The 53,043-nt window shown below is 71.7% G+C and carries 63 protein-coding genes and 1 pseudogene (2 of these 64 only partly in view); 12 read left to right on the top strand and 52 right to left on the bottom strand.

The window, feature by feature from the left end; genetic code table 11:
• From ACLGIH_RS13035 to ACLGIH_RS13050, 4 genes are all read right to left on the bottom strand, one after another.
• Window positions 1-115 carry the start of a GuaB3 family IMP dehydrogenase-related protein gene (locus ACLGIH_RS13035; RefSeq protein WP_416525424.1) on the bottom strand. The gene continues 1,010 nt to the left of window position 1, outside the view, so only the first 115 of its 1,125 coding nucleotides appear in the window; it begins with the start codon at window positions 113-115; the stop codon falls past the left edge of the window.
• Window positions 116-225: 110 nt separating this feature from the next.
• Entirely contained in the window at window positions 226-1,734 is a 1,509-nt protein-coding gene (gene guaB, locus ACLGIH_RS13040) for an IMP dehydrogenase (protein ID WP_416525425.1), read from the bottom strand.
• Window positions 1,735-1,973: 239 nt separating this feature from the next.
• On the bottom strand, window positions 1,974-2,561 hold the full coding sequence (locus ACLGIH_RS13045; protein WP_416525426.1) for a sigma-70 family RNA polymerase sigma factor: 588 nt from the start codon (window positions 2,559-2,561) through the stop codon (window positions 1,974-1,976).
• Between the two features lie 280 nt (window positions 2,562-2,841).
• Entirely contained in the window at window positions 2,842-3,453 is a 612-nt protein-coding gene (locus tag ACLGIH_RS13050) for a response regulator transcription factor (RefSeq protein WP_003948568.1), read from the bottom strand.
• A gap of 380 nt (window positions 3,454-3,833) precedes the next feature.
• Here ACLGIH_RS13050 and ACLGIH_RS13055 point away from each other — a divergent pair, with 380 nt between their 5' ends.
• Complete coding sequence (locus tag ACLGIH_RS13055; protein WP_416525427.1) at window positions 3,834-4,160, top strand: WhiB family transcriptional regulator; 327 nt, start codon at window positions 3,834-3,836, stop codon at window positions 4,158-4,160.
• Between the two features lie 115 nt (window positions 4,161-4,275).
• On the opposite strand, the gene ACLGIH_RS13060 is transcribed toward ACLGIH_RS13055, so the two are convergent.
• Window positions 4,276-5,172 (bottom strand): LysR family transcriptional regulator, encoded by an 897-nt coding sequence (locus tag ACLGIH_RS13060; RefSeq protein WP_416525428.1) that lies wholly within the window; start codon window positions 5,170-5,172, stop codon window positions 4,276-4,278.
• An 81-nt stretch (window positions 5,173-5,253) separates the two neighbouring features.
• Here ACLGIH_RS13060 and ACLGIH_RS13065 point away from each other — a divergent pair, with 81 nt between their 5' ends.
• The 4 genes from ACLGIH_RS13065 to ACLGIH_RS13080 all read left to right on the top strand — a co-directional run bounded on the left by ACLGIH_RS13065 (window position 5,254) and on the right by ACLGIH_RS13080 (window position 8,435).
• The gene (locus ACLGIH_RS13065) at window positions 5,254-5,934 is read left to right on the top strand and encodes an MOSC domain-containing protein (protein WP_416525429.1); all 681 of its coding nucleotides are present in this window, start codon (window positions 5,254-5,256) and stop codon (window positions 5,932-5,934) included.
• A gap of 94 nt (window positions 5,935-6,028) precedes the next feature.
• The gene (locus ACLGIH_RS13070) at window positions 6,029-6,832 is read left to right on the top strand and encodes a multicopper oxidase domain-containing protein (RefSeq protein WP_416525430.1); all 804 of its coding nucleotides are present in this window, start codon (window positions 6,029-6,031) and stop codon (window positions 6,830-6,832) included.
• A gap of 116 nt (window positions 6,833-6,948) precedes the next feature.
• Window positions 6,949-7,665, top strand: coding sequence for a multicopper oxidase domain-containing protein (locus ACLGIH_RS13075; RefSeq protein WP_416525431.1), 717 nt, complete (start codon window positions 6,949-6,951; stop codon window positions 7,663-7,665).
• Window positions 7,662-8,435, top strand: a complete 774-nt coding sequence (locus ACLGIH_RS13080) for an SDR family NAD(P)-dependent oxidoreductase (RefSeq protein ID WP_416525432.1) — start codon at window positions 7,662-7,664, stop codon at window positions 8,433-8,435. The genes ACLGIH_RS13075 and ACLGIH_RS13080 overlap by 4 nt, the downstream gene beginning before the upstream one ends.
• Before the next feature lie 64 nt (window positions 8,436-8,499).
• On the opposite strand, the gene ACLGIH_RS13085 is transcribed toward ACLGIH_RS13080, so the two are convergent.
• The 5 genes from ACLGIH_RS13085 to ACLGIH_RS13105 all read right to left on the bottom strand — a co-directional run bounded on the left by ACLGIH_RS13085 (window position 8,500) and on the right by ACLGIH_RS13105 (window position 12,868).
• Complete coding sequence (locus ACLGIH_RS13085; RefSeq protein ID WP_416525433.1) at window positions 8,500-8,850, bottom strand: cold-shock protein; 351 nt, start codon at window positions 8,848-8,850, stop codon at window positions 8,500-8,502.
• An 80-nt stretch (window positions 8,851-8,930) separates the two neighbouring features.
• Window positions 8,931-10,556 (bottom strand): chaperonin GroEL, encoded by a 1,626-nt coding sequence (gene groL / locus ACLGIH_RS13090; RefSeq protein WP_416525434.1) that lies wholly within the window; start codon window positions 10,554-10,556, stop codon window positions 8,931-8,933.
• Between the two features lie 116 nt (window positions 10,557-10,672).
• Window positions 10,673-10,981 carry a co-chaperone GroES gene (gene groES, locus ACLGIH_RS13095; protein WP_416525435.1) on the bottom strand — a complete coding sequence of 103 codons (309 nt, stop codon included), beginning with the start codon at window positions 10,979-10,981 and terminating at the stop codon, window positions 10,673-10,675.
• A 259-nt stretch (window positions 10,982-11,240) separates the two neighbouring features.
• Complete coding sequence (locus ACLGIH_RS13100) at window positions 11,241-11,939, bottom strand: polysaccharide deacetylase family protein (RefSeq protein WP_416525436.1); 699 nt, start codon at window positions 11,937-11,939, stop codon at window positions 11,241-11,243.
• Window positions 11,936-12,868, bottom strand: a complete 933-nt coding sequence (locus ACLGIH_RS13105) for a polysaccharide deacetylase family protein (RefSeq protein ID WP_416525437.1) — start codon at window positions 12,866-12,868, stop codon at window positions 11,936-11,938. The genes ACLGIH_RS13100 and ACLGIH_RS13105 overlap by 4 nt, the downstream gene beginning before the upstream one ends.
• 90 nt (window positions 12,869-12,958) lie before the next feature.
• On the opposite strand from ACLGIH_RS13105, the gene ACLGIH_RS13110 reads away from it, so the two are divergent.
• The gene (locus ACLGIH_RS13110) at window positions 12,959-14,125 is read left to right on the top strand and encodes a class I SAM-dependent methyltransferase (RefSeq protein ID WP_416525438.1); all 1,167 of its coding nucleotides are present in this window, start codon (window positions 12,959-12,961) and stop codon (window positions 14,123-14,125) included.
• Between the two features lie 7 nt (window positions 14,126-14,132).
• On the opposite strand, the gene ACLGIH_RS13115 is transcribed toward ACLGIH_RS13110, so the two are convergent.
• Window positions 14,133-15,134: an LCP family protein gene (locus ACLGIH_RS13115; protein WP_416525439.1), complete on the bottom strand. Its 1,002-nt coding sequence runs from the start codon at window positions 15,132-15,134 to the stop codon at window positions 14,133-14,135.
• Between the two features lie 228 nt (window positions 15,135-15,362).
• Window positions 15,363-16,415: a LacI family DNA-binding transcriptional regulator gene (locus tag ACLGIH_RS13120; RefSeq protein ID WP_416525440.1), complete on the bottom strand. Its 1,053-nt coding sequence runs from the start codon at window positions 16,413-16,415 to the stop codon at window positions 15,363-15,365.
• Between the two features lie 147 nt (window positions 16,416-16,562).
• On the opposite strand from ACLGIH_RS13120, the gene ACLGIH_RS13125 reads away from it, so the two are divergent.
• Window positions 16,563-18,872: a beta-xylosidase/alpha-l-arabinosidase gene (locus ACLGIH_RS13125; RefSeq protein WP_416525441.1), complete on the top strand. Its 2,310-nt coding sequence runs from the start codon at window positions 16,563-16,565 to the stop codon at window positions 18,870-18,872.
• A gap of 21 nt (window positions 18,873-18,893) precedes the next feature.
• On the opposite strand, the gene ACLGIH_RS13130 is transcribed toward ACLGIH_RS13125, so the two are convergent.
• The 4 genes from ACLGIH_RS13130 to tsaB are packed head-to-tail and all read right to left on the bottom strand — an operon-like array spanning window position 18,894 to window position 21,475.
• A complete protein-coding gene (locus tag ACLGIH_RS13130; RefSeq protein ID WP_416525442.1) occupies window positions 18,894-19,199 on the bottom strand; it encodes a hypothetical protein in 306 nt (101 codons plus the stop codon).
• Complete coding sequence (gene tsaD / locus ACLGIH_RS13135; RefSeq protein WP_416525443.1) at window positions 19,196-20,290, bottom strand: tRNA (adenosine(37)-N6)-threonylcarbamoyltransferase complex transferase subunit TsaD; 1,095 nt, start codon at window positions 20,288-20,290, stop codon at window positions 19,196-19,198. Before tsaD ends, ACLGIH_RS13130 begins: the two co-directional genes overlap by 4 nt.
• Window positions 20,283-20,792 (bottom strand): ribosomal protein S18-alanine N-acetyltransferase, encoded by a 510-nt coding sequence (gene rimI, locus ACLGIH_RS13140; protein ID WP_416529368.1) that lies wholly within the window; start codon window positions 20,790-20,792, stop codon window positions 20,283-20,285. The genes tsaD and rimI overlap by 8 nt, the downstream gene beginning before the upstream one ends.
• Window positions 20,793-20,821: 29 nt before the next feature.
• Window positions 20,822-21,475, bottom strand: coding sequence for a tRNA (adenosine(37)-N6)-threonylcarbamoyltransferase complex dimerization subunit type 1 TsaB (tsaB, locus tag ACLGIH_RS13145; protein ID WP_416525444.1), 654 nt, complete (start codon window positions 21,473-21,475; stop codon window positions 20,822-20,824).
• 148 nt (window positions 21,476-21,623) lie between these two features.
• Between tsaB and ACLGIH_RS13150 the strand changes: the two genes are divergently transcribed.
• Window positions 21,624-22,178: a hypothetical protein gene (locus ACLGIH_RS13150; protein ID WP_416525445.1), complete on the top strand. Its 555-nt coding sequence runs from the start codon at window positions 21,624-21,626 to the stop codon at window positions 22,176-22,178.
• Between the two features lie 97 nt (window positions 22,179-22,275).
• Here the strand turns inward: ACLGIH_RS13150 and ACLGIH_RS13155 are convergent, their stop codons facing one another.
• The 5 genes and pseudogenes from ACLGIH_RS13155 to ACLGIH_RS13175 all read right to left on the bottom strand — a co-directional run bounded on the left by ACLGIH_RS13155 (window position 22,276) and on the right by ACLGIH_RS13175 (window position 27,899).
• Window positions 22,276-22,446 carry a hypothetical protein gene (locus ACLGIH_RS13155; protein ID WP_416525446.1) on the bottom strand — a complete coding sequence of 57 codons (171 nt, stop codon included), beginning with the start codon at window positions 22,444-22,446 and terminating at the stop codon, window positions 22,276-22,278.
• Between the two features lie 288 nt (window positions 22,447-22,734).
• On the bottom strand, window positions 22,735-23,256 hold the full coding sequence (tsaE, locus tag ACLGIH_RS13160; RefSeq protein WP_416525447.1) for a tRNA (adenosine(37)-N6)-threonylcarbamoyltransferase complex ATPase subunit type 1 TsaE: 522 nt from the start codon (window positions 23,254-23,256) through the stop codon (window positions 22,735-22,737).
• Window positions 23,225-24,548: pseudogene (locus tag ACLGIH_RS13165) on the bottom strand (alpha/beta fold hydrolase); the annotation flags it as partial. The pseudogene ACLGIH_RS13165 and the gene tsaE, both read right to left, overlap by 32 nt.
• Before the next feature lie 102 nt (window positions 24,549-24,650).
• Window positions 24,651-25,817: an alanine racemase gene (gene alr, locus ACLGIH_RS13170; protein WP_416525448.1), complete on the bottom strand. Its 1,167-nt coding sequence runs from the start codon at window positions 25,815-25,817 to the stop codon at window positions 24,651-24,653.
• Window positions 25,818-26,438: 621 nt separating this feature from the next.
• Window positions 26,439-27,899, bottom strand: a complete 1,461-nt coding sequence (locus tag ACLGIH_RS13175; RefSeq protein ID WP_416525449.1) for an NAD(P)H-hydrate dehydratase — start codon at window positions 27,897-27,899, stop codon at window positions 26,439-26,441.
• A 142-nt stretch (window positions 27,900-28,041) separates the two neighbouring features.
• Between ACLGIH_RS13175 and ACLGIH_RS13180 the strand changes: the two genes are divergently transcribed.
• Window positions 28,042-29,223 carry a hypothetical protein gene (locus tag ACLGIH_RS13180; protein WP_416525450.1) on the top strand — a complete coding sequence of 394 codons (1,182 nt, stop codon included), beginning with the start codon at window positions 28,042-28,044 and terminating at the stop codon, window positions 29,221-29,223.
• On the opposite strand, the gene ACLGIH_RS13185 is transcribed toward ACLGIH_RS13180, so the two are convergent.
• From ACLGIH_RS13185 to ACLGIH_RS13200, 4 genes are all read right to left on the bottom strand, one after another.
• Entirely contained in the window at window positions 29,208-29,894 is a 687-nt protein-coding gene (locus ACLGIH_RS13185) for a formylglycine-generating enzyme family protein (protein WP_416525451.1), read from the bottom strand. The genes ACLGIH_RS13180 and ACLGIH_RS13185 overlap by 16 nt on opposite strands.
• Window positions 29,891-30,262, bottom strand: a complete 372-nt coding sequence (locus ACLGIH_RS13190; protein ID WP_416525452.1) for a holo-ACP synthase — start codon at window positions 30,260-30,262, stop codon at window positions 29,891-29,893. Before ACLGIH_RS13190 ends, ACLGIH_RS13185 begins: the two co-directional genes overlap by 4 nt.
• Window positions 30,263-30,294: 32 nt before the next feature.
• On the bottom strand, window positions 30,295-32,142 hold the full coding sequence (gene glmS, locus ACLGIH_RS13195; RefSeq protein WP_416525453.1) for a glutamine--fructose-6-phosphate transaminase (isomerizing): 1,848 nt from the start codon (window positions 32,140-32,142) through the stop codon (window positions 30,295-30,297).
• A gap of 100 nt (window positions 32,143-32,242) precedes the next feature.
• The gene (locus ACLGIH_RS13200) at window positions 32,243-33,022 is read right to left on the bottom strand and encodes a hypothetical protein (protein WP_416525454.1); all 780 of its coding nucleotides are present in this window, start codon (window positions 33,020-33,022) and stop codon (window positions 32,243-32,245) included.
• Between the two features lie 219 nt (window positions 33,023-33,241).
• Between ACLGIH_RS13200 and coaA the strand changes: the two genes are divergently transcribed.
• Together coaA and ACLGIH_RS13210 are read left to right on the top strand one after the other, a co-directional pair.
• Window positions 33,242-34,210 carry a type I pantothenate kinase gene (gene coaA, locus ACLGIH_RS13205; RefSeq protein WP_416525455.1) on the top strand — a complete coding sequence of 323 codons (969 nt, stop codon included), beginning with the start codon at window positions 33,242-33,244 and terminating at the stop codon, window positions 34,208-34,210.
• Between the two features lie 20 nt (window positions 34,211-34,230).
• Entirely contained in the window at window positions 34,231-35,172 is a 942-nt protein-coding gene (locus ACLGIH_RS13210) for a DUF389 domain-containing protein (protein ID WP_416525456.1), read from the top strand.
• A gap of 101 nt (window positions 35,173-35,273) precedes the next feature.
• Here ACLGIH_RS13210 and glmM read toward each other — a convergent pair whose 3' ends face one another.
• The 4 genes from glmM to ACLGIH_RS13230 form a co-directional block, all read right to left on the bottom strand.
• Window positions 35,274-36,632 (bottom strand): phosphoglucosamine mutase, encoded by a 1,359-nt coding sequence (gene glmM / locus ACLGIH_RS13215; RefSeq protein ID WP_416525457.1) that lies wholly within the window; start codon window positions 36,630-36,632, stop codon window positions 35,274-35,276.
• Window positions 36,633-36,847: 215 nt separating this feature from the next.
• Window positions 36,848-37,360: a 30S ribosomal protein S9 gene (gene rpsI / locus ACLGIH_RS13220; RefSeq protein ID WP_019526966.1), complete on the bottom strand. Its 513-nt coding sequence runs from the start codon at window positions 37,358-37,360 to the stop codon at window positions 36,848-36,850.
• A gap of 42 nt (window positions 37,361-37,402) precedes the next feature.
• The gene (rplM, locus tag ACLGIH_RS13225; protein ID WP_416525458.1) at window positions 37,403-37,846 is read right to left on the bottom strand and encodes a 50S ribosomal protein L13; all 444 of its coding nucleotides are present in this window, start codon (window positions 37,844-37,846) and stop codon (window positions 37,403-37,405) included.
• 224 nt (window positions 37,847-38,070) lie between these two features.
• Entirely contained in the window at window positions 38,071-39,276 is a 1,206-nt protein-coding gene (locus ACLGIH_RS13230; RefSeq protein ID WP_416525459.1) for a glycosyltransferase 87 family protein, read from the bottom strand.
• Window positions 39,277-39,350: 74 nt separating this feature from the next.
• Here ACLGIH_RS13230 and ACLGIH_RS13235 point away from each other — a divergent pair, with 74 nt between their 5' ends.
• Window positions 39,351-40,232, top strand: a complete 882-nt coding sequence (locus tag ACLGIH_RS13235; protein WP_416525460.1) for a hypothetical protein — start codon at window positions 39,351-39,353, stop codon at window positions 40,230-40,232.
• 77 nt (window positions 40,233-40,309) lie between these two features.
• Here ACLGIH_RS13235 and truA read toward each other — a convergent pair whose 3' ends face one another.
• The 23 genes from truA to rplP all read right to left on the bottom strand — a co-directional run.
• Window positions 40,310-41,164, bottom strand: a complete 855-nt coding sequence (truA, locus tag ACLGIH_RS13240) for a tRNA pseudouridine(38-40) synthase TruA (RefSeq protein ID WP_416525461.1) — start codon at window positions 41,162-41,164, stop codon at window positions 40,310-40,312.
• Between the two features lie 145 nt (window positions 41,165-41,309).
• Window positions 41,310-41,819: a 50S ribosomal protein L17 gene (rplQ, locus tag ACLGIH_RS13245; protein WP_416525462.1), complete on the bottom strand. Its 510-nt coding sequence runs from the start codon at window positions 41,817-41,819 to the stop codon at window positions 41,310-41,312.
• Window positions 41,820-42,027: 208 nt separating this feature from the next.
• Window positions 42,028-43,050: a DNA-directed RNA polymerase subunit alpha gene (locus ACLGIH_RS13250; RefSeq protein ID WP_003966937.1), complete on the bottom strand. Its 1,023-nt coding sequence runs from the start codon at window positions 43,048-43,050 to the stop codon at window positions 42,028-42,030.
• 148 nt (window positions 43,051-43,198) lie between these two features.
• On the bottom strand, window positions 43,199-43,603 hold the full coding sequence (rpsK, locus tag ACLGIH_RS13255; RefSeq protein WP_003948617.1) for a 30S ribosomal protein S11: 405 nt from the start codon (window positions 43,601-43,603) through the stop codon (window positions 43,199-43,201).
• Window positions 43,604-43,667: 64 nt separating this feature from the next.
• Window positions 43,668-44,048: a 30S ribosomal protein S13 gene (rpsM, locus tag ACLGIH_RS13260; RefSeq protein WP_416525463.1), complete on the bottom strand. Its 381-nt coding sequence runs from the start codon at window positions 44,046-44,048 to the stop codon at window positions 43,668-43,670.
• Window positions 44,049-44,246: 198 nt separating this feature from the next.
• Window positions 44,247-44,360, bottom strand: a complete 114-nt coding sequence (rpmJ, locus tag ACLGIH_RS13265) for a 50S ribosomal protein L36 (protein ID WP_003974245.1) — start codon at window positions 44,358-44,360, stop codon at window positions 44,247-44,249.
• Between the two features lie 70 nt (window positions 44,361-44,430).
• Entirely contained in the window at window positions 44,431-44,652 is a 222-nt protein-coding gene (infA, locus tag ACLGIH_RS13270; protein WP_003948620.1) for a translation initiation factor IF-1, read from the bottom strand.
• Between the two features lie 161 nt (window positions 44,653-44,813).
• Window positions 44,814-45,650, bottom strand: coding sequence for a type I methionyl aminopeptidase (gene map / locus ACLGIH_RS13275; protein WP_416525464.1), 837 nt, complete (start codon window positions 45,648-45,650; stop codon window positions 44,814-44,816).
• Between the two features lie 155 nt (window positions 45,651-45,805).
• A complete protein-coding gene (locus ACLGIH_RS13280) occupies window positions 45,806-46,459 on the bottom strand; it encodes an adenylate kinase (protein WP_416525465.1) in 654 nt (217 codons plus the stop codon).
• The gene (secY, locus tag ACLGIH_RS13285) at window positions 46,459-47,775 is read right to left on the bottom strand and encodes a preprotein translocase subunit SecY (RefSeq protein ID WP_416525466.1); all 1,317 of its coding nucleotides are present in this window, start codon (window positions 47,773-47,775) and stop codon (window positions 46,459-46,461) included. The genes ACLGIH_RS13280 and secY overlap by 1 nt, the downstream gene beginning before the upstream one ends.
• Window positions 47,776-48,015: 240 nt before the next feature.
• Window positions 48,016-48,471: a 50S ribosomal protein L15 gene (gene rplO, locus ACLGIH_RS13290; protein ID WP_365651081.1), complete on the bottom strand. Its 456-nt coding sequence runs from the start codon at window positions 48,469-48,471 to the stop codon at window positions 48,016-48,018.
• 2 nt (window positions 48,472-48,473) lie between these two features.
• Window positions 48,474-48,656, bottom strand: coding sequence for a 50S ribosomal protein L30 (gene rpmD / locus ACLGIH_RS13295; RefSeq protein ID WP_003974250.1), 183 nt, complete (start codon window positions 48,654-48,656; stop codon window positions 48,474-48,476).
• Window positions 48,657-48,658: 2 nt separating this feature from the next.
• Entirely contained in the window at window positions 48,659-49,264 is a 606-nt protein-coding gene (gene rpsE, locus ACLGIH_RS13300) for a 30S ribosomal protein S5 (protein WP_200258884.1), read from the bottom strand.
• A 43-nt stretch (window positions 49,265-49,307) separates the two neighbouring features.
• Complete coding sequence (gene rplR, locus ACLGIH_RS13305; RefSeq protein ID WP_416525467.1) at window positions 49,308-49,691, bottom strand: 50S ribosomal protein L18; 384 nt, start codon at window positions 49,689-49,691, stop codon at window positions 49,308-49,310.
• 3 nt (window positions 49,692-49,694) lie between these two features.
• Window positions 49,695-50,234 carry a 50S ribosomal protein L6 gene (gene rplF, locus ACLGIH_RS13310; protein ID WP_416525468.1) on the bottom strand — a complete coding sequence of 180 codons (540 nt, stop codon included), beginning with the start codon at window positions 50,232-50,234 and terminating at the stop codon, window positions 49,695-49,697.
• A gap of 24 nt (window positions 50,235-50,258) precedes the next feature.
• Complete coding sequence (gene rpsH, locus ACLGIH_RS13315) at window positions 50,259-50,657, bottom strand: 30S ribosomal protein S8 (protein WP_004984520.1); 399 nt, start codon at window positions 50,655-50,657, stop codon at window positions 50,259-50,261.
• Window positions 50,658-50,867: 210 nt separating this feature from the next.
• Window positions 50,868-51,053, bottom strand: coding sequence for a type Z 30S ribosomal protein S14 (locus tag ACLGIH_RS13320; RefSeq protein ID WP_003956452.1), 186 nt, complete (start codon window positions 51,051-51,053; stop codon window positions 50,868-50,870).
• Window positions 51,054-51,058: 5 nt separating this feature from the next.
• On the bottom strand, window positions 51,059-51,616 hold the full coding sequence (rplE, locus tag ACLGIH_RS13325; RefSeq protein WP_184818456.1) for a 50S ribosomal protein L5: 558 nt from the start codon (window positions 51,614-51,616) through the stop codon (window positions 51,059-51,061).
• A complete protein-coding gene (gene rplX, locus ACLGIH_RS13330) occupies window positions 51,616-51,939 on the bottom strand; it encodes a 50S ribosomal protein L24 (RefSeq protein ID WP_416525469.1) in 324 nt (107 codons plus the stop codon). Before rplX ends, rplE begins: the two co-directional genes overlap by 1 nt.
• 2 nt (window positions 51,940-51,941) lie before the next feature.
• Complete coding sequence (gene rplN, locus ACLGIH_RS13335; RefSeq protein WP_003998823.1) at window positions 51,942-52,310, bottom strand: 50S ribosomal protein L14; 369 nt, start codon at window positions 52,308-52,310, stop codon at window positions 51,942-51,944.
• A 103-nt stretch (window positions 52,311-52,413) separates the two neighbouring features.
• Complete coding sequence (rpsQ, locus tag ACLGIH_RS13340; RefSeq protein WP_289933197.1) at window positions 52,414-52,701, bottom strand: 30S ribosomal protein S17; 288 nt, start codon at window positions 52,699-52,701, stop codon at window positions 52,414-52,416.
• Window positions 52,701-52,925, bottom strand: coding sequence for a 50S ribosomal protein L29 (gene rpmC / locus ACLGIH_RS13345; RefSeq protein WP_007494763.1), 225 nt, complete (start codon window positions 52,923-52,925; stop codon window positions 52,701-52,703). Before rpmC ends, rpsQ begins: the two co-directional genes overlap by 1 nt.
• Window positions 52,925-53,043, bottom strand: partial view of a 50S ribosomal protein L16 gene (gene rplP, locus ACLGIH_RS13350; protein ID WP_332885451.1) — the 3' portion only. The gene runs 301 nt beyond the window's last position; 119 of the gene's 420 nt are visible here — the last part of the coding sequence; the start codon falls outside the window, past its right edge — the gene reads right to left on this strand; its stop codon occupies window positions 52,925-52,927. Before rplP ends, rpmC begins: the two co-directional genes overlap by 1 nt.

The raw sequence follows: 53,043 nt of genomic DNA on the forward strand, positions 1-53,043 counted from the left end.
AGGCGATGGAGACCTCCTTCGGGTCCCGCGTCCGGCGGCTGGGGACGACGGCGATGTCGTCGAAGGCGTACGCCCGGCGGCCGCGCTTGCCGCGCCCGATTTCGATCTCAGTCACGTCTGTGGCCTTTCCCTGATGCGTTGCAGCGCCTCCCAGTATCCCCGACGGGTACGGCAGGGGCGGCCCCGGACCACCCCGGGGCCGCCCTCAGTGCCTGGCCGGCGCCGTCACCTCTTGCTGCTGTAGTTCGGCGCCTCGACCGTCATCTGGATGTCGTGCGGGTGGCTCTCCTTGAGCCCGGCGGAGGTGATCCGCACGAACCGGCCGTTCGCCTGGAGCTCGGGCACGGTCTTGCCGCCGACGTAGAACATCGACTGGCGCAGGCCGCCGACCAGCTGGTGGACGACCGAGGAGAGCGGGCCGCGGTAGGGCACCTGGCCCTCGATGCCCTCGGGGACCAGCTGCTCGTCGGAGGCGACGCCCTCCTGGAAGTAGCGGTCCTTGGAGAACGACTTGCGCTCGCCGCGGGTCTGCATGGCGCCCAGCGAGCCCATGCCTCGGTAGGACTTGAACTGCTTGCCGTTGATGAACATCAGCTCGCCCGGCGACTCCTCGCAGCCCGCGAGCAGCGAGCCCAGCATCACCGTGTCGGCGCCCGCGACCAGGGCCTTGGCGATGTCGCCGGAGTACTGCAGACCGCCGTCGCCGATCACCGGCACGCCCGCCTCACGGGCGGCGAGCGACGCCTCGTAGATGGCGGTGACCTGCGGCACGCCGACGCCGGCGACCACGCGGGTGGTGCAGATGGAGCCGGGGCCCACGCCCACCTTGATGCCGTCGCAGCCGGCGTCGACCAGGGTCTTCGCGCCGTCCCGGGTGGCCACGTTGCCGCCGATGACGTCGACGCCCGTGGAGTTGGACTTGATCTTGGCGACCATGTCGCCGACCAGGCGGGAGTGGCCGTGCGCGGTGTCGACGACGATGAAGTCGACGCCCGCCTCGATCAGCGCCTGGGCTCGCTCGTAGGCGTCACCGGCGACGCCGACCGCGGCACCGACCAGCAGCCGGCCCTCGGCGTCCTTGGAGGCGTGCGGGTACTTCTCGGCCTTGACGAAGTCCTTGACCGTGATCAGGCCCTTGAGCACGCCGTGGTCGTCGACCAGCGGCAGCTTCTCGATCTTGTGCCGGCGCAGCAGCTCCATGGCCTCCAGGCCGGAGATGCCGACCTTGCCGGTGACCAGCGGCATCGGCGTCATGACCTCGCGCACCTGCCGGGAACGGTCGCTCTCGAAGGCCATGTCGCGGTTGGTGACGATGCCGAGCAGCTTGTTGGCGCCGTCCGTGACCGGCACGCCGCTGATGCGGAACTTGGCGCACAGCGCGTCGGCCTCGGCGAGCGTGGCGTCCGGGTGGATGGTGATCGGATGGGCCACCATGCCGGACTCGGAGCGCTTGACCAGGTCGACCTGGTTGGCCTGGTCCTCGATGGACAGGTTGCGGTGCAGGACGCCGACGCCGCCCTGGCGGGCCATCGCGATCGCCATGCGCGACTCGGTGACCTTGTCCATGGCGGCGGACAGCAGCGGGATGTTGACCCGCACGTTCTTGGAGACGTACGAGGCGGTGTCGATCTCGTCGGGTGCCATGTCCGACGGGCCCGGCAGCAGCAGCACGTCGTCGTAGGTCAGCCCGAGTGTCGCGAATTTCTCGGGCACTCCGTCGACGTTGGCAGTCATGACACCTTCCCCAAATGGCCTTGATCGGTGCGGATGTCCATGCTAACGGGAAGCGGAGGTGTCTGATTCCACGATCAAGGACCGCGCCGAGCTTCGTCACTTCCTACGGAAGGCGTTCGGAGAGCTGTTCGGAGAGCGGGCGGGGAGCTGCCGGAGAGCGGGCGGGCAGCTGCCGGAGAGCGGGCGGGGCTCCATACGCGGCCGGCGCACCGCCCGTTCAGGCGGCGCGCCCCGGCCTGTCACTGTTCCGCGAGCGCGCGCAGCCGGCTCAGCGCCCGGTGCTGCGCCACGCGCACCGCCCCGGGTGACATTCCCAACATCTGGCCGGTCTCCTCGGCCGTGAGCCCCACCGCGATGCGCAGCAGGAGCAGCTCGCGCTGGTTCTCCGGCAGGTTGGCCAGGAGTTTCTTGGCCCATTCGGCGTCGCTGCTGAGCAGCGCCCGCTCCTCCGGGCCGAGGGAGTCGTCCGGCCGCTCGGGCATCTCGTCGGACGGCACGGCCGTCGAGCCGGGATGCCGCATCGCGGCCCGCTGGAGATCGGCGACCTTGTGGGCGGCGATGGCGAAGACGAACGCCTCGAAGGGCCGCCCGGTGTCCTTGTAGCGGGGCAGCGCGAGCAGCACCGCCACGCAGACCTCCTGGGCCAGGTCCTCGACGAAGTGGCGCGCGTCGCCGGGCAGCCGGGACAGCCGGGTGCGGCAGTAGCGCAGCGCCAAGGGGTGGACGCGCGCAAGCAGGTCATGCGTGGCCTGCTCGTCACCGTCCACGGCGCGGTGCACGAGCGCACCGACCGTCCCCTGGTCGGCAGCAGCCTCGTCGTCGCGCATCGGTCCATGGTGCCCTCTGGCCGCAGGGTCCATGGCACCGTGTCCGTTGTTGTGCACCGAAGCGTTATGAGCAGGTGCGCCGGAACTCATCCCCTGCGCCCTCCCCTTCCGCTCGACCGACTCGTCCCCGAGGAACTCCACACCTCAAGGATGCGGCATCGGCGGCGAAACGAGCAGCGCGCACCCGGCGGGTCGCCTTGTCACCCCCGCTCACCTCGCGGTAAGCGGGGACGGCCGTACCCCCGTCGGGCCCCGTGAGCCTCGCTCTCACGGGGATGCCCTAGCGGACCAGGCCCCACCGGAAGCCGAGCGCCACCGCGTGTGCCCGGTCCGAGGCGCCGAGCTTCTTGAAGAGCCGCCGGGCGTGTGTCTTGACGGTGTCCTCGGAGAGGAACAGCTCGCGGCCGATCTCCGCGTTGGAGCGGCCGTGGCTCATGCCCTCGAGAACCTGGATCTCACGCGCGGTGAGCGTCGGCGCGGCGCCCATCTCGGCGGAGCGCAGCCGGCGCGGGGCGAGCCGCCAGGTCGGGTCGGCGAGGGCCTGGGTGACCGTGGCGCGCAGCTCGGCGCGCGAGGCGTCCTTGTGCAGATAGCCACGGGCGCCGGCGGCGACCGCGAGGGCCACGCCGTCGAGGTCCTCGGCGACGGTGAGCATGATGATGCGCGCACCGGGGTCGGCGGACAGCAGCCGCCGGACGGTTTCGACGCCGCCCAGTCCGGGCATGCGCACGTCCATCAGAATGAGGTCCGAGCGGTCGGCACCCCAGCGGCGGAGGACTTCCTCGCCGTTGGCAGCCGTCGTCACGCGCTCGACGCCGGGCACGGTCGCGACCGCGCGGCGGAGCGCCTCTCGGGCAAGCGGGGAGTCGTCGCAGACGAGGACGGATGTCATGACCGTCCTCCGCAGCTGATGCGCGTCACCTTGAGCCTCCAGGCTGGTACGAATCGTCACCTGTGCGGTCGACCGTCTCGGACGCCCGCCCGAGCGCTTGTTCTTTCAACCGCCTCCGCACTCTCAACGACGGTCACTCGAAAGAGTTACGGGGCCGTGTGCCGTCTTCGGCACTCTACGTGAGGGGGCGGACACGGTGCAGACACGCGCGGCGGACCCACAAGCTTTCATCACAACCCATGCCCCATTCGGCCCTTTTTCTTCCGCTTTGCTGGTGTCTGAGGCTAGATTCGCAATGAGTCATATTTTCATCTCCTTAGATGGTAGTTGTACGGTCGTGGACATCCTGTCCACCCAGATCGGCTACAAGGGGTCACGCAATGGCAGATTTCTCCCGCCTTCCCGGACCGAACGCGGACCTGTGGGACTGGCAGCTCCTGGCCGCGTGCCGCGGGGTGGACAGCTCGCTCTTCTTCCATCCGGAAGGCGAACGCGGTGCGGCTCGGAGTGCTCGTGAGAACTCGGCCAAAGAGGTCTGCATGAGGTGCCCGGTTCGCGCCGAGTGCGCAGCCCATGCGCTGGCGGTGCGTGAACCGTACGGCGTGTGGGGCGGATTGACCGAGGACGAGCGCGAAGAGCTCATGGGGCGGGCACGTAACCGCCTGGTGTCGGCATCGGCGGCCGGGGAGGCCGCCTCGCATCACTGAAGGAACGTTTCTCCAGACTGGGCACGCGCACGCGTGCCCCGCCTTTGCCCGCGCCCCCGTCCAGACCCCTGCCCGCGCCGCCCGGCAGACCCGCGTCCGCGTGCCGCGTGCGCCGCTAGCGCGCCGCCGTCCGCGCCAGTTCGTCCAGCGTCGCCGTCACCGCCGGGACCTGGGCCAGGTCCGGGAGCGTGAGCGCGACGATCTCGCGGCGCACCGCCGGTTCCAGCGCCACCGTGCGCACGCCCCGGGGCCGCACCGACTCCACGGCGAGCTGGGGCAGGACGGCGACGCCGAGGCCGGCCCCGACCAGGCCGACGACAGCCGGGTAGTCGTCGGTCGCGAAGTCGATGCGGGGGGTGAAGCCTGCCCCCTCGCACACCTCGACCAGCTGGCCGCGGCAGCGCGGGCAGCCCGCGATCCACGGCTCGCCGGCCAGTTCGCCGATGGCCACGGACTCCGCCCGCGCGAGCGGATGCCGCTCGGGCACCAGCGCCACCAGCCGGTCGGTCAGCAGCGGCCGCACGACGAGGTCGTCCCACTCCTCGGCGCCCGCCGCGCCCTCATAGCGGAAGGCGAGGGCCACGTCGCAGTCCCCCTCGCGCAGCAGTTCGACGGAGCGGGGAGGCTCGGCCTCCTCCAGGGAGACCCGGGTGCCGGGATGGGCGGCGCGGAGAGCCGCCAGAGCGGTCGGCACGAGGGCGGAGCTGCCGCTCGGGAAGGAGACCAGCCGGACCCGCCCGGCCCTCAGTCCCGCGATCGCGGCGACCTCCTCCTCCGCGGCGGTCAGCCCGGCGAGGATGCCGGCGGCGTGCCGCACCAGGGCCTCACCGGCCTGGGTGAGCCGCATCTCGCGTCCGCTGCGCACCAGCAGGGGCGTGCCGACGGAGGATTCCAGGGCCTTCATCTGCTGGCTGACGGCGGGCTGGGTGCAGCCCAGCTCGCGCCCCGCCGCCGAGAAGGAGCCGGTGGCGGCCACGGCGCGCAGGACACGGAGATGACGGGCCTCGATCATGACTCCGAGGATAAGTGATGCTTTGGAGTCGCGGAAAATAATGCGTCGACGCTTTGATGTGCTCTCTTCTACCGTGCCGCCATGAAGCTTCTGTCAGTGAATCTGGGGCGCGCGCGGTCCGTGCCGTACACCGATCACCCCGAGGGGGTGACGGGGATCGACAAGCGCCCGGCCGACGGGCCGGTGCGGGTGGCGGCGCCGGGGCCGAAGGGGGCCGGCGCGAGCGGGCTGGCCGGTGACACGGTGTGCGACACCCGGCACCACGGCGGCGACGACCAGGCGGTCCACGCGGTGGCGCGCGAGGACCTCGACGACTGGGAGCGCGAGCTGGGCCGGGCGCTGGCGAACGGCGCGTTCGGCGAGAACCTCACCACCACCGGCCTGGACGTGTCCGGGGCGCGGATCGGCGAGCGCTGGCGGATCGGCCCCGATCTGGTGCTGGAGGTGACGAGCGGGCGGATACCGTGCCGCACCTTCCAGGGGCACCTGGGCGAGCAGGGCTGGGTGCGGCGGTTCACGCAGAAGGGCGCGCCGGGCGCGTATCTGCGGGTGATCGAGCCCGGTTCGATCCGGGCCGGCGACCCGGTGGAGATCGTGCACCGCCCCGGCCACGAGGTGACGGTGGCGATGCAGTTCCGGACGGTGACGACCGCGCGGGAGCTGCTGCCACGGCTGCTGGCGGCGGGCGGGGCACTGCACCCGGAGGCGCTCGCCACGGCCCGGAAGTACGTGGCGACGTACGGGGCGGCACAGAGCTCCTAGGGGGAAATCCCCGACGGCGGGCGGGGGTTGGCTCAGGGGCGGGTGGGGGCCGGTCCCCGATGTCCGGTGGGCCGCGGACGACGGCTCTCGACGCATGACTCGTCACACGTCCCGCGGCGGGGCGCCGGACGGGGGCGGCCCGCCCGGCGCCCCGCCCCGCCGGTTCCGCTGGAAGCGCCTGGTCGTCCTGGCCGGTTGCCTGGTCACCGCGGCGGCGGTGGCCGTCGGCGCCCTGTTCACCTGGCTGTGGACCGACGCGAAGGTCAGCACGGTGGGCAGGGCGCCGTTCGACAACCCGCTGGCGATACCGCCGCCGGCCGGGTCGACCGTCGAGAAGGACGGCACACGCGTCTTCGACCTGCGCATGCAGGCCGGCGAAACGGAGTTCCGGGACGGGGTGAAGACGCCGACCTGGGGGTTCAACGGCTCCTACCTCGGGCCGACGCTGCGGGCGGAGCGCGGCGAGAAGGTGCGGGTACGGATCGGCAACGGCCTGGACGAACCGTCCACCGTGCACTGGCACGGCATGCATCTGCCGGCCCGGATGGACGGCGGCCCGCACCAGATGATCGACCCCGGCGCCACCTGGACCCCGCACTGGACGGTTGACCAGCCGGCGGCGGCGCTCTGGTACCACCCGCATCCGCACGGCAGGACCGAGGAGCACGTCCGGCGCGGCCTGGCGGGCCTGTTCCTGCTGGACGACCGGCGGTCGGAGCGCCTGCCCCTGCCGAAGCGGTACGGCGTCGACGATCTGCCGGTCGTCGTGCAGGACGTCCGCTTCGACGGCGCACGGCTGGCCGGAGACCGCGGGGTGACGCAGAACGTGGGCTTCCTGGGCGACCGGACCGTGGTCAACGGCACGCTGCGCCCTACCGGGAGGTCCACGACGAGCTGATACGGCTGCGACTGCTCAACGCGTCCACCGCGCGCACCTACGCCTTCGGGTTCGCGGACGGCCGCGACTTCTCCCTGATCGGCACGGACGGCGGCCTGCTGGAGCGGCCGGCGGCGATGGACCGGGTGCGGTTGTCGCCGGGCGAGCGGGCCGAGATCGTGGTGCGGGTGGAGTCGGGTGAGCGGCTGATGCTCCGCAGCTTCCCGCACGGCGGCTACGCGGACGCGTGGCAGCGGCGGTTCGGCGGAGGCGACGACTCCCTCGACGTACTGGAGCTGCGGGCGGCCGAGCGGCTGCGGTCCTCGCCGGAGCTTCCCGCCGTGCTCGCGGAACCCGAGCTGCCGGACGCCCGCGAGGCGGTGCGCGGGCGCCACTTCGACCTGAAGCGGTCCGGGATCAACGGCCGGTCGATGGACATGGGCCGTGTCGACGAGACCATCACGCGCGGCACGACGGAGGTGTGGACGGTGCGCAACACCAACGGCATGCCCCACAACTTCCATGTGCACGACGTGCAGTTCCGTGTGGTGGAGGTGAACGGGGCGGCGCCGCCGCCCGCGTTGCGCGGGCCGAAGGACACGGTGTTCGTCCCGCACGGTACGACGATGAAGCTGGCGCTGCGCTTCACCGGGCCGGCCGATCCCGACACGCCGTACATGTACCACTGTCATCTGCTGTACCACGAAGACGAAGGAATGTGGGCCAGTTCGTGGTGGTCGACCAGGGGCGGCCGGCGGGGACCCCGCCGGGGCACGCGGGTCACTCCGGTTCCTCGGGCCGGGCCGACCGGTGAGCGGATGCCACGACTCCGGGTAACTACTCTTGCGCCATGACAACGGCTCTGATTACGGGATCGACGGCGGGGATCGGTGCCGCGTTCGCGCGGCGGCTGGCGGCCGACGGGCACAACCTGGTGCTGGTCGCCCGCGACACCAAGCGGCTGCGCGAGCAGGCGACCGAACTGCACGACCGGCACGGCATCGAGGCGGAGGTGCTGACGGCCGACCTGGCGGAGGACGCCGGCATCGACGCGGTGGCCGACCGGCTGGGCGAACGGAAGAACCCCGTCGACCTGCTGGTCAACAACGCCGGCTTCGGCAACAAGGGCCGCTATCTCGACGTACCCATGGCGGACGAACTGCGCATGCTCAAGGTGCACTGCGAGGCGGTGCTGCGGCTGACCTCGGCGGCGGTGGAGCCGATGCGGGAGCGGGGCCGCGGAGGTGTCGTCAACGTCGCCTCGGTCGCGGCGTTCGTGCCGCGCGGCACCTACGGGGCGTCGAAGGCGTGGGTCGTGCAGTTCACCCAGGGCGCGGCGAAGGACCTGGCCGGCAGCGGCGTACGGCTGATGGCGCTGTGCCCCGGCTTCGTGCGCACCGAGTTCCACCAGCGGGCCGGGATGGGCACGGACAACATCCCGAAGTGGATGTGGCTCGACGCGGACAAGCTGGTCGCGGCGGCCCTCGACGACCTGGCCCGCGGCAAGGTCCTGTCGGTCCCGGACCCGCGCTACAAGGCGCTGATGGGCGCCACCAAGCTGGTGCCGCGGGGGATGCTGGGCGGGATCACCTCGAAGACGGGGCGGAAGTACGGGCCGCGGTAGCGGCCGGGGCTTCCGCGGCCGGGCGGGGTCCCGCGGCCGGGCGTGCTTCCGCGGCCTGGCGGGCTCAGGGATCGAAGGTGATGTCCAGGGCCGAGGAGTAGCCCGGCCCGGTCTCCTCGTGGGTCCGTCGGTGCGGGCCGGCGGGACCGCCGCTCCGCGGCCGGACCCGGACGGCGCGCCGGCGGAACCCGTCCTGCTCGGTCTCCTCGGCCGAGAAGGTGACGCCCGAGAAGGTGACGCACTGGCCGGCGGTCAGCTCGCGGAAGCCGTCGGCCAGGATCACCGAGAAGTGCGCCCAGACCCTGTCCGGGAGGGCGTCCGAGACGAGTACGCCCCAGCCCTCTTCGCCGTGCCACTCCAGCACCCGGCCGGTGATCCCGTCGCCGGACGGGGTCCCGGACGGGGTCCCGGACATCGGCCTCCTCCTTGCGGTACGGGCGAAGGCCCGGCACCCCGTGAGGGTGCCGGGCCTTCGTGGAACCACGAGCGGTGCGCTCAGTGGGCGTGGCCGTGGCCGTGGCCCGCGGCGGCCGGCTCTTCCTCTTCCTTCTTCTCGACGACCAGGGTCTCGGTCGTCAGGAGCAGGGAGGCGATGGAGGCGGCGTTCTCCAGGGCGGAGCGGGTGACCTTCACCGGGTCGATGACGCCGGCCTTGACCAGGTCGCCGTACTCGCCGGTGGCGGCGTTGTAGCCGCTGCCCTTCTCCAGCTCCCTGACCTTGGAGACGATGACGTAGCCCTCCAGGCCCGCGTTCTCCGCGATCCAGCGCAGCGGCTCGACGACGGCCTTGCGGACGACCGCGACACCGGTGGCCTCGTCGCCGGTCTTGGAGAGGTTGCCCTCCAGGACCTTGGAGGCGTGCACCAGGGCGGAGCCACCACCGGAGACGATGCCCTCCTCGACCGCGGCGCGGGTCGCGGAGATGGCGTCCTCCAGACGGTGCTTGCGCTCCTTCAGCTCCACCTCGGTGGCGGCGCCGACCTTGATCACGCACACGCCGCCGGCCAGCTTGGCGAGGCGCTCCTGGAGCTTCTCGCGGTCCCAGTCGGAGTCCGTGGCCTCGATCTCGGCCTTGATCTGGGAGACGCGGCCCTCCACGTCCTCCTTCTTGCCGGCACCGTCGACGACGGTGGTGTCGTCCTTGGTGACGGTGACCCGGCGGGCGGAGCCGAGGACCTCGAGACCGACCTGGTCGAGCTTGAGGCCGACCTCCTCGGAGATGACCGTGGCGCCGGTCAGGACGGCCATGTCCTGCAGCATCGCCTTGCGGCGGTCGCCGAAGCCCGGGGCCTTGACGGCGACGGCGTTGAAGGTGCCGCGGATCTTGTTCACCACGAGGGTCGACAGGGCCTCGCCCTCGACGTCCTCGGCGATGATCAGCAGCGGCTTGGAGGAGTTGGCCTGGATGACCTTCTCCAGCAGCGGCAGCAGGTCCGCGATGGAGGAGATCTTGCCCTGGTTGATCAGGATGTACGGGTCGTCGAGGACGGCCTCCATGCGCTCCTGGTCCGTCACGAAGTACGGCGACAGGTAGCCCTTGTCGAAGGCCATGCCCTCGGTGAAGTCCAGCTCCAGGCCGAAGGTGTTGGACTCCTCGACGGTGATCACACCGTCCTTGCCGACCTTGTCCATCGCCTCGGCGATCAGCTCGCCGACCTGCTGGTCCTGGGCGGACAGCGCGGCGACGGCGGCGATGTCGGACTTCTCGTCGATCGGGCGGGCGGTGGCGAGGAGGTCCTCGGAGACGGCGGCGACGGCCGCGTCGATGCCCTTCTTCAGCAGCGCCGGGGAGGCACCCGCGGCGACGTTCTTCAGGCCCTCGCGGACCAGCGCCTGGGCCAGCACGGTGGCGGTGGTGGTGCCGTCGCCCGCGATGTCGTTGGTCTTGGTCGCCACCTCCTTCACCAGCTGGGCGCCGAGGTTCTCGTACGGGTCCTCGATCTCGACCTCGCGGGCGATCGTGACACCGTCGTTGGTGATGGTCGGGGCGCCGAACTTCTTGTCGATGACGACGTTGCGGCCCTTGGGGCCGATCGTCACCTTCACCGTGTCGGCGAGCTTGTTGACGCCGCGCTCGAGGGCGCGACGGGCGTCCTCGTCGAACTTCAGGATCTTCGCCATGGGAGCGTGAGCCCTCTTCCGGAATCTGGGTTGAACGGCACTGCGCCCCGGGCGCCCGGCTTCTTATCGATTGCGGGGGCCAGGGGCGCAGCTCAAAGCAGGGTGCTTCGGGTGAATTACTTCTCGACGATCGCGAGCACGTCGCGGGCCGAGAGGACGAGGTACTCCTCGTTGTTGTACTTCACCTCGGTGCCGCCGTACTTGCTGTAGAGCACGACGTCGCCGACGTTGACGTCGAGCGGAAGGCGGTTGCCGTCCTCGAAGCGGCCCGGGCCCACGGCCAGGACGACGCCCTCCTGGGGCTTCTCCTTGGCAGTGTCCGGAATGACCAGGCCCGAGGCCGTGGTCTGCTCGGCGTCGAGCGGCTGGACCACGATGCGGTCCTCGAGCGGCTTGATGGCAACCTTGGAGCTGGCGGTCGTCACGATCCGACCTCCCCCTTCGGAGATCTCACGGGGTTAACTGTCTGAGGTGGCGACCAGGTCGATCCGTCGTCGCGGGTGCCGGACCTGCCCGTCGCGTTGTTGGCACTCTCCTAGGGGGAGTGCCAGAGCCGAGACTATGACCGCGATTAGCACTCGGTCAAGCGGAGTGCCAATGACGGCGGCGCGTCGGCCGGGGTTCGCGGTGAATGTCCGCCCGCGCAGCACACCCCCGCGGCGAGTGCCGGAGGTGCGGGGCGGCCTACAGGTAGTCCTCCAGGCGGCCCACCCGCAGCCCCCTCTCCTCGATCTCCCGGAGCAGCTCCTGCGTGCGCTCCGGCGCCGTCACCGCCACGATGTCGCCGGGATGCAGGCGGCGCTCCCCACGGGAGTACGCGAAGTCGCCGTCGGCCGTCACCCGTGCCCGCCACAGGACGACCGCCGTGATGCCGCAGTCGGCGGCGGCGCGCAGGGTCGTCGTGTCGTAGGTGCCGTGGGGCGGGCGGAGCAGACGGGGGCGGACGCCGAAGCGGGACTTGAGCTTGCGCTGCTGGCCGCAGATCTCGGCGCGCTGGCCGGCGTAGGGCAGGCCGCGCAGGGAGCGGTGGTCGAGGGTGTGGTTCTGCAGGCTCGCTCCGACCGAGCGCAGCCGCGCCAGGTCGCCGTAGGCCGGTCCGGCGACGGTGTCCGTGAGGAAGAGGGTGACCGGGAGCCGCCGGGCCAGGACCAGGTCGGTGACGTGCGGGTGGCGTTCGGCGCCGTCGTCGTAGGTGAGGAAGACGACCTTGTCGCGGGTGCGGACGTGGTCCACGACGGGCGGGAGGTCCTGCGCCCGGCCGGCGGCCTGCGCCGCGTCCCCGGGCGCGTGGGCGGCGGGGCCGGCCGCCTGGGCGCAGCCTGCGAGCAGCAGGGCCGCCACGGCGGTGCCGGCCGCCCGGCGCCGGACCCGGCGCCGCCTCACAGGTAGTCCTCCAGGTGGGCCACCGCGTATCCCTCGGCGGTGACCTTGTCCAGGAAGCGGCGGACCATGTCGGGCATGGTGCCCTTCCAGTCGTCCCGGCCCCGGAAGTGGCTGAGCACGATGTCGCCGCGGCGGATCTTCCGGTCCCACTCGCGGTACTCCCAGCGGTCGACGAAGACCTCCTCGTTCCACAGCGGGACGTGCTTGATGCCGCAGCTCTTGGCGGCGCGCAGCGAGTCCGCGTTGTAGTTGCCGAAGGGCGGGCGGAAGACGGTGGGGCGCTTGCCGTAGTGCTCGCGGATGACCTTCTGCATGCCGCAGATCTCGCGCTTCTGCGCCGCGTACGACAGGCCGGGCAGGTAGGGGTGGCTGAGCGTGTGGTTGTTGAGGGTGACCCCGCGGGCCTGCATCTTCTTGAAGTAGCCGTAGTCGTCCTTCACCACGTAGTCGCTGAGGAAGGCGGTGTACGGGATCTTCAGCTCGCTCATCATCTTCAGGAACGCCGGGTCCTTCTCGGCGCCGTCGTCGATGGTGAGGAAGACGATCTTCTGCTTGGTGGGGATCGTGGTGAAGACCGGCGGAAGGCCCCGCTCGGCGTGGTCGTCGACCTCGAAGCCCTTGCGCGTGGTGATCTCCGGCTTCCTCCCGGGCGGCGGCGGGGCCGCCAGCGGCACCTTCTTCAGGCCCCAGCGCCTGGCGGCGGCGGCCCGGGCCGTGTACGCGGCCTTCAGCTTGGTGGCGTAGGCGTCCAGCGCGCGGGCCTGGGGCGCCTGGAGGGGCTGCTGACCGGAGGCGGGCCGCGACTCGGAGGCGTCCCCGGCACATCCCGCGGCAAGGGCGGCGGCGGCGAGCACGGCGAGACCGCCACGGACGCGTGCACCCGGAGTCCAGAACACCCGACTCTTGTCATTTTGTACGACTGCTCGCATGGGGCCGGATCCTCGCAGCCGACGGCCCGGGGACCGGCCCGACACCGCGGCGGGCGGCACACCGTCCACCGACTGGCCCACAATGACCCGGTGAACGACCTCGACGCCCTCCGCACCCCCGAAGGCCGCGCCCTCCTCGACGAGGTGCGCGGCACCGCTCCCGCCGAGGAGCTGGCCGTCGCCACCCGGCTGCGCCGCACCCACCCCGCCCACCTGGTGTCGGCGGCGCTCGGGCAGGCGCGGCTGCGGCAGCGGGCGGTGGCCAAGTTCGGCGCCGAGGACGCGGAGCGCATGTTCTTCACCCCGAACGGCGTCGAGCAGTCGACGCGGGCGAGCGTGGCGGCGTACCGGGCGGGGCGGCTGAGGGAGCTGGGGGTGGCCTCCGTCGCCGATCTGTGCTGCGGGATCGGCGGGGACGCCATCGCGCTGGCCCGGGCCGGCATCCGGGTGCTGGCGGTGGACCGGGACCCGGTGACGGCGGCGACGGCGCGCGCGAACGCCGAGGCGCTGGGGCTGGCCGGCCTCGTCGAGGTGCGGGAGTCGGACGTGACGGAGGTGGACACGGCGGGGTACGACGCCGTGTTCGCCGATCCGGCGCGGCGGGGCGGTCGCGGCCGGATCTTCGATCCGGAGGCGTACTCTCCGCCGCTGTCCTGGGCGGTGGCGGCGGCCCGTACGGCACCCCGGGCCGCCGCACTGAAGGTCGCGCCCGGCATCCCGCACGAGGCGGTGCCCGAGGACGCCGAGGCCGAGTGGATCTCGGACGGCGGCGACGTGAAGGAGGCGGTGCTGTGGTTCGGCACCGAGCCCGGGGCGGTGCGCGCGACGCTGCTGCCGGGACCGCGCACGCTGGTCTCCCGGGGCCTGCCCGATCCGGAGGTCCGCGCGCCCGGGCGCTACCTCTACGAGCCCGACGGCGCCGTCATCCGCGCCCATCTGGTCGCCGAGGTCGCCGAGTCGGTCGGCGGCGGGCTGCTCGACGCGACCATCGCCTATGTCACGGCGGACGCGCTGCGGCCGACGCCGTACGCCACGGCGTACGAGATCACCGACCATCTGCCCTTCAACGTCAAGCGGTTGAAGGCGCTGCTGCGGGAGCGCGGGGTCGGCACGCTGACCGTGAAGAAGCGGGGCTCGGCGGTCGAGCCGGAGGAGCTGCGGCGCAAGGTCAAACCGCAGGGGCCGAACGCGGCGACGGTGTTCCTGACGCGGGTGGCGGGCGCCCCGGCGATGCTGATCGGGCGGCCGGCGGCCTGACGGCCGGTCAGCGCAGGGACTCCCACAGCTCGCGCGCCTCCGGCTCGTCCGCGACCACCCGGTTGGGGTCGGACGGCGCCGGGACCACGGGCATCGTCACCGTGCGCACGTCGTCGGCCGACAGGTCCGCCAGGCTCCGGCCGAGGCTCGTCAGCTCGCCCAGCGAGTCCAGGCCGGTGTCGGTGGTGAGGCCGCCGGTGACGGCGTCGGCGACCCGGTAGAGCCTGGCCGGGTCGGTGAGCAGGTCGGTGCCGGAGACCTGCCCCACCAGGGCCTTGACCAGTTTCTGCTGGAGTTCTATGCGGGCCAGGTCGCTGCCGCCGGCCAGGCCGTAGCGGGTGCGGGCGAGGCCGAGGGCCTCGGTGCCGTCGAGGTGGTGGGTGCCCGCCTCCAGGTGCAGACGGCTCTTGTCGTCGTCGATGTCCTGTTCGGTGGTGACGGTGACCCCGCCGAGCGCGTCCACCAGCCTGGCGAAGCCGGCGAAGTCGACCTCGATGTAGTGATCCATGCGGACGTTCGTCATCGACTCGACCGTCTTCACCGCGCACACCGGCCCGCCGAGCGCGTACGCGGAGTTGAACATCGCGCTGCGCGCCGCGCGGGTCCGCTCCCCGGACGGCAGCGGGCAGGACGGGCGGGCGACCAGTGTGTCGCGCGGGATGCTCACGACGGTGGCACTGGTACGGCCCGCGTCGATGTGGACGACCATCGCCGTGTCGGAGCGGGCGCCCTCGCTGTCGCCGCCGCCCAGCTTCCGGTTCTCCGCGCCGCCGCGCGAGTCCGAGCCGAGGACCAGGACGTTCAGCGCCTCGGTCGGCAGCGCCGAGGCGGACGGTGCGACCACCGGTTTCGCCGGGCGGTCGTCGCCGAGCGCGCCGTTGATGTCGACGCTCCTGATGTTCTCACTGAGGTGCCAGTAGGCCCAGCCCGCCGCCGCGATGCCCAGCAGCAGGGCACCCGCCAGGGTGAGGCCGGCGGCCTTCAGCACCCTCGCCCGCTGCCCGCCCATACGCCCGCCCCTGCTTCCGTCCTGCGGTGTCCCCGCCCGAGTACCCCCCACCGGAAGGAACATAAGTCCGAATTATTGCCGGGAGAGATCCCGGCCGCCTTTTCTGCGGAAATTCTCAGACTTCTCGGGACGAGGCGGGGCCGGACGGGCGTGGACCGGTGGCGGCCGCACCTCGGCCCTCCGAAAGTTTCGGGCAGCCCTCCGACCGGCTTCGGCGAGCCGGTGCGGCTAATCCGCCGCCGGCGCCGCCGTGCTGCTGCGCACCACCAGGCTGGTGGCCAGCTCCACCCGGGTCGCCGCCGCGGGGCCGTCCTCGCGGCCGAGGTCCAGGACCAGCCGGGCCGCCGCCTCGGCCATCTCCGTCAGCGGCTGCCGCACCGTCGTCAGCGGCGGCCCCACCCAGCGGGCCACCGGCAGGTCGTCGAACCCGACCACGCTCAGGTCCTCCGGGATCCGCAGCCCCAGCTCCCGCGCCGCCTCGTACAGCCCGAGCGCCTGGAGGTCGTTGCCGGCGAAGACCGCGGTCGGCCGGTCCGGGCGGCGCAGCAGCTCCAGGCCCTGGCGGTAGCCGGTCTCGTGATGGAAGTCGCCGGCCCGGACCAGGCCCGGGTCGACCGGCAGACCGGCCGTCTCCAGCGCGGCCCGGTAACCGTCGACGCGGGCGCGGCTGCACATCATCCGGGCCGGTCCGGTGAGGGCGCCGATCCGGGTGTGCCCCAGGTCGACCAGGTGCCGGGTGGCGGCCAGCCCGCCCTGCCAGTTGGTGGCACCGATGGACGGCACGTCCGTGCCGGGGTCGCCGGCCGGGTCCATCACCACGAACGGGATGGAGCGGCTGGTCAGCAGGGCGCGCTGGGAGTCGTCCAGGCCGGACAGCACGAGGATCACCCCGTGCGGACGGCGGGCGGCGACCTGGTCGGCCCAGGTCCGCCCCGGCGTCAGCCGCCCCGCACTCTCGGACAGCACGACGCTCAGGCCCGCGTCCCGCGCGACGTTCTCCACCCCCCGGATGACCTCCATCGCCCAGGCGCTCTCCAGCTCGTGGAAGACCAGGTCGAGCAGGGGCGAGCGGGTCGCCTCCGCCCGTCGGCGCCGGTAGCCGTGGGCCCGCAGCAGCTCCTCCACCCGGGCCCGGGTGGCCGGGGCGACGTCGGCCCGGCCGTTGAGCACCTTCGAAACAGTCGGTGCCGAGACACCGGCCTCGCGGGCGATCTCGGCGAGGGTCGCGGTCTGCGCGGACCGCCCTTGCGTCCGGGTTTCGGCGGGCTGGGGGGATGTCATGGCGGCGATCGTATCCCCGCCGCCCCTCTTGACGAAGCCCCTGGAGCGCCAATAGGTTCCCGGAACATTCGGATTCAACTTCGAAACATTCGAAGATTCCGTTCGTGAGCCGTTCGTGAGAGGGCAAGCCCACCCGACAGGAGTTCCATGACCACCGCGCCCTGGCGTGACCCCGCCCTGCCCGCCGCCGCCCGCGTCGACGACCTCCTGGCCCGCATGACCCCGCGGGAGAAGATCGCACAGCTGTACGGCGTGTGGGTGGGCGCCGCCACGGACGGCGACGGCGTCGCCCCGCTCCAGCACCGGATGACCGCCGACCACGACTGGGACGAACTGATCGCCCACGGTCTGGGCCAGCTCACCCGCCCCTTCGGCACCGCCCCCGTCGATCCGGCCGTCGGCGCCCGGGCCCTGGCCCGCGCCCAGCGCCGCATCACCGCCGCCGGCCGCTTCGGCATCCCGGCCCTCGCCCACGAGGAGTGCCTGGCCGGCTTCACCGCCTGGCGGGCCACCGCCTATCCGGTACCGCTGGCCTGGGGCGCCGCCTTCGACCCGGAGCTGGTCGAGGAGATGGCCCGGCGCATCGGCCACGACCTGCGCTCGGTCGGCGTGCACCAGGGGCTGGCGCCCGTCCTGGACGTCGTCCGCGACCCCCGCTGGGGCCGGGTGGAGGAGACCATCGGCGAGGACCCGTACCTGGTCGGCACCATCGGCGCCGCCTATGTGCGCGGGCTGGAGTCGGCCGGCATCGTCGCCACGCTCAAGCACTTCGCCGGGTACGCCGCCTCGGCCGGGGCCCGCAATCTGGCTCCCGTCCGGGCCGGTGTGCGGGAGTTCGCCGACATCACGCTGGCGCCGTTCGAGATGGCGCTGCGCGAGGGCGGCGCGCGCTCGGTGATGGCGGCGTACACGGAGACGGACGGCGTCCCCGCCTCGGCCGACCCGTCCCTGCTGACCGGGCTGCTGCGCGAGGAGTGGGGCTTCACCGGCACGGTGGTCGCCGACTACTTCGGCGTCGGCTTCCTGCAGAGCCTGCACCGCGTCGCCGGCACCCCCGCCGAGGCGGCGCACCGGGCGCTCGCGGCCGGCATCGACGTGGAACTGCCGACGCTCGACTGCTACGGGCAGCCGCTGGTGGACGCCGTCGCGGCGGGCGAGGTCCCCGAGGAGCTGGTGGAGCGGGCCGCCCGCCGGGTGCTGCTGCAGAAGTGCGAGCTGGGCCTGCTGGACGAGGACTGGGCCCCCGAGCCCCCCGGGGGCCCCGTCGACCTGGACTCCCCCGCCAACCGCGCCCTGGCCCGGCGTCTCGCCGAGGAGTCGGTCGTCCTCCTGGACAACCCCGACGGTGTGCTCCCGCTCGCCCCCGACACCCGGATCGCGGTCGTGGGCCCCCGGGCGGCCGACGCGCTCGCGATGCTCGGCTGCTACTCCTTCCCGGCCCATGTGCTGCCCCACCACCCCGAGGTGGCCACGGGCATCGAGATCCCCACCGTCCTGGAGGCGCTGCGCACCGAACTCCCCGACGCCAAGGTGTCGTTCGCACCGGGCTGCGGGGTCTCCGACCCGGACACCTCGGGGTTCGAGGAGGCGGTGGCCCGGGCGGCCGAGGCGGACGTGTGCGTGGCCGTCCTCGGCGACCGGGCGGGCCTGTTCGGGCGGGGCACCTCCGGCGAGGGCTGCGACGCGGCCGACCTCGGGCTGCCCGGCGCGCAGGGCGCGCTGCTGGACGCGCTGGTGGCGACGGGCGTCCCGGTCGTCCTGGTGCTGCTGACCGGCCGGCCGTACGCGCTCGGCCGCTGGCGGGACCGGCTGGGCGCCGCCGTCCAGGCGTTCTTCCCCGGGGAGGAGGGCGGCCCGGCGGTGGCGGGCGTGCTGTCCGGCCGCGTCAACCCCTCCGGGCGCCTGCCGGTGAGCATCCCCGACCTGCCCGGCGGCCAGCCGTGGACCTACCTCCAGCCCCCGCTGGGCCTGGCCGGCGAGGTCAGCAACCTGGACCCGACCCCGCTGTACGCCTTCGGGCACGGGCGCTCGTACACGTCGTTCGCGTGGGGGGACTTCACCGGCCCCGCGCCCGAGGTCGGCACGGACGGGACGTACGAGGTGGCGGTGACCGTCCGCAACACCGGCGACCGCGCGGGCGCCGAGGTGGTCCAGCTGTATCTGCACGACCCGGTGGCGAGCGTGACCCGCCCGGACGTCCGCCTGATCGGCTACCGGCGGCTGGAGCTGGCCCCCGGTGCGGGCGCCCGCGTCACCTTCCGCTGCCACGCCGACCTGGCGGCGTTCACCGACCGCACCGGCCGCCGGGTGGTCGAGCCCGGGGCCCTCGAACTGCGGCTGGCCGCGTCCAGCACGGACGTACGCCACACGGCCCACCTGACCCTGACCGGGCCGGAACGCGTCCTGGGCCCGGACCGGCGGCTGCGCTGCGCGACGGAGGTCGTCCCGGAAGCATGACGCCGGCGGGCCCCCGGCGGCCTACTCGGCGGGCTGACCGGCGGACTGCTCGCAGGGCTGCCCGGCGGCCTCCTCGGTGGCCACCGACTCGAACCGCCAGCGGTGCACCGCCCGGGTCACCAGGTCCGCGGGCGGCTCGGGCAGCTCGGGCAGGTCGGCGTCGTACTCCGCGTCCCACCAGGTGACTACCAGGACGCGGTCCTGCGGGGCGCGGAGGGTCTCCCGGCGCAGGGGCTCGCCGGCGAGTTCCCGCCCCCGCGCCCAGGCCAGCAGTTCGGCGCCCCGGCCGGGCACGGCCCGCGCCTCCCACATCAGCGCGACGGTCACGAGTACAGGTTCTCCTCGCCGACCTCGTGCACGTGGTCGTGGCCCGGGACGTGCGGGTCCGTCACCGGCAGCGACGAGTCCGCCGACAGGTCCCAGGACGACGCGGACCGGCCCCGGGCGACCATCTCGGCACCGAGCGCGGCCACCATCGCGCCGTTGTCCGTGCAGAGCTTGGGCCGCGGCACGCGCAGCCGGATGCCGGCCGCCTCGCAGCGCTCCTGGGCGAGCGCCCGCAGCCGCGAGTTGGCGGCGACGCCGCCGCCGATCATCAGGTGGTCGACGCCCTCGTCCTTGCAGGCCCGCACCGCCTTGCGGGTCAGCACGTCCACGACCGCCTCCTGGAAGGACGCCGCCACGTCGCGCACCGGCACCTCCTCCCCCGCCGCCCGCTTGGCCTCGATCCAGCGGGCCACGGCCGTCTTCAGCCCCGAGAAGGAGAAGTCGTACGCCGGGTCGCGCGGCCCCGTCAGCCCGCGCGGGAAGGCGATCGCGGCCGGATCGCCCTCGCGCGCGTAGCGGTCGATGACCGGTCCGCCGGGGAAGCCGAGGTTCAGCACCCGGGCGATCTTGTCGAAGGCCTCGCCGGCCGCGTCGTCGATGGTGGCGCCCATCGGGCGGACGTCGGAGGTGATGTCCGAGGAGAGCAGCAGCGAGGAGTGACCGCCGGAGACCAGCAGCGCCATCGTCGGCTCGGGCAGCCTGCCGTGCTCCAGCTGGTCGACGCAGATGTGCGAGGCGAGGTGGTTGACGCCGTAGAGCGGCTTGCCGAGCGCGTAGGCGTACGCCTTCGCCGCCGAGACGCCGACCAGCAGGGCGCCGGCCAGGCCGGGGCCGGCGGTGACGGCGATGCCGTCGAGGTCGCGGGCGCTGACCCCGGCCTCCTTCAGCGCGCGGTCGATGGTGGGGACCATCGCCTCCAGGTGGGCGCGGCTCGCGACCTCCGGGACGACGCCGCCGAAGCGGGCGTGCTCGTCCACGCTGGAGGCGACGGCGTCGGCCAGCAGGGTGGTGCCGCGGACGACGCCGACACCGGTCTCGTCGCAGGAGGTCTCGATCCCCAGCACGAGAGGCTCGTCGCGTGAGTCAGCCATTGGTCTCGGTTCCTCGTTCGGTTCCCGGTACGGAAGTGGAAGGGTCGGTCAGGCGCATCACCAGGGCGTCCACGTTCCCCGGCTGGTAGTAGCCGCGCCTGAAGCCGATGGGCTCGAAGCCGAAGCGCTCGTAGAGCTTCTGGGCGCGGACGTTGTCGACCCGGCACTCCAGCATCACTTCGGCGCACTCGAAGGCGGTCGCCGCCCGCAGCAGCTCGGTCAGCAGCCGGGAGCCGAGTCCGGTGCCCCAGTGGTCGCGGGCGACGGCGATGGTCTGCACGTCGCCCACCGCGGCGGAGCCGCCATCGGACGCAGCACCGGAGGCGACCAGACCGCCGTACCCGACGATCCGGCCGCCGTCCTCGGCGACCAGGTACCGGCGGGTGGCCCGCGGTCCGCGCGCGTGGGCCAGCTCGGACCAGAACATGCCGCGCGACCAGGCGTCCTCGGGGAACAGCTCCCGTTCCAGTTCGAGCACGGGGTCGATGTCCCACCAGCGCATCTCGCGCAGTACGGCAGTGTCTGACTCGGTCACTTGGGGGTGACCACCTTGTAGTTCTTCGGGACCTGGGCGTCGGGGCGGCGCAGGTACAGCGGCCGGGGCGCGGGCAGTTCCTCGCCGGCCGCGAGCCGCTCGGCGGCCAGCCGCGCCAGGGCGGCGGCGGACACGTGCTCGGGCTCGTGCGCCTTGGGGAAGGTGTCCGGGTACAGCAGCGCGCCGGCGCCGACCGCGGGCAGGCCCTCGACCTGCTCGGCGATGTCGGCGGGGCGGTCGACGGCCGGGTCGGTCAGGCGGGTGCGGGAGTCGGCGTACCGGGCCCAGTAGACCTCCTTGCGGCGGGCGTCGGTCGCCACGACGAAGGGGCCCTCCAGGTCGGCGGCGTACGCCAGGCCGTCCAGCGTGCACACGCCGTGCACGGGCACGCCGAGCGCGAGGCCGAAGGTGTCCGCGGTCATCAGGCCGACGCGCAGCCCGGTGTAGGGGCCGGGGCCGGTGCCGGCGACGATCGCGGTCACGGCGTCGAGCCGCAGGCCGGTCTCGGCGAGCATCCGGTCGATCGCCGGCAGCAGCAGCTCACCGTGCCGGCGCGCGTCCACCTGGCCGGCGGAGGCGATGACGTCCGTGCCGTCGTGCAGCGCGACGGTGACGGCGGGGGTGGCGGTATCCAGAGCGAGCAAGAGCACGCAAACAGCCTACGGCGCCCCGGGCCCGCCGTCGGACCCCGTGTCGGCCGCCCCGGCCGGGCGGTCACCTGCTGCTACCGTCGCCGGGAAGTGGTAGGAATGCCGCGAACCGCACGACGCACGACGTATGACACCGAGGTGGTCCCCAGTGGCAAGCAGCAGCTCCGGGTTCGTGGCCGGGCTCACCGCGGCGGCCCTGGTGACGGTCGGTGTCCTCGCCTACCGGGCCTCCGCGACGGTCCCGCCCAGCCTGGGCAAGCCGCAGGCGACCGCGTCCCCGGCGCCCGGCGCCTCGAAGGCACCGCGCGACAGACGGCACCCGACCGCCCTGCCCGCCGGGTCCGGAACGGGTGAACGGGTGGTGTACTCGGTGGACGACGACCGGGTGTGGCTGGTCGGCGCGGGCAACACGGTGCGGCGCACGTTCAAGGTCACCCCCAGCACGGTCGACCCGGCGCCGGGCACGTACGCGGTCACCTCCCGCTCCGGCAGGGTCACCGGGTCCGACGGCATCCCGGTCGAGCACGTCGTGCGCTTCGCCGACGTCGACGGCGTGGTGATCGGGTTCAGCGCGGCGGTGGACGGCTCGACGCCGCGGCTCGACCCGAGCGTCCGGACGGGCGGCATCCGCGAGTCACGGGCGGACGGCGAGGCGATGTGGAAGTTCGCGACGATCGGGCGGAAGGTCGTCGTGATCCGCTGACGCGGGGCAGGGCGGCGCCCCGGTGCGGCACACATGGCCGTGTCGGCGTGCGGGTCCGCCGCGCGGGCGCGGGCGACCGGCGCCCCGGCGCGGAGCGCTACGCGGCCTCGCGCCGCGCGTCCGGCGCCGCCTCCGGCCGCTGCGGCTCGGGAACGCGCGGGGGCGTGGACACCGCGGTCGCCGCGGCGCAGGCGGCGAGCAGGTCGTGCATGGACACCCCGGGCACCGGGTCCGGCCGCGTCTGGGCCTTGGGCTGGGAAACCGACATGGACGCCTCCTGGTGATCGGGGGCGGAGCTAGTTAGGCATACCTAACTACACGCTGAGTACCATAGGACCACGTCGACGGCACCGAAGGCAATATCTTGCCGACGGCCTGTCGGAATCCCGGCGCTCCCGGGGCGTCGCGTCCTGCCGCTCCTGCCGCTCCTGCCGCTCCTGCCGCTCCTGCCGCTCCTGCCGCTCCTGCCGCTCCCGGAGGATCCTGGCGCCCCGCCCTCCCGGAGGCTCCCGGCGCACCCGGAGGCTCCCGGCGCTCCCGGCGGGCGGGCCGTCGCTCAGGCCGTGAGTACGCCGAGGCCGACCCCGGCCCAACGCTCGCCGACGCCGGTCAGCGTCACGTGCCGCACCTCGTCCGTCGTGTCGCCGACGGCCCGGTGGATCACCAGCTGGAGCCGGTCCTCGGTCAGCTCCTCGAACCTGCCCTCGCCCCACTCCACGACGATCACCGACTCGGGCAGCGAGACGTCCAGGTCGAGGTCCTCCATCTCGTCCAGCCCGCCGGACAGCCGGTAGGCGTCGACGTGGACCAGCGGCGGGCCGTCCCCGAGGGAAGGGTGCACGCGGGCGATCACGAACGTCGGCGAGGTGACGGCGCCGCGCACGCCGAGGCCCTCGCCGAGCCCGCGGGTCAGCGTCGTCTTGCCCGCGCCCAGCTCCCCGGTGAGCATCACCAGGTCGCCGGCGCGCAGCAGTTCGGCGAGCCTGCGGCCCAGCTCGCGCATCTGGTCGGGAGAGGTGACGGTGATCTCGACGGGCGTGGGGCCAGCCGGGTCGTGCGGTGCTGCCGGTGCTTCCATAGCCATCAACGGTAGCCCCTGCGGGCACGGCCCACCCGCCTGCCGCCGCCTTCACCCGTCCGCCCTCACACGGCCGCGCTGCGTGCCTTCTCGTGGGCGCGGGCGAGCAGGTCGGCGAGGCGGTCGGTGACCACCTCGGGGTGCTCCAGCATCACCAGGTGCCCGGCGTCCGGGACCAGTACCAGTTCGGCGTCCGGCAGCAGGTCGGCGATGGCCTCGCTGTGCTCGCTCGGCGTGACCAGATCCTGCACCCCGGCCAGCACCAGCACGGGCAGGCCGGCGAAGCGGGCGAGGGCCTCGCTCTTGTCGTGGTCGTCGAAGGCGGGGTAGTACTCGGCGACCACGTCGATCGGCGTCGACTCGATCATCCGCTCGGCGAACCTGGCCACGGCCGGATCGACGTCCCGGGAGGCGAACGAGTAGCGCTTGATGATCCCGGCGAACAGGTCCGCCGTCGCCCGGCGCCCCTTCTCCACCAGCTCGGCCCGCTGCCCCAGCGCCTTCAGCACGCCCGGCAGGAACCGCCGCACCGCGTTGACGCCGGCCACCGGCAGTCCGAAGTTGACCTCGCCGAGCCCTCCCGAGGACGTGCCGACGAGGGCGACGCCGACGACCCGGTCGCGGACCAGCTCGGGGAACTGGTCGGCCAGCGCCATCACCGTCATGCCGCCCATGGAGTGCCCGACCAGCACGATCGGCCCCTCGGGCACGGCGTCGTCGATGACCGCCTTCAGGTCCCGGCCCAGCTGCTCGATGGTGACCGGCTGCTCGCCGCGCGCCTGCGCCGCCCCTCGCCCGGAGCGGCCGTGGCTGCGCTGGTCCCAGTGCACGGTGCGGACGACGTCGCGCAGCGCCGCGCGCTGGAAGTGCCAGGAGTCCTGGTTGAGGCAGTAGCCGTGGCTGAAGACGACGGTGACGGGGGCGGGGGCCTTGCGGCCGAAGAGGCGCCGGCGGCGCGGGGCCGGTCCGCCCTCCGGCTCGGCCTCGTCGACCTCGTAGTACAGCTCGGTGCCGTCGTCGGCGTACGCCCGGCCGGGCCTGCCGCGCAGGGCGCCGTAGGGGCCCGCGGCGTCCAGGGCGAGCCGGGCCCTCTGGCGCATCCCGCGGCCGACGGTGAGCCGTTCTATCGCGACGCCTGCCGCCGCGCCCGCCGCGACGACGCCTATGGCGACGCCCGCGATGCCGGTCGCCCGGCGCCAGCCGCCGGCGGCGACCTCGGTGGCGGCCTCCGCGGCGGAGGCGACGGCCGCCGCGGCGACGTCCGCGACGGCCTCCCCGCTGCTCTCGCTCACGTACCGCTCCCCTTCGCCGACCCCTGTCCGGGTGACCCCTCTTGTTGTTCCTGATTCACCGGAACGCGTGCATCATGCACATGAAGACGTCCCCCGTGTCGGTCACTCACCGACATAGACGCGCGGGACGCGGGTTCCGATGCGCGTGACGATCTCGTACCCGATGGTGCCGGCGGCCTGGGCCCAGTCCTCGGCGGTGGGCTCGCCGCGGTCGCCGGGTCCGAACAGGACGGCCTCGGCGCCCGGCGCGGGCTCGTCGCCGCCGAGGTCGACCACGAACTGGTCCATCGCGATCCGCCCGGCGACCGTACGCCACTTGCCCTCGACCAGGACGGGCGCGGTGCCGGAGGCGTGCCGTGGGACGCCGTCGGCGTAGCCGAGGGGGACGAGGCCGAGGGTGGTCTCACCGGGGGTGGTGTAGTGGTGCCCGTAGCTGACGCCGTGGCCGCCGGGGACGTGCTTGACCAGCGCGAGCGAGGCGGACAGCGTCATCACCGGGCGGAGCCCGAAGTCGGCGGAGGTGCCCAGCTCGGGGCTGGGCGAGAGGCCGTACATCGCGATGCCGGGGCGGACGAGGTCGTAGTGGGTCTCGGGGAGGGTGAGCGTGGCCGGGGAGTTGGCGATGTGCCGTACCTCGGGGCGCAGGCCCCGCTCCTCGGCGTACGCCGTCATCTCCCGGAAGCGGGTGAGCTGGGCGGCGATCGACGGGTGCCCGGGCTCGTCGGCGCAGGCGAAGTGGGACCACAGCCCGGTGACGTGGAGCAGCCCCTCGGCCTCGGCGCGCAGGGCCTCGCCGACCAGCCGGGACCAGTCCTCCCCCGGCTGGCAGCCGTTGCGCCCGAGCCCGGTGTCGGCCTTGAGCTGCACGCGCGCGGGACGCCCGGCGAGCCGCGCGGCCGCCGTGACCTCGTCCAGGGCCCACATCCCGCTGACGGAGACGTCGAGGCCGGCGTCGATCGCCTCCCGCCAGGGGCCGCCCGGCGTCCACAGCCAGCACAGGATCCGGACGTCGTCCGGCAGCCCGGCCCCGGCGCGCAGCGCGAGCGCCTCCTCCGGGGTGGCGGTGCCCAGCCAGGTCGCCCCCGCGGCGACGGCCGCACGGGCACACGGCACGGCCCCGTGCCCGTACCCGTCGGCCTTGACCACGGCCATCAGGGCCGCGCCGGGCGCCAGGACCCGCAGGGTCCGCACGTTGGCCCGCAGGGCGGCCAGATCGATCTCGACACGGGCCCGCAGAGCCGCGGTCCGCTGGACTGCTGTCTCACTCATGGTGGGCCCAGTGTCTCAGAGGGGCCGGACAGCACCATGGCCAGAGGCACGGGAAGGGGGCGGGAGGGCCGGTGGAGCGGCCGTTTCGCGCGCCTGTGGCCGGAGACACCGCGATTGTGCCGGGGCGCTGCTTGTGTGCCGGGGGCACTGCCTGTGTGCCGGGGCGCAGCCCATTTCGCCGCACTCCCCGAGCCGTCGCGCCGTCGGGCCCGCCTCCGGGCCGGGGCCGCCTACGCCGATCGGCGCGGACGGCGTCGGTGCGCAGACGCCGGCGGGAGCCGCGGCCGCTCGCCCGATCAAGGCATCGGCACGCAGGTCCGCAGTTCCCGGACCCGTTGCGGTGCCCCTTCGCCTGGGTCACGCCTCCGTGCCGACCGGGACCGGCCCGCGCGGCCCCGCACGCAGGCGGCCGCCCACGCCCAAGGCGACGAGCACGGGTGCGGGCGACCGGCGCAGTCCCGCGCGGGCGACCGGCGCAGTCCCGCGCGGGCGGCGGAAGCGGGGCCCGCCGCACACCAGCCCGCAACGCCCCGCCGCCGCGCACACTCGCTCCCAAGGCCCCGGCGCCCGCCGGCAGCCGGCAGCCGGCAGTGGGCAGCCGGCAGTCGGCCCAGCGCACCGTCAGCCCCGCGCGTCCCGCGCTCCCGCGGAGTCCCGCACATCCCGCCACGCGCGCGGAACCGCCCCCGCCACGTCATGCGCCCCCACCGGCGCCCCCTCAGCCGCGAAGCGGCCCGCGAGGCCGTGGAGGTAGGCGGCCGCGCTGCCCGCGTCGCGGGCGGACAGGCCCGCCGCCAGCAGGGAGCCGGCCAGGCCGGACAGCACGTCACCGCTCCCGGCCGTGGCCAGCCACGGCGTGCCGGTGGCGTTGGCCCGCACGGGGCCGCCGTCCGGGGCGGCGATCAGCGTGGTCGAGCCCTTGAGCAGGACCGTGGCGGAGTAGCGCGCGGCGAGTTCGCGGGCGGCGGACAGCCGTGCGCCCTCGACCTCCTCACGGCTCACGCCGAGCAGCGCGGCGGCCTCGCCGGCGTGCGGGGTCAGCAGGGTCGGTGCGGTGCGGGCCCGTACGGCCTCCCGGTCGGCGAGCCGCAGGCCGTCCGCGTCGATCAGCACCGGCACCTGTGCCGCGAGCACCTCGGCGACGGTGCCGGCGTCGTCCCCGGCGCCCGGCCCGACCACCCACGCCTGGACCCGCCCGGCGTGCTTCGGGCCCCGGTCGGACACGAGGGTCTCGGGGAAGCGGGAGATCACGGCGTCCCCGGCCGGACCGACGTACCGCACCGCCCCGGCCCCGCCGCGCAGCGCCCCCGACACCGCGAGGACGGCCGCGCCCGGATAGCGGGCGGACCCGGCGGCGATGCCCACCACTCCGCGCCGGTACTTGTCGCTCTCGGCCGCCGGCACCGGCAGCAGCCGGGCGACGTCCGCGTGCTGCAGCGCCTCCAGGACGGCGGCGTCGTCCGGCAGGGCCAGCCCGATGTCCACCAGCCGCACCGACCCGGCGTACTCCCGCGCCGGATCGATCAGCAGGCCCGGCTTGTGCGTCCCGAACGTCACCGTCAGGTCGGCCCGCAGCGCCGCCCCGTGCACCTCCCCCGTGTCCGCGTCGACGCCGCTCGGCAGGTCGACGGCGACGACGGCGGCGCCGGACCGCTCGGCGGCCCCGGCCAGCGACTCGGCCTCCGGCCGCAGGCCGCCCTTGCCGCCGATCCCGACGATGCCGTCGACCACGAGGTCGGCCCGTCCGATCAGGTCCTCGGCGGCGCCCCGGGCCGCGACGGTCCCGCCGGCCCGGCGCAGCGCGGCGAGCCCGCCGGCGTGCGCGCGCTCCGGCGCGAGCGGCACCGCCGTCACCCCGGCCCCGCGCCGGGCGAGGCGGGCCCCGGCGTACAGGGCGTCGCCGCCGTTGTCGCCACTGCCGACCAGCAGCACGACCCGGCGGCCGTACACCCGGCCGAGCAGGTCCGCGCAGGCGGCGGCGAGCCCGGCCGCCGCGCGTTGCATCAACGCCCCCTCGGGCAGCCGTGCCATCAGCTCCCGCTCGGCCGTCCTGACCGTCTCCACGCTGTACGCAGTACGCATGCCGCAGAGTCTTCCCCGTCCCCGGGAAACGCGTCCAACTCCGTCCCAAGCCTTGACGCTTCGCCACCCCGTTGCCACACTCACCGGCCCCCACGGATGAATCGATTCAGTCGAATCGGTTCGATGAGAGGACGGACCCCCCATGGCACGCAGAGCCGCACTCCTCACCGCTGTCGGCGCCACAGCCCTCCTCACCACGGCGGCAACCCTGACCGCCCCCGCCACCGCGACCACCCAAGCCTCCACCGCCCTCGCCCCCGCCCGCACGCTCGCCGCCTGCGGTGAGGGCTCCTACCAGGCCGAGGCCGTCCGCAGCGGCAGCACCTGGACGTCCCGCCGCGGCGGCACCGTCGTGTACACCGGCGGTGACATGCGCGCGGCCGTCCAGGCGGCGGTGAACAGCCTGTCGTCCGGCCGCACGAGCAAGGAGCGGGTCGTGGTCCGCGGCTCGGGCACCGTCTCCGCCGGCTCCCGCATCTCCCTGCCCAGCTACACCGTCCTCGACGTCTGCGGCACGATCGACGTCACCGGCAGTGGCTCCGGCGACCAGGCGCCGGTCTACTCCCGCGGCACCCGGGACGTGGAGATCCAGCACCTGAACGTCACCGGCAGGCCCCTCTACGGCATCTTCCTGCGCAACGTCGAGAACGTGACCCTGGGTCAGATCGACATGCGCCTCTCCTCCGGCCTCGGCGTCCGCATCGACAACCGCGGCGACACCAGCCGGTGGACGCGCAACATCCGCATCGACGACGTGTACGTCTCCGGCTCCTCCACCCACGCCGTGGAGACGTACGGCGTGGACGGCCTCGCCGTCGGCACGGTCACCGTCCGCGACGTGGGCGGATCGGGGCTGCTGCTCAACCAGACGATCAACGCGACGGTCGCGCGGGTCGACGCGGAGAACGCCGGCACGGGCACCGGCTACGCGGCCTTCCGCATGGCCAACCGCAACGGCCGGATCGGCAGTGGATACCCCGTCAACATCCGGGTCGGCGAGGTGATCGCGCGCGGCGGCGGCCGCGGGGTGTTCTGCGTCTCGGAGAGCGGCGGGGCGGTGATCGACCGGGTGACGCTCTCGCGCACCGGCAACAACGCGGTCCTCATCGAGAACTGTTCCAACGTCACCCTCGCCGCGCAGAGCGGCACCGTCACCGGCGGCGGCGAGATCCGGCTGGCGGCGCGCTCGGAGTTCCCGAACAACCGGGACATCACCATCCAGAACCTCACGGTGACGGACACCTCGATCCGGGAGAGCCCGTGCGGTGAGAACACGACGTTCCGCAACAACCGGCTGGTGAACAGCAGTCAGTCGATCTGCTGAGGCGCCGTCACCGCCGCGGACCTCGCCAGGCGGAACCCCACGTCGTCGAGGGCGAGGGCCGGGTGACTGCGACGGCGCACGGAGGCCCGGCAGCTCCAGTGCTCGTCGAACCAGCCGCCGCCGCGCAGCACCCGGTAGGTGCCGTAGACCTCGGGGTCGTAGAGGTCCCAGCACCACTCCCAGACGTTGCCGAGCATGTCGTACAGGCCCCAGGGGTTGGGCCGCCGGCCGCCCGCCTCGCGCACGCGTCCGCCGGAGTTCCCCCGGTACCAGGCGATCTCCTCCAGCGGGCCGTACCGCGGCCCGGAGGTCCCGGCCCGGCAGGCGTACTCCCACTCGGCCTCGGTCGGCAGCCGGTACCCGTCGGCGGAGGCGTCCCACGTGGCGCCTCCGCCGTCGGCGTCCACCCGGTAGGCGGGCCGCAGGCCCTCGCGCGCGGACAGGGCGTTGCAGAAGCGGACCGCGTCCGTCCAGGAGACGTCCTCGGCGGGCCGCCGGTCCTCCTGGGCGACGCCGGGCTGCCGCCCGGTGACCTGCGCGTACAGCCCCCGCGTGACCGGGACCGATCCGATCCGGTACGGCGGGAGGCCGACCGTCCAGCTCCGTTGCGTCCGCCGGTCGGACAGCGTCACGTGCCCCGCCGGGACGGCGACCATCGGTATGTCCGTCATCCCTCCGCGATCACCACCGCCGAGGCCACGCCCGCGTCATGGCTCAGCGACACGTGCCAGGACGTCACTCCCAGCTCCGCAGCCCGCGCCGCCACCGTCCCCGTCACCCGCAGCCGCGGCTGCCCGCTGTCCTCGACGTACACCTCGGCGTCCGTCCAGTGCAGCCCCGCCGGCGCGCCCAGCGCCTTGGCCAGCGCCTCCTTGGCGGCGAAGCGGACGGCGAGCGAGGCGACGCCCCGGCGCTCACCGCTGGGCAGCAGCAACTCGCTCTCCAGGAACAGCCGTCCGGCCAGCCCGGGCGTCCGCTTCAGCGAGGCCGCGAAACGGTCGATCTCGGCCACGTCGATCCCGACGCCGATGATGCTCATGCCGAGCACCCTAGCGATCGGCCGTCGGCGCCCTACTCCACGGTCACCGACTTCGCCAGGTTCCGCGGCTGGTCCACCTCGTTGCCCCGGGCCGTCGCCAGCTCGCAGGCGAAGACCTGGAGCGGCACGGTCGCGACCAGCGGCTGGAGCAGGGTCGGGGTGACCGGGATGCGGATGAGGTGGTCGGCGTAGGGGACGACCGCCTCGTCGCCCTCCTCGGCGATGACGATGGTGCGGGCGCCGCGGGCGCGGATCTCCTGGATGTTGGAGACGATCTTGTCGTGCAGCACGGAACGGCCGCGCGGGGACGGGACGACCACCACCACCGGCACGTCCTCCTCGATCAGCGCGATCGGGCCGTGCTTCAGCTCGCCCGCCGCGAACCCCTCGGCGTGCATGTAGGCCAGTTCCTTGAGCTTGAGGGCGCCCTCCAGGGCCACCGGATGGCCGACGTGCCGCCCCAGGAACAGCACCGTGTTCTTGGTGGCCAGCGAGCGCGCCAGCTCCCGCACCGGCTCCATGGTCCCCAGGACCTGCTCCACCGCTCCGGTGATCTGCGACAGGTCGCGGATCACCGCCCGGATCTCGTCGCCCCACTTGGTCCCGCGCACCTGGCCCAGGTAGAGGGCGACCAGGTAGCAGGCCACCAGCTGGGTCAGAAACGCCTTCGTCGAGGCGACGGCGATCTCCGGCCCGGCGTGCGTGTAGAGGACCGCGTCCGACTCGCGGGGGATGGTCGAGCCGTTGGTGTTGCAGATGGCCAGGACCTTCGCACCCTGCTCGCGGGCGTGCCGCAGGGCCATCAGCGTGTCCATCGTCTCGCCCGACTGGGAGATGGCGATCACCAGCGTCTGCTGGTCCAGGATCGGGTCGCGGTAGCGGAACTCGCTGGCCAGCTCCACCTCGCACGGGGTGCGCGTCCAGTGCTCGATGGCGTACTTCGCGATCAGCCCGGCGTGGAAGGCCGTACCGCACGCGACGATGACGACCTTGTCCAGCTCGCGCAGCTCGGGGGCGGAGATCCGCACCTCGTCCAGGCTCAGCGAGCCGGCGGCGTCGATGCGGCCCAGCAGGGTGTCGGCGACCGCCTTGGGCTGCTCGGCGATCTCCTTGAGCATGAAGTAGTCGTAGCCGCCCTTCTCGGCGGCCGAGGCGTCCCAGTCGACGTGGTAGGAGCGCACGTCCGCCGGGCTGCCGTCGAAGCCGGTCACCGTCACACCGTCCCGGCGCAGCTCGACCACCTGGTCCTGGCCCAGCTCGATGGCGTCGCGGGTGTGCGCGATGAACGCCGCCACGTCCGAGGCGAGGAAGGCCTCGCCCTCCCCCACGCCCACCACGAGCGGGGAGTTGCGCCGGGCGCCCACCACCACGCCCGGTTCGTCGGCGTGCACCGCCACCAGGGTGAACGCGCCCTCCAGGCGCCGGCACACCAGCCGCATCGCCTCCGCCAGGTCGGCGCAGGAGGAGAACTGCTCGGCGAGGAGGTGGGCGACGACCTCGGTGTCGGTCTCGGACGCCAGCTCGTGCCCGCGCTCGGCCAGCTCGGCACGGAGCGCGGCGAAGTTCTCGATGATGCCGTTGTGGACCACCGCGACCCGGCCCGCGTTGTCCAGGTGCGGGTGGGCGTTGGCGTCGGTGGGGCCGCCGTGCGTGGCCCAGCGGGTGTGGCCGATGCCGGTGGTGCCGGCGGGCAGCGGGCGTTCGGACAGCTCCTTCTCCAGGTTGACGAGCTTGCCGGCGCGTTTGGCGGGGGCGAGCCCGCCGTCGGCGAGCACGGCGACGCCCGCCGAGTCGTATCCCCGGTACTCCAGCCGCTTCAGCCCGGCCATCACGACATCGAGCGCCGACTGCGACCCCACGTAACCCACGATTCCGCACATGACCGGCAGCCTACGGTCAGGTTCGGTCACGAACACGCCATCACGTGCCCGAAATCGGAAATTCCCACCGGGGTACGAACGCCCCGGTGGGACCGCTGGATCACTTCAGCTTGCCGACCTGGGCGTCGACGATCTCGGTGGGGAACTCGAAGTCCTGACCGCTCGCCATGGAGGCGAGGTTGACGGCGCTGAAGGAGGCGAGGGTGGCGCCCTTGCGGACCACCACGACCTTCATCGGCGGCGTGACGCCCTCCCCGATGTTCACGGTCATGGTCAGGGCGACGGCCCCGTCACCGCCGGCGGGGGCCTCGGTCCCGGTCACCTCGGTGTACTCGGCCTTCTCGCCGCCGACGGTGGCGGTGAAGCCCTTGGCGCACTTGCGGGCCGCCTCCTCGACGTCCTTCAGGGCCTGCTCGGCGCCGCCGTCCTCGTAGGAGGCCAGGGTCACCAGCACCTTCGGCACGTCGAGGGCGGCCATCGCGGCCTTCTCGGGCGGAGTGTCGGCGGACGGCTTCTGCGGCTCACCGGTCCAGCTGCGCTTGACCGTGGCGGCGGGCGTGCCGCCGGGGACGCCGGCCTGGGCGTGGGCCAGCGGCAGGCAGGCCTCGCCGTCCGCCTTCACCTGCTCCTTGGTGACGTCGTCCCCGGCGGGTACCTCCGTGACGACCTTGCCGCTCTTGACGTCCGCCTGGGTGAGGGCGGCCTTCTCCAGCTCGCCGGCGGTCAGCGCCTTGGCCGCCGCGGTGGCGCTGCCTGCCTCGGCCTTGTCACCGCCCGCCTTGTCGCCGTTGTCCGAGGAGCCGCCGCAGGCGGTGGACAGGAGGGCCAGGGCGGCGGCAGCGGCAGCGAGGGCGGTGCGGCGGACGGCGATGCTTCTCACGTCAGGGACTCTTTCTTCCAGGTCGCGGAGGTTCCGCGCATGTGTGCGCGCACTGTATGCGCAGCGGGCACGCAGATGATCACCAGGCGGCGACCTGGTATCCGACCGTGACACCGACGTGATCATGGCGTCCGGTGGCCCGGTCCGGGGTGACCCAGCCCACCTGCCGAGGAGTTCGAACTCCGTTAACAATGGACTGTGATATCTCCGGCCTCCTCGATGCCCCGGAGCGTCCACCGGCACCGGCCGGAGGCGACTCCCTACGTCGACCTCACCCGCCCCGAGTGGAGCGCCCTGCGCGACAAGACGCCGCTCCCGCTCAGCGCCGAGGAGGTCGAGAAGCTGCGCGGCCTCGGCGACGTCATCGACCTCGACGAGGTGCGGGACATCTACCTGCCGCTGTCCCGGCTGCTCAACCTCTACGTCGGTGCCACCGACGGACTGCGCAGCGCGCTGAACACCTTCCTCGGCGAGCAGGGCTCCCAGTCGGGCACCCCGTTCGTCATAGGCGTCGCCGGCTCGGTCGCGGTCGGCAAGTCCACCGTCGCCCGCCTGCTCCAGGCGCTGCTGTCGCGCTGGCCCGAGCACCCGCGGGTCGAACTGGTCACGACCGACGGCTTCCTGCTGCCCACCCGGGAGCTCCAGGCGCGCGGCCTGATGTCGCGGAAGGGCTTCCCCGAGTCGTACGACCGCCGGGCCCTGACCCGTTTCGTCGCCGACATCAAGGCCGGCAAGGAGGAGGTGACGGCGCCCGTCTACTCCCACCTCATCTACGACATCGTCCCCGGCGAGAAGCTCGTCGTGCGCCGCCCCGACATCCTGATCGTCGAGGGCCTCAACGTCCTCCAGCCCGCGCTGCCCGGCAAGGATGGCCGCACCCGGGTGGGTCTGGCCGACTACTTCGACTTCAGCGTGTACGTCGACGCCCGCGCCGAGGACATCGAGCGCTGGTACCTGAGCCGCTTCAAGAAGCTGCGCGCCACCGCGTTCCAGAACCCGTCGTCCTACTTCCGCAAGTACACCCAGGTGTCGGAGGAGGAGGCGCTCGACTACGCCCGCACCACCTGGCGCACCATCAACAAGCCCAACCTCGTCGAGAACGTCGCCCCGACCCGGGGCCGCGCCACCCTGATCCTGCGCAAGGGACCCGACCACAAGGTGCAGCGGCTGAGCCTGCGCAAGCTGTGAAACGCTGTTGGATGGGCGCCATGCTGCACCTGCGCCTGATCACCCCGGCCGACCGGACCGACGCGGTGGTCCGCCTGATCGAGCGGGCGGTCGGCACCGCCCACCTCGTCGTCTTGCCGGGCGCCGCCCGCGATCCGGAGGGCGACGTGGTCACGGTCGACGTGGCCCGCGAGGCGGTCGACGGACTCGTCGACGCCCTGCGGGACTCGGGCCTGGCCGAGCGCGGGGTGATCACCGCGGAGAACATCGGGCTGACGCTGTCCGAGTACGCCGACCGGGCCGAGAAGGAGGCGCCGGGGGAAGCCGCGGACGCGGTGGTGTGGGAGCAGCTGGCGGAGGCGACGCAGGAGGAGTCGACGCTGTCGGTCACCTACGTCGCCTTCATCACCCTGGCCACGATGATCGCGGCCTGCGGTGTGGTGCTGGACAACGCGATCCTGATCGTGGGCGCGATGGCGGTGGGCCCGGAGTTCGGTCCGCTGGCCGGCATCTGCACGGCGCTGGTGCGGCGGGCACCGCGGCCGGCACTGCGCTCGCTGACCGCCCTGCTCGTGGGCTTCGCCGGCGCGATGCTGGTGACGGCGGGCTTCAGCCTCGTCATGGACGCGGCCGGCCTGTTCAGCGAGGCGCAGCTGGACGCCGACCGGCCCAACACCGGATTCATCTACGCGCCCGACCGGTTCTCGTTCGTCGTCGCCCTGCTGGCCGGCGCGGCGGGCATGCTCTCCCTGACCTCCGCCAAGTCCGGCGCCCTGGTCGGCGTCGCCATCTCGGTGACGACGGTCCCGGCCGCGGCGAACGCGGCCGTGGCCCTCGTCTACGCCGATGTCCACCAGGCCCGGCTGTCGACGGAACAGCTCCTGCTCAACCTGTTCGCGATCCTGCTCGCCGGCACGCTGACGCTCCTGGTCCAGAAGGCCCTGTGGGCGACCCGGCGCTCCCGCATGACGAAACGGCGCTAGGGAAGCGCCACGGAAGGGGCGCGGGGAACTGCGCGGCCGGCCACGACGAGCCCCGCAGCCCGAAACACGCAGGACCCCCACCCCGAACCGTCGACGTGGAACTATCCCAACGCCGACTTCACCGAATCCGCCAACCGCCCCGCAACCGACCGGGCCTGCTCGATGTCCGCAGCCTCGACCATCACCCGCACCAGCGGCTCCGTCCCGGAGGGACGCAGCAGCACCCGCCCGGTCTCCCCCAGCTCCCGCTCCGCCTCGGCGACCGCGGCGGCCAGCTCGGCGGAGGTGGTCACCCGGGACTTGTCCACGTCGGGCACGTTGATCAGGACCTGCGGCAGCCGCTCCATGACGGACGCCAGGTCCTGGAGCGTACGGCCGGTCTGCGCGACCCGCGCCGCCAGCATCAGGCCGGTCAGCGTGCCGTCGCCGGTGGTGGCGTGGTCGAGGATGATGACGTGGCCGGACTGCTCGCCGCCCAGGGCGAAGCCCTCGGCCTTCATCTCCTCCAGCACGTACCGGTCACCGACCGCCGTCTGCACGACCCGGATGCCCTCGCGCTCCATGGCGAGCTTGAAGCCCAGGTTGGACATGACGGTCGCGACCACGGTGTCGCCGCGCAGCGCGGACCGCTCCCGCATCGCCAGCCCGAGCACGGCGAGGATCTGGTCGCCGTCCACCTCCGCACCGGTGTGGTCCACGGCCAGGCAGCGGTCGGCGTCACCGTCGTGCGCGATGCCGAGGTCGGCACCGTGCTCGACGACGGCGGCCTTGAGCTGGTCGAGGTGGGTGGAGCCGCAGCCGTCGTTGATGTTGAGGCCGTCCGGCTCCGCGCCGATGGTGACGACCTCGGCGCCGGCCCGCGCGAACGCCTCCGGCGAGACCCGGGCGGCGGCGCCGTGCGCCTCGTCCAGGACGATCTTCAGGCCGTCGAGGCGGTTGGGCAGGACGGCGATGAGGTGGGCGACGTACTTGTCGAAGCCCTCGCCGTAGTCGCGGACCCGGCCGACGCCGGAGCCGGTCGGGCGGTCCCAGGGGGCGCCGGTGCGGTGCCCCTCGTAGAGGGACTCGATGCGGTCCTCCAGCTCGTCGGCGAGCTTGTGACCGCCGCGGGCGAAGAACTTGATGCCGTTGTCGGGCATGGCGTTGTGGCTGGCGGAGAGCATCACGCCGAGGTCGGCGCCGAGCGCGCCGGTCAGGTACGCCACCGCGGGCGTCGGCAGCACGCCGACCCTCAGCACGTCCACGCCGGCGCTGGCCAGGCCCGCCACCACGGCGGCCTCCAGGAACTCCCCGGACGCACGCGGGTCACGTCCGACCACCGCGGTCGGCCGGTGCCCTTCGAACGTGCCCGCCTCGGCCAGCACGTGCGCCGCGGCGACGGAGAGGCCGAGCGCCATCTCGGCCGTCAGGTCCGCGTTGGCGACACCGCGCACGCCGTCCGTGCCGAAGAGTCGTCCCACTTGTCCTCCTGAGGAAGCGTCAGTTCCGGAAGCCGTGCCGTGCGGCCCACGCACCTGCCTCCGTGTTCCCGGACACCCGCAATGTCCGGCCATCCGATCACACAAGCCGTTGAGCGTCTTGTGCCGTTATACGCCTGAGCGCGGTGATATACGAACGCCCCGGCAGCACAGTGGCGTGCCGCCGGGGCGTTCGGAGTACGAGCGAGCAGCCGCGATCAGCGCTTGCTGTACTGCGGAGCCTTGCGGGCCTTCTTCAGACCGGCCTTCTTCCGCTCGACCGCGCGGTCGTCGCGGCGCAGGAAGCCGGCCTTCTTCAGCGGGCCGCGGTTGTTGTCGACGTCGGCCTCGTTCAGGGCGCGGGCGACACCGAGGCGCAGCGCACCGGCCTGGCCGGAGACGCCGCCGCCGGCGATGCGGGCGATGACGTCGTAGCGGCCCTCGAGCTCCAGCACCTTGAAGGGCTCGTTGACCTCCTGCTGGTGCACCTTGTTCGGGAAGTAGTCCTCGAGGGTGCGGCCGTTGATCTTCCACTTGCCGGTGCCCGGGACGATCCGGACACGGGCGATGGCGTTCTTGCGACGGCCCAGGCCGGCGGCCGGCTGGGGCTCGCCGAAGCGGGAGGCCATGGACTCCGAGGTGTACTCGCCCTCGACGGGGACCTCGGACTCGGTGGTGTAGCTGTCGATGTCAAGCTCTTCGAGCGGCTGCTCGGCAGTGGTCTCGGCCACGATTCTCCTCAGATTCTCTTCAGTCTTAGGGGGTGGCCGGACTTACTGCGCGACCTGGGTGATCTCGTACGGCTGCGGCTGCTGCGCGCCGTGCGGGTGCTGGTCACCCTTGTAGACCTTCAGCTTCGAGAGCATCTGACGGCCCAGGGAGTTCTTGGGGAGCATGCCCTTGACGGCCTTCTCGACGGCCTTCTCGGGGTTCTTCTCCAGCAGCTCGTCGTAGCGGACGGAGCGCAGACCGCCCGGGTAGCCGGAGTGGCGGTACGCCATCTTCTGGGTCCGCTTGTTGCCGGACAGGTGCACCTTGTCGGCGTTGATGATGATGACGAAGTCACCAGCGTCGACGTGCGGCGCGTAGATCGGCTTGTGCTTGCCCCGGAGAAGGGTCGCTGCGGTGGAGGCGAGACGGCCCAGGACGACGTCCTGAGCGTCAATGACGTGCCACTGGCGCGTCACATCGCCGGGCTTGGGGCTGTACGTACGCACGGTTCGTAGCCTTCGCTTCGAGTGAATGGTCCTGAACAGGTCACCGAAACGATCACGACAGCCTTGACCGCACAGCGGTGACGCAAACCGCGTGCTGGTCGCTGGTCATCGGCCCGGTGGACCGGTGTAAGGGCCCGTCCCGTGAGAATGAGCAAGCCAATACACAACGAACAAGCAGGATACCGGGGTGTCCGGAGTGGGTCAAAACGAGGGACCGTCGGGTATCACTGCCTGCTTCCACTGTACGTGTCCGCCCGCAGGGGCGGGGTGACGAGGCTCTCCCCGGCGTCCGGCGCCCGCGGCCCCCAGCCCTGCCGGGCCACCGTCACCGCGAGCACACAGAGCGTGACCGCGTCCTTGAAGGCGCGCCGCCGGGGCGCCTCCAGCCAGGGCCAGGTCAGGCCCGGCAGCTGCGGGACCAGGGCCAGCCAGAACCAGGGCCGGCGGGCGACCGAGCCGGCGTACGGCAGTCCGGCGAGCAGCAGGGGCAGGACGACCACGAGGTAGTGGTCGTAGGAGGGGCGGGAGACCAGGAACGCCGAGAGCATCAGGCCGGCGGCGGTCTCGGCGAGCCGCAGCGGACCGGGATCGGCACGGCGCCAGCGCCGCCAGGCGCACCCGGCCCCGGCGGCGGCGGCGAGCACCGCGAGGGTCTCGGCGAGCGGGCGCGCCAGGCCCAGCCGGGGCAGCACGGCCGCCGGGGACGCCTCGTAGAGCCGTACGAAGCCGTCGTCGCCGCTCAGCAGGAACGGCAGGGTACGGGTGAAGAAGCCGGCCGGGTCGGGCATCAGCAGGCCCGCGGCGGCGGACGCCCCGAGCGGGACCAGGACCGCCGCCGCCAGCGCCCGCCACCGGCCGGCGAACAGGAACAGCAGCACCAGCGGCGCGAGCAGCGGCTTGACCGCGACGGCGGCGCCCACCACCGCGCCCGCCGCCGTCCACCGTCCCCGGCCCGCCAGGAGCAGGCACAGCGGCAGGGCCGCCGCCGCGGCCACCGTCCAGTTGCCCAGCAGCACCAGGTGCCCGAACGGCGCGAAGCAGGCCGCGAGGGCGAGCAGGCCGAGGGCGGCGAAGCGGCTGCCCAGCGGGACGCGGTGCAGCCGCAGGGCGCAGGCCCAGCCCAGCGCCAGCAGGACCGTCACGGCGAGCGGCACCAGCACGCGCAGCGCGGACGCGGGCAGCAGGGTCTGCGGGGCGGCGGCCAGGACGGCGCTCGGGAAGTACAGGAAGTGCGGGTCGGCGTACGGATCGCCGCCCGCCAGCCAGGTCCGGGCGGCCCGGACGACGATGGCGTTGTCCATCCCGCCCTCCGGGGTCGCGCGGGCCGTCCGCACCGCGAGGGCACCGAGCACGGCCGCGAGCGCCGCCCACGCATGCCACCGCGCCGGTCGCACCAACCACCCGGAGATGTCGCTTTTGCCCGTCCGCATGGAAGGAACGCTAAGGGTTCCGGGGCCCGTTGAGGCGGACCAGCACGCCCTGGGACCCGTCTAAGATGCGCCCCATGAGCTTTGGGCAGGGGGGACCCCAGTCTCAGTGGGATCCCTGGAAACCGAATTCCCAGCAGCCCTGGAACGGCGGCGGTGACCAGACCCCGGACTGGGCCGCGCTCGCCGAGGCGTCCGAGGCCCGCAACAAACGGCGCCGGCTGCTGTTCATCGGTGGCGGTGCGCTGGCCACGGTCGCGGTCGCGAGCGCCGTCGCGGTGGCCGTCGTCTCCGCGAACGGCTCGGGCCAGGCGTCCGGCGATCCGTCCTCCCGGCTGCCCTCGGCGGCCGACCTCCCGAGCGCGACCGCCACCGCCCCGTCGTTCGCGCCGACCACCGCGCCGCCTCCGCTGGACCCGAAGGACTTCGTCTCCAGCGCGAAGAAGGACAAGGCCCCGCTCGGCCCGGACGTCCTCTTCCCCGGCACCCAGCTGACCATGGGCGACACGGTCTACAAGAAGGGCCCGACGGCCGACACCCGGACCTGTTCCTCGGCGGCCCTGAACACCCTGCCCAAGGTCCTTCAGGACAACGACTGCACCCGGCTGATCCGCGTCACCTACACCGAGGACGACATCGCCGTGACGGTCGGCGTGGCCGTCTTCGACACCGCGGCGCAGGCGAGCGAGGCCAAGAGGCAGGCGGACAGCAAGAGCATCGTCAAGTCCCTGTCCGGCGGCGGTGTGCGGAGCTTCTGCCAGGGTGCCGTGTGCCGGTCCACGACCAACGCCTACGGCCGGTACGCCTACTTCACCATCTCCGGGTTCACCGGCGGCAAGGACGTCACCGAGAAGGACACCGAGGTCTTCCGGACCGGCGACGACCTCGCCGAGTTCACCTTCCGGCAGATCCGGCAGCGCGGCGAGGCCCAGGCCTCGGCGGCGGCGACGGCGGGCTAGGCCCGGCGCACGGGCCCGGTGCACGGGCCCGGCGGTGGCCCGGACGCCGCCGGCGGAGCGGTGACCGGACCGACCGCTCAGCAGCAGCCGGCGCCGGGCAGGGACCGCTTGTTCCGGGCCTCGCAGTTGCGGGCCGCGAGCAGCTCGTCCGCCGGGTAGCCGACCTCCTCCAGCGTCAGCCCGTGCGGCCGTACGACATGCACGGCCGAATCGCGTACGCCGGCCGCCAGCACCTTCCCCGGCCAGTCGGGGGCGCGGTGCCCGTCGCCGACGAACAGCAGCGCCCCGATCAGCGAGCGCACCATGTTGTGGCAGAAGGCGTCGGCCCGGACCGTGGCGGTGACGATCCCGTCCTCGCCCCGCACCAGGCTCAGTTCCTGCAGCGTCCGGATGGTCGTGGCCCCCTCCCGCTTCTTGCAGTAGGCGGCGAAGTCGTGCTCCCCCAGCAGCTGCCGGGCAGCCTCGTTCATGGCGTCCACGTCCAGCGGCCAGTCGTGCCACAGGACATGGTTGCGCAGCAGCGGGTCCACACCGCCGGGATTGTCGGTGACCCGGTAGGCGTAGCGCCGCCAGACCGCGGAGAACCGCGCGTTGAACCCACTGGGCGCCTCCCGCAGCGCCCACACCCGTACGTCCCTGGACAACCGCCCGGCCAGCCGCTTCAGCAGCTTCCCGTGGTGCTCGACCCAGACCTCCCGCGGCAGATCGACATGGGCGACCTGCCCCCGGGCGTGCACCCCGGCGTCGGTGCGCCCGGCCACGGTCAGCTCGTACGTCTCCCGGGACCGCGTGACCGTCCGCAGCGCGTCCTCGATCTCCCCCTGCACGGTCCGCCGCCCGCCGGCCTGCTTGGCCCACCCGGAGAACTCGGTCCCGTCGTAGGACAGGTCCAGCCGCACCCGTACGAACCCGGGCTGTACTTCGTCACTCACCCCTGCATCCTCTCAGCAACGCGAAAGCGGGCCCGCCCCTCGAAAGGGGACGGGCCCGCCGACGCCCCTCAAGGGGCGCGGGGAACTGCGCGGACGACCACGACGAAGCCGCAGCCGCAGAACGCACAGTCCCCCGGCAGAACGCTTACGCGTCCTTCGACTCCTCGGCCGGAGCCTCGGCAGCCTCGTCGGCCTTGGTCGTGTCGACCTTGGCCTCGGCGGCCTCGGCGGCCTCGGCGTCCTTGGCGGCACGCTTCGTCGCGCCCTCGGCCTCGCCGACCGCCTTCTGCTGCACCGTCAGCGCCTCGACCAGCTCGATCACAGCCATGGGCGCGTTGTCGCCACGGCGGTTGCCGATCTTGGTGATACGGGTGTAGCCACCCGGACGGTTCTCGTACCGCGGGCCGATCTCGGTGAAGAGCGTGTGGACGATGCTCTTGTCCGTGATGACCTGGAGCACCTGACGGCGGTTGTGAAGGTCGCCCTTCTTCGCCTTGGTGATCAGACGCTCGGCGTACGGCCGCAGACGGCGGGCCTTCGCCTCGGTAGTGGTGATCTTGCCGTGCTCGAAGAGGCTCTTCGCGAGGTTCGCGAGGAGCAGCTTCTCGTGCGCGGCGCTGCCGCCCAGACGGGCACCCTTGGTGGGCTTCGGCATGGTGTTTCTCCTAGGGGTCTGCCCCGGCCGTATCAGGTACCGGGGTCAGTATCTGAGCAGACGGTTGTCTGTCAGAGATCCGGACCACAGCCCCGAAGGGGCTGTCGTCCGGAAGGGGCGCGGGGCGGTGTCGCTATGCGACTCCGTCGCGCGGGCGCGACAAGCCACAGCGCACCGCACCCGAGTACGGACCGGAAGGCCCGAGCTCTCAGTACTGCTCGGTCTCCACGAACCCGGCGTCCGCGTCGTCGTCCGCACCGAAGGCGTCCGCGGCGGCGGTCGGGTCGAATCCGGGCGGGCTGTCCTTCAGGGCCAGGCCCATCCCGGCCAGCTTCGCCTTGACCTCGTCGATCGACTTCGCACCGAAGTTGCGGATGTCGAGCAGGTCCGCCTCGCTGCGCGCGACCAGCTCACCCACGGAGTGGATGCCCTCGCGCTTGAGGCAGTTGTACGACCGGACGGTGAGCTCCAGCTCCTCGATCGGCAGCGCCAGGTCGGCGGCGAGCGCGGCGTCCGTCGGGGACGGACCCATGTCGATGCCCTCGGCGTCGATGTTCAGCTCGCGGGCGAGACCGAACAGCTCGACCAGGGTCTTGCCGGCCGACGCCATGGCGTCGCGCGGCCGCATGGCCTGCTTGGTCTCGACGTCGACGATCAGCTTGTCGAAGTCGGTGCGCTGCTCGACACGCGTGGCCTCGACCTTGTACGTGACCTTGAGCACCGGCGAGTAGATCGAGTCGACCGGGATACGGCCGATCTCCTGGCCGACCTGCTTGTTCTGCACCGCGGAGACGTAGCCGCGACCGCGCTCGACGGTCAGCTCCATCTCCAGCTTGCCCTTGCCGTTGAGCGTGGCGAGGACGAGGTCGGGGTTGTGCACCTCGACGCCGGCCGGGGGCGCGATGTCGGCGGCGGTGACCAGACCCGGGCCCTGCTTGCGCAGGTACATCACGACCGGCTCGTCGTGCTCGCTCGACACGACCAGCTGCTTGATGTTGAGGATCAGGTCGGTGACGTCCTCCTTGACGCCCGGCACGGTGGTGAACTCGTGCAGGACACCGTCGATGCGGATCGACGTGACCGCCGCACCGGGGATCGAGGACAGGAGGGTACGACGCAGGGAGTTGCCGAGGGTGTAACCGAAGCCCGGCTCCAGCGGCTCGATCACGAACCGGGAGCGGAACTCGTCGACGACCTCTTCGGTCAACGAGGGACGCTGAGCGATCAGCATGTGTGGATCAGATCCTTCAGTCGTGGGCGCCCGCTATATGACGCCCGACGGAACCGCACCGGAACAAGGCGCGGCTACTGCAAGGGTACGGGCGGCACGGCCCGAAGGAGCCGTACCGCCCGGAAACCGCAGCCGAAAAAGGCGAGCGTCAGACGCGACGACGCTTCGGCGGACGGCAGCCGTTGTGCGGGGTCGGGGTGACGTCCTGGATGGAGCCGACCTCGAGACCGGTCGCCTGGAGCGAACGGATGGCGGTCTCACGACCGGAACCCGGGCCCTTGACGAACACGTCGACCTTGCGCATGCCGTGCTCCTGAGCGCGGCGGGCGGCCGACTCGGCGGCCATCTGCGCGGCGAACGGCGTGGACTTCCGCGAGCCCTTGAAGCCGACGTGGCCGGCGGAGGCCCAGGAGATCACGTTGCCGGTCGGGTCCGTGATCGAGACGATCGTGTTGTTGAACGTGCTCTTGATGTGCGCGTGGCCGTGAGCGACGTTCTTCTTTTCCTTGCGGCGCACCTTCTTGGCAGCGCCCTGACGTCCCTTGGGGGGCATGTCTTAACTCCTACGGAGGTGGTCGGTCCTACAGCGAAGACCGTGGACAGGCGTCCGCTGCGGACTACTTCTTGCCCGGCTTCTTCTTGCCGGCGATGGCGCGACGCGGGCCCTTGCGGGTGCGAGCGTTGGTGCTGGTGCGCTGGCCGCGGACGGGCAGACCGCGGCGGTGACGCAGACCCTGGTACGTGCCGATCTCGACCTTGCGGCGGATGTCGGCCTGGATCTCGCGACGGAGGTCGCCCTCGGTCCTGAAGTTGTTGTCGACGTACTCGCGGATCGCGACGAGCTGCTCCTCGGAGAGGTCGCGGACGCGGGTGTTCGGGTCGACGCCGGTGGCAGCCAGCGTCTGCTGGGAGAGGGTCCGGCCGATGCCGAACACGTAGGTGAGGGCGATCTCCACGCGCTTGTCGCGCGGGATGTCAACACCGGAAACGCGTGCCATTCAATGGCTCCTGGTGATCTTCGGAGGTCTTCCGCAGAACCGGCTCCCAGCCGCCGTACTAGGTACGAACTGGGTCCCCGGCCTCCGAACCGGGGGTGTCAGACGGCTCACGCCGTCCGGGTCCTGCGTATGAACATATTCAGCTCGCGTCGCGCGAATCCCTGCGATGTGAATGCAGAGGGTGCGGTCGGTCGTACGTCAGCCCTGGCGCTGCTTGTGGCGCGGGTTGTCGCAGATGACCATGACCCGGCCGTGACGGCGGATCACCCTGCACTTGTCGCAGATCTTCTTGACGCTCGGCTTGACCTTCATGGGATGTGAGGTTCTCCGGGTCAGTTGCCGGCGGACCCGCGGCGTCGCCGCCGCAGGACGTGGGCAAGATCTACTTGTACCGGTAGACGATCCGGCCACGCGTCAGGTCGTACGGAGACAGCTCCACCACGACCCGGTCGTCAGGGAGGATGCGGATGTAGTGCATGCGCATCTTGCCGCTGATGTGTGCCAGGACCTGGTGGCCGTTCTGGAGCTCGACCTTGAACATGGCGTTCGGAAGAGACTCGACGACAGTGCCCTCGATCTCGATGGCACCTTGCTTCTTGGCCACGCTTCGCCCTTCGAATCGACTACCTTGATCGGCTCCGGCGCGCACCCGTTCGCAAAGCTTGCAGGCATGCAGGCATGCGGGTGCACAAGAGCCGACGAGTCAGTCTACGTCAGCACACCCGGAAAGGCGAAACGAGGAAGTCTGCCCCACCCGGGAGATCGTCATGCAAGAGGGTCCGGAGCGGCCGTGATGCCGTACTCCGCGAGCTTGGCCCTGCCCCCGTCGGGCGCCGTCAGGACCAGCGGGCCCTGCTCGGTCAGCGCGACGGAGTGCTCCCAGTGGGAGGACCAGGTCCCGTCCGTCGTCACGACCGTCCAGTCGTCCTCCAGGACGACCGTCTTCGGTGTGCCCAGGGACACCATCGGCTCGATGGCGAGGCAGAAGCCGGGCACCAGCTTGGGCCCCTTGCCCCGGCGCCGGTCGACGTAGTTCAGCAGGTGCGGGTCCATGTGCATCTCGGTGCCGATGCCGTGGCCGCCGTAGTCCTCGATGATCCCGTAGCGGCCGCCGCCGGGCTTGGGCTGGCGGCGGATGTACGTCTCGACGGCCCGGGAGATGTCGACCAGCCGGTTGCCCTGCTTCATGGCCGCGATGCCGGCCCACATGGACTCCTCGGTCACCCGGGACAGCTCGACCAGCTCCGGGGAGTGACCGGAGCCGACGAACGCCGTGTAGGCCGCGTCACCGTGCCAGCCGTCGATGATCGCGCCGCAGTCGATGGAGATGACGTCCCCGTCCTTGAGGACGACGTCGTCGGAGGGGATGCCGTGGACGACGACCTCGTTCACGGAGGTGCAGATGGTCGCCGGGAAGCCGCCGTAGCCGAGGAAGTTCGGCTTGGCGTTGTGCTCGGCGAGCACCTTGCGGGCGACCTGGTCCAGGTCCTTGGTGGTGGCGCCGGGCACGGCGGCCTCCCGCGTGGCCGCGTGGATGGCGGCGACGACCAGCCCCGCCTCTCGCATCTTGGCGATCTGCTCGGGGCTCTTGATCTGCACCATGGGGGCTGCGGCCTTTCTGGACCGGGAGACAGAGGAACGCTTCCCACGATACGGGGCATCGGCCTCCGCAAGCCGCGGGCATACGTGCCGCACGGGCGGCACACCACAGCCGCGGCCCCTGGAAGAGGAACCGCGGCTGCAGTCGGCACAAAGAACTACTTGTCGCGCTTCAGCGCCTCCAGCGCACGGCCGGTGACCTCGTCGACCTTGCCCATCGCGGAGATGGTCACGACCAGACCCTGCGCCTTGTAGTAGTCGATGATCGGCTCGGTCTGCGTGTGGTAGACCTCCAGCCGCTTGCGGACCGTCTCCTCGGAGTCGTCGTCCCGCTGGTACAGCTCGCCGCCGCAGACGTCGCAGACGCCCTCCCGCTTCGGCGTCGAGTACGTCACGTGGAAGACGTGCGCCGACTCGTTCCGGCAGACCCGGCGTCCGGCGATCCGCTTGACGACCTCTTCCTCCGGGGCCTCCAGGTCCAGCACCGCGTCGAGCTTCATCTGCTCCGTCTCGAGCAGCTCGTCCAGTGCCTCGGCCTGGGAGACGTTGCGCGGGAAGCCGTCCAGCAGGAAGCCGCCCTCGGCGTCGGGCTGCTCCATGCGGTCCTTCGCCATGGCGATGGTGACCTCGTCCGGTACGAGGTTGCCGGCGTCCATGTAGGACTTGGCCAGCTTGCCCAGTTCGGTCTGCTGGCTGATGTTGGCGCGGAACAGGTCGCCCGTGGAGATGTGCGGGATGTGCAGCGTCTCGGCAAGGCGGGTGGCCTGCGTACCCTTTCCGGCACCCGGCGGCCCGACGAGGACGATTCGCATCAGCGGAGGAACCCTTCGTAATTGCGCTGCTGGAGCTGGCTCTCGATCTGCTTCACCGTCTCCAGGCCCACACCCACGATGATCAGGATGCTGGTACCACCGAACGGGAAGTTCTGGTTTGCCCCGAAACCTGCCAACGCCATCGTCGGCACGAGAGCGATCAGTCCCAGATACAGCGAACCCGGCCAGGTGATCCGGTTGAGTACGTAGCTCAGATACTCAGCGGTCGGTCGGCCAGCCCGGATGCCCGGGATGAAGCCACCATACTTCTTCATGTTGTCGGCGACTTCTTCGGGGTTGAAGGTGATCGCCACGTAGAAGAACGCGAAGAAGACGATGAGCAGGAAGTACAGGATGATGTGCGCGGTGGCGTCCGTGGCCGCGAGGTTCCGCTCGACCCACTGCGCCCAGCCGGCGGTCGAGTTGGAGAACTGGACCACCAGCGCCGGAATGTAGAGCAGCGACGAGGCGAAGATCACGGGGATGATGCCCGCCTGGTTGACCTTCAGCGGAATGTACGTGGACGTGCCGCCGTAGGACCGGCGGCCGATCATGCGCTTCGCGTACTGGACCGGAATACGGCGCTGAGCCTGCTCCACGAAGACCACCAGGCCGATCATGACCAGACCGACGGCGACCACGGTGCCGAACTCGATCCAGCCGTCGGCCAGGTCGCCCTGCTCCTTGATGGCCCACAGGGCACCCGGGAAGGTCGCGGCGATCGAGATGAACATCAGGATCGACATGCCGTTGCCGATGCCGCGGTCGGTGATCAGCTCACCGAGCCACATGACGACGGCCGTACCGGCGGTCATCGTGATCACCATGACGACGGTGGTGAAGATGGCCTGGTTCGGCACAACCTGGTTGGCGACCGTGCAGCCCGAGAAGAGGGCGCCGCTGCGGGCGGTAGCGATGAGGCCGGTGCCCTGGAGGACGGCCAGCGCGATGGTCAGGTAGCGGGTGTACTGCGTGATCTTCGCGGTACCCGCCTGCCCCTCCTTCTTCAGGGCCTCCAGCCTCGGGATCACCACGGTCAGCAGCTGCAGAATGATGCTCGCCGTGATGTACGGCATGATGCCGAGCGCGAACACCGTGATCTGCAGCAGAGCGCCGCCGCTGAACATGTTGATCAGGCCGAGGGGACCACCCTGGTTGCCGGACGCCTGGTCCACACACTCCTGGACGGCCCTGTAGTCGACGCCCGGGATCGGGATGTGCGTACCGATCCGGTACACCACGATGATGCCCAGCGTGAAGAGCAGCTTCTTGCGCAGGTCGGGCGTCTTGAACGCCCGGGCGAACGCGGTGAGCACGGTGCCTCCTGCGACCCCCGCGCAACTGCGTCAAGGGTGACGGTCTTGAGGTTCGACTGACGACTTAATACACAACGGTCAACTGCCGCTCAGGGTGCCCCATGTGTGACACCCGTGAAAGAGGGCAGTGCAGGCCACCTTACCGGCGAGCCACCGCCCTTGGAACGACCAACCGGGGATACCCCTTTTGTGGGGTATCCCCGGTCGGGATCGCTCAAGTCATCGAGACGCCTGAGGTGTTCAGACGAGCTCGGTGACGCTGCCGCCGGCGGCGGCGATCTTCTCCTTGGCGGAGGTGGAGGCCTTGTCGACCTTCACCGTCAGCGCCACGGAGATCTCGCCCTCGCCGAGGACCTTGACCAGGCTGTTCTTGCGAACGGCGCCCTTGGCCACCAGGTCCTCGACCGTGACCTCGCCACCCTGCGGGTACAGCTTGGCCAGCTTGTCGAGGTTCACGACCTGGTACTCGGTCTTGAACGGGTTCTTGAAGCCCTTCAGCTTCGGAAGGCGCATGTGAAGCGGCATCTGGCCGCCCTCGAAGCGCTCCGGAACCTGGTAGCGGGCCTTCGTACCCTTGGTACCACGACCGGCCGTCTTACCCTTCGACGCCTCACCACGACCGACACGGGTCTTCGCGGTCTTGGCGCCCGGGGCGGGACGGAGGTTGTGGATCTTGAGCGGGTTCTGCTCCGCCATGATCAGTCGACCTCCTCGACCGTCACGAGGTGGCGGACGGTGTGCACCATGCCGCGGAACTCGGGGCGGTCCTCCTTGACGACCTGCGTGTTGATCCCCTTGAGACCAAGGGAGCGCAGGGTGTCACGGTGGTTCTGCTTGCTGCCGATGTAGGACTTGACCTGCGTAATCTTGAGCTGCGCCATGATCACGCACCCGCCCCGGCACGCGCACGGAGCAGAGCCGCGGGAGCGACGTCCTCGAGCGGCAGACCACGGCGGGCCGCGATCTCCTCGGGACGCTGCAGGCCACGCAGGGCCTCCACGGTCGCGTGCACGATGTTGATGGCGTTGTCGGAGCCGAGCGACTTCGACAGCACGTCGTGGATACCGGCGCACTCGAGCACGGCACGCACCGGGCCACCGGCGATAACACCGGTACCGGGCGACGCGGGCTTGAGCAGCACGACGCCGGCAGCCTTCTCACCCTGGATCGGGTGCGGGATGGTGCCCTGGATCCGGGGGACCTTGAAGAAGTGCTTCTTGGCCTCCTCAACGCCCTTGGCGATGGCGGCCGGCACCTCCTTGGCCTTGCCGTATCCGACACCCACGGTGCCGTCACCGTCGCCCACCACGACCAGCGCGGTGAAGCTGAAGCGACGACCACCCTTCACAACCTTGGCGACGCGGTTGATCGCGACGACGCGCTCAACGTACGCGGTCTTCTCGGCGGCAGCAGCGCCGCCGTCACGGCCCTTCCGGTCCCGCCGCTCGCCGCCACCGGCACCGCTTCCGCGGCGCTGGGGTCCAGCCATTGGAATTACCTCTCTCTGTTTCCGCTAGCTACGGAACCGCGGCTCAGAACTTGAGCCCGGCCTCGCGGGCGGCGTCGGCCAGGGCGGCGATGCGCCCGGCGTACTGGTTGCCACCACGGTCGAACACGACGGCCTCGACACCGGCGGCCTTGGCACGCTCGGCGACCAGGGCGCCGACCTGCTTGGCCTGCGCGGACTTGTCGCCCTCGCCACCGCGGATCGAGCTGTCCAGAGTGGACGCCGATGCCAGGGTGTGGCCCTTCAGGTCGTCGATCACCTGCGCCACGATGTGGCGGTTGGAGCGGGTCACGACCAGACGGGGACGCTCCGCGGTGCCGGAGACCTTCTTGCGGATCCGGATGTGGCGGCGCTTGATCGAGGCGCGCTTGTAGGCGTCGCCCTTGAGGATCTTCTGCCCGTATGCCATGGCTTACTTACCCGCCTTTCCGACCTTGCGGCGGATGACTTCGCCCTCGTACTTGACGCCCTTGGCCTTGTACGGGTCGGGCTTGCGCAGCTTGCGGATGTTGGCCGCAACCTCGCCGACCTTCTGCTTGTCGATGCCCTCGACCGAGAATCGGGTGGGGGCCTCCACCTTGAAGGTGATGCCCTCGGGGGCCTCGACCAGGATCGGGTGGCTGTAGCCGAGGGAGAACTCCAGGTTCTGGCCCTTGGCGACAACGCGGTAACCGACACCGCTGATCTCGAGCTTCTTCACGTAACCCGTGGTCACGCCGGTGATCATGTTCGCCACCAGCGTGCGGGACAGGCCGTGCAGGGCCTTGTTCTGACGCTCGTCGTTGGGGCGGGTGACGTTCAGGACGCCGTCCTCGCCCTTGACGACCTCGATCGGCGCCGTGACGGTGTGGGTCAGCTCGCCCTTGGGGCCCTTGACCTTGACCGTACGGCCGTCGATGGTGACGTCCACGCCGGCGGGAACCGCGATGGGGAGCTTGCCGATGCGCGACATAGCTGTTTCCTCCGTTCCCTTCTGCTACCAGACGTAGGCGAGGACTTCCCCACCCACGCCCTTCTTGCCGGCCTGCTTGTCGGTGAGGAGCCCGTGCGACGTGGAGATGATCGCCACGCCGAGGCCGCCGAGCACCTTCGGCAGGTTGGTGGACTTCGCGTAGACCCGGAGACCGGGCTTGGAGATGCGCTTGATCCCCGCGATGGAGCGCTCACGGTTGGGGCCGAACTTCAGCTCCAGGACGAGGTTCTTGCCGACCTCGGCGTCCTCGACCTTCCAGCCCGTGATGAAGCCCTCCTGCTGGAGGATCTCCGCGATGTGCGACTTGATCTTCGAGTGCGGCATCGCCACGGAGTCGTGGTATGCCGAGTTCGCGTTCCGCAGACGCGTAAGCATGTCTGCGATCGGATCAGTCATGGTCATGAATTGGCCTTCGGCCTCTCTCGCCGGGGTTTCCTGGTGCGCCATCCCTCTCCCCGATCCGAGACGGGACGGGTGCGGCGCGGTGGACCTACGGCGTAGTAAGTCGTACGGGCGGCAGACGCCCAACCCCACAAGCCTAAGGCATGGGAGCTGGGCCGCCTGCCGTCCCAGATGCTTACCGAGAGCCTTGGGAATCCCTGATTACGGGGATTACCAGGAGCTCTTGGTCACGCCCGGCAGCTCGCCACGGTGAGCCATCTCACGAAGGCACACGCGGCACAGGCCGAACTTGCGGTAGACGGAGTGCGGACGACCGCAGCGCTGGCAGCGGGTGTACGCGCGCACGCCGAACTTGGGCTTGCGAGCAGCCTTCGCGATGAGAGCCTTCTTCGCCATCTCGCTCACGCCTCCTTGAACGGGAAGCCGAGGTGACGGAGAAGGGCACGGCCCTCTTCGTCGTTGGTCGCCGTGGTGACCACGGTGATGTCCATACCCCGGACGCGGTCGATCTTGTCCTGGTCGATCTCGTGGAACATGACCTGCTCCGTGAGACCGAAGGTGTAGTTGCCACGGCCGTCGAACTGCTTGGGGGACAGGCCGCGGAAGTCGCGGATGCGCGGCAGCGCGAGCGACAGGGTGCGGTCCAGGAACTCCCACATGCGGTCGCCACGGAGCGTGACGTGGGCACCGATCGGCTGGCCCTCACGCAGCTTGAACTGCGCGATGGACTTGCGGGCCTTGGTGACGGCCGGCTTCTGACCGGTGATGGTGGTCAGGTCGCGGATCGCGCCCTCGATCAGCTTCGAGTCACGGGCGGCGTCGCCGACACCCATGTTGACCACGATCTTGACGAGGCCGGGAACCTGCATGACGTTCTCGTACTTGAACTCGTCACGCAGCTTGCCCGCGATCTCCTCGCGGTACTTCGTCTTCAGACGCGGAGCAGTGGTGGTAGCCATCAGATGTCCTCACCCGTCCGCTTGGCAACGCGGATCTTGTTGCCTTCGTCGTCGAAGCGGTAACCGACGCGGGTCACGACCTTCTCGCCGTCCTTCTCCACGACCAGCTGGACGTTGGAGACGTGGATCGGCGCCTCGGTGGTGACGATGCCGCCGGCCTGCGAACCACGAGCCGTGGGACCGGCCTTGGTGTGCTTCTTGACCCGGTTGACACCCTCGACCAGGACGCGCTCCTCGCGCGGGTAAGCGGCAATGACCTTGCCCTGCTTGCCCTTGTCCTTGCCGGTGATGACCTGGACCAGGTCGCCCTTCTTGATCTTCATGCTCACAGCACCTCCGGCGCGAGGGAGATGATCTTCATGAACTTCTTCTCGCGCAGCTCACGGCCCACGGGGCCGAAGATACGGGTGCCACGAGGGTCGCCGTCGTTCTTCAGAATGACGGCGGCGTTCTCGTCGAAGCGGATGTACGAGCCGTCCGGACGGCGGCGCTCCTTGACGGTGCGAACGATGACCGCCTTGACGACGTCACCCTTCTTCACGTTGCCACCGGGGATCGCGTCCTTGACGGTGGCGACGATGACGTCACCGATACCCGCGTAGCGGCGACCGGAGCCGCCGAGCACACGGATGCAAAGGATCTCCTTCGCACCCGTGTTGTCGGCGACACGCAGTCGCGACTCCTGCTGGATCACGTCTATCTCCTGGTTGTCTGCCGGTTCCCGGGGCGGGCTGCGACACTTGCACACCCGCCCCGAGCCTGGCGGAACGATGCCTAGGGGGTTCCCCTAGGAGGGATTACTTGGCCTTCTCGAGGATCTCGACGACGCGCCAGCGCTTGGTCGCGGACAGCGGCCGGGTCTCCATCAGGAGGACACGGTCGCCGACACCCGCGGCATTCTGCTCGTCGTGCGCCTTGAGCTTGTTCGTACGGCGGATGACCTTGCCGTACAGCGCGTGCTTGACGCGGTCCTCGACGGCGACGACGACGGTCTTGTCCATCTTGTCGCTGACGACGTAACCCTCACGGGTCTTGCGGAAGCCGCGCTGCTCCGTCTTGTTCTCAGTCACGTTGCTCTCGCTCATCAGGCGTTCTCCACCGTCTCGATGCCGAGCTCACGCTCACGCATGAGGGTGTAGATCCGGGCGATGTCCTTGCGGACCGCCTTGAGACGGCCGTGGTTCTCGAGCTGGCCCGTCGCCGCCTGGAAGCGGAGGTTGAACAGCTCTTCCTTGGCCTCGCGGAGCTTCGCCAGAAGCTCCTCGTTGCCCAGCTCGCGCAGCTCTGACGCCTTGGTACCGGCCGACATCACGCTTCACCTGCCTCGCGCTTGACGATCTTGCACTTCATCGGCAGCTTGTGAGCCGCACGGGTCAGGGCCTCGCGCGCGATCTTCTCGTTGGGGTACGACAGCTCGAACATGACGC

This window comes from Streptomyces hamibioticus (assembly GCF_047946815.1).
Lineage (GTDB): Bacteria > Actinomycetota > Actinomycetes > Streptomycetales > Streptomycetaceae > Streptomyces.

Excerpts from the sequence above, each read along its gene's own strand:
- guaB (WP_416525425.1), bottom strand. The coding sequence starts at position 1,734 with ATGACTGCCAACGTCGACGGAGTGCCCGAGAAATTCGCGACACTCGGG.
- ACLGIH_RS13045 (WP_416525426.1), bottom strand. The coding sequence starts at position 2,561 with ATGCGCGACGACGAGGCTGCTGCCGACCAGGGGACGGTCGGTGCGCTC.
- ACLGIH_RS13050 (WP_003948568.1), bottom strand. The coding sequence starts at position 3,453 with ATGACATCCGTCCTCGTCTGCGACGACTCCCCGCTTGCCCGAGAGGCG.
- ACLGIH_RS13055 (WP_416525427.1), top strand. The coding sequence starts at position 3,834 with ATGGCAGATTTCTCCCGCCTTCCCGGACCGAACGCGGACCTGTGGGAC.
- ACLGIH_RS13060 (WP_416525428.1), bottom strand. The coding sequence starts at position 5,172 with ATGATCGAGGCCCGTCATCTCCGTGTCCTGCGCGCCGTGGCCGCCACC.
- ACLGIH_RS13065 (WP_416525429.1), top strand. The coding sequence starts at position 5,254 with ATGAAGCTTCTGTCAGTGAATCTGGGGCGCGCGCGGTCCGTGCCGTAC.
- ACLGIH_RS13070 (WP_416525430.1), top strand. The coding sequence starts at position 6,029 with ATGACTCGTCACACGTCCCGCGGCGGGGCGCCGGACGGGGGCGGCCCG.
- ACLGIH_RS13075 (WP_416525431.1), top strand. The coding sequence starts at position 6,949 with ATGGACCGGGTGCGGTTGTCGCCGGGCGAGCGGGCCGAGATCGTGGTG.
- ACLGIH_RS13080 (WP_416525432.1), top strand. The coding sequence starts at position 7,662 with ATGACAACGGCTCTGATTACGGGATCGACGGCGGGGATCGGTGCCGCG.
- ACLGIH_RS13085 (WP_416525433.1), bottom strand. The coding sequence starts at position 8,850 with ATGTCCGGGACCCCGTCCGGGACCCCGTCCGGCGACGGGATCACCGGC.
- groL (WP_416525434.1), bottom strand. The coding sequence starts at position 10,556 with ATGGCGAAGATCCTGAAGTTCGACGAGGACGCCCGTCGCGCCCTCGAG.
- ACLGIH_RS13105 (WP_416525437.1), bottom strand. The coding sequence starts at position 12,868 with ATGCGAGCAGTCGTACAAAATGACAAGAGTCGGGTGTTCTGGACTCCG.
- ACLGIH_RS13115 (WP_416525439.1), bottom strand. The coding sequence starts at position 15,134 with ATGGGCGGGCAGCGGGCGAGGGTGCTGAAGGCCGCCGGCCTCACCCTG.
- ACLGIH_RS13120 (WP_416525440.1), bottom strand. The coding sequence starts at position 16,415 with ATGACATCCCCCCAGCCCGCCGAAACCCGGACGCAAGGGCGGTCCGCG.
- ACLGIH_RS13125 (WP_416525441.1), top strand. The coding sequence starts at position 16,563 with ATGACCACCGCGCCCTGGCGTGACCCCGCCCTGCCCGCCGCCGCCCGC.
- tsaD (WP_416525443.1), bottom strand. The coding sequence starts at position 20,290 with ATGGCTGACTCACGCGACGAGCCTCTCGTGCTGGGGATCGAGACCTCC.
- rimI (WP_416529368.1), bottom strand. The coding sequence starts at position 20,792 with ATGCGCTGGTGGGACATCGACCCCGTGCTCGAACTGGAACGGGAGCTG.
- ACLGIH_RS13155 (WP_416525446.1), bottom strand. The coding sequence starts at position 22,446 with ATGTCGGTTTCCCAGCCCAAGGCCCAGACGCGGCCGGACCCGGTGCCC.
- tsaE (WP_416525447.1), bottom strand. The coding sequence starts at position 23,256 with ATGGAAGCACCGGCAGCACCGCACGACCCGGCTGGCCCCACGCCCGTC.
- alr (WP_416525448.1), bottom strand. The coding sequence starts at position 25,817 with ATGAGTGAGACAGCAGTCCAGCGGACCGCGGCTCTGCGGGCCCGTGTC.
- ACLGIH_RS13175 (WP_416525449.1), bottom strand. The coding sequence starts at position 27,899 with ATGCGTACTGCGTACAGCGTGGAGACGGTCAGGACGGCCGAGCGGGAG.
- ACLGIH_RS13180 (WP_416525450.1), top strand. The coding sequence starts at position 28,042 with ATGGCACGCAGAGCCGCACTCCTCACCGCTGTCGGCGCCACAGCCCTC.
- ACLGIH_RS13185 (WP_416525451.1), bottom strand. The coding sequence starts at position 29,894 with ATGACGGACATACCGATGGTCGCCGTCCCGGCGGGGCACGTGACGCTG.
- ACLGIH_RS13190 (WP_416525452.1), bottom strand. The coding sequence starts at position 30,262 with ATGAGCATCATCGGCGTCGGGATCGACGTGGCCGAGATCGACCGTTTC.
- glmS (WP_416525453.1), bottom strand. The coding sequence starts at position 32,142 with ATGTGCGGAATCGTGGGTTACGTGGGGTCGCAGTCGGCGCTCGATGTC.
- coaA (WP_416525455.1), top strand. The coding sequence starts at position 33,242 with ATGCCCCGGAGCGTCCACCGGCACCGGCCGGAGGCGACTCCCTACGTC.
- ACLGIH_RS13210 (WP_416525456.1), top strand. The coding sequence starts at position 34,231 with ATGCTGCACCTGCGCCTGATCACCCCGGCCGACCGGACCGACGCGGTG.
- ACLGIH_RS13230 (WP_416525459.1), bottom strand. The coding sequence starts at position 39,276 with ATGCGGACGGGCAAAAGCGACATCTCCGGGTGGTTGGTGCGACCGGCG.
- ACLGIH_RS13235 (WP_416525460.1), top strand. The coding sequence starts at position 39,351 with ATGAGCTTTGGGCAGGGGGGACCCCAGTCTCAGTGGGATCCCTGGAAA.
- rplQ (WP_416525462.1), bottom strand. The coding sequence starts at position 41,819 with ATGCCGAAGCCCACCAAGGGTGCCCGTCTGGGCGGCAGCGCCGCGCAC.
- ACLGIH_RS13250 (WP_003966937.1), bottom strand. The coding sequence starts at position 43,050 with ATGCTGATCGCTCAGCGTCCCTCGTTGACCGAAGAGGTCGTCGACGAG.
- rpsK (WP_003948617.1), bottom strand. The coding sequence starts at position 43,603 with ATGCCCCCCAAGGGACGTCAGGGCGCTGCCAAGAAGGTGCGCCGCAAG.
- rpsM (WP_416525463.1), bottom strand. The coding sequence starts at position 44,048 with ATGGCACGCGTTTCCGGTGTTGACATCCCGCGCGACAAGCGCGTGGAG.
- rpmJ (WP_003974245.1), bottom strand. The coding sequence starts at position 44,360 with ATGAAGGTCAAGCCGAGCGTCAAGAAGATCTGCGACAAGTGCAGGGTG.
- map (WP_416525464.1), bottom strand. The coding sequence starts at position 45,650 with ATGGTGCAGATCAAGAGCCCCGAGCAGATCGCCAAGATGCGAGAGGCG.
- ACLGIH_RS13280 (WP_416525465.1), bottom strand. The coding sequence starts at position 46,459 with ATGCGAATCGTCCTCGTCGGGCCGCCGGGTGCCGGAAAGGGTACGCAG.
- rplO (WP_365651081.1), bottom strand. The coding sequence starts at position 48,471 with ATGGCGGAGCAGAACCCGCTCAAGATCCACAACCTCCGTCCCGCCCCG.
- rpmD (WP_003974250.1), bottom strand. The coding sequence starts at position 48,656 with ATGGCGCAGCTCAAGATTACGCAGGTCAAGTCCTACATCGGCAGCAAG.
- rpsE (WP_200258884.1), bottom strand. The coding sequence starts at position 49,264 with ATGGCTGGACCCCAGCGCCGCGGAAGCGGTGCCGGTGGCGGCGAGCGG.
- rplR (WP_416525467.1), bottom strand. The coding sequence starts at position 49,691 with ATGGCATACGGGCAGAAGATCCTCAAGGGCGACGCCTACAAGCGCGCC.
- rplF (WP_416525468.1), bottom strand. The coding sequence starts at position 50,234 with ATGTCGCGCATCGGCAAGCTCCCCATCGCGGTTCCCGCCGGCGTGGAC.
- rpsH (WP_004984520.1), bottom strand. The coding sequence starts at position 50,657 with ATGACCATGACTGATCCGATCGCAGACATGCTTACGCGTCTGCGGAAC.
- ACLGIH_RS13320 (WP_003956452.1), bottom strand. The coding sequence starts at position 51,053 with ATGGCGAAGAAGGCTCTCATCGCGAAGGCTGCTCGCAAGCCCAAGTTC.
- rplE (WP_184818456.1), bottom strand. The coding sequence starts at position 51,616 with ATGGCTACCACCACTGCTCCGCGTCTGAAGACGAAGTACCGCGAGGAG.
- rplX (WP_416525469.1), bottom strand. The coding sequence starts at position 51,939 with ATGAAGATCAAGAAGGGCGACCTGGTCCAGGTCATCACCGGCAAGGAC.
- rpsQ (WP_289933197.1), bottom strand. The coding sequence starts at position 52,701 with ATGAGCGAGAGCAACGTGACTGAGAACAAGACGGAGCAGCGCGGCTTC.
- rpmC (WP_007494763.1), bottom strand. The coding sequence starts at position 52,925 with ATGTCGGCCGGTACCAAGGCGTCAGAGCTGCGCGAGCTGGGCAACGAG.